We start from the raw sequence: 55,438 nt of genomic DNA on the forward strand, positions 1-55,438 counted from the left end.
ATGGGCCCGGAATATGGCGCGACCTGCGGCTTCTTCCCGGTTGATGGTGAAACCATCAATTACCTGACCATGTCCGGCCGCGCAAAGGACCGTATCGCGCTCGTCGAAGCCTATTCCAAGGCGCAGGACATGTGGCGCACCGGTGATGGTTCCGACCTCGTGTTCACCGACACGCTGGAACTCGATCTTGGCGATGTCGTGCCCTCCATGGCCGGACCGAAGCGTCCGGAAGGCCGCCTGCCGCTCGAAACCATCGCGCCGAATTTCGCGACGGCTCTCGAGAACGACTACAAGAAGCCCGGCCAGCTCCACAGCCGCTATGCGGTTGAGGGCGAGGAGTTCGATCTCGGTCACGGCGATGTGGCTATTGCCGCCATTACGTCGTGCACGAACACGTCCAACCCCTCCGTTCTTATTGCCGCCGGCCTTCTCGCCCGCAATGCGGTCGCCAAGGGGCTGAAGTCCAAGCCATGGGTGAAGACCTCGCTGGCACCGGGAAGCCAGGTCGTTGCCGAATATCTCGACAAATCAGGTCTGCAGAAGGATCTCGATGCGATCGGTTTCAACCTCGTCGGTTTCGGCTGCACCACCTGCATCGGCAATTCCGGTCCGCTGCCGCCTGCGATCTCCAAGACGATCAACGACCAGGGCCTGATCACCGCCGGTGTTCTCTCGGGCAATCGCAACTTCGAAGGTCGTATCTCGCCGGATGTTCAGGCCAATTACCTGGCCTCGCCGCCGCTGGTTGTGGCCTATGCCCTTGCCGGCTCGGTCCAGAAGGATCTGACCAAGGAGCCGATCGGCGACGATCAGAACGGCAATCCGGTCTACCTCAAGGATATCTGGCCGACCTCCAAGGAAATCCAGGAATTCATCCTGAAATACGTCACCCGTGAGCTTTACGAAACGAAGTATGCCGACGTGTTCAAGGGCGATGCGAACTGGCAGGCCGTTCAGGTTCCGCCGGGCCAGACCTATGCCTGGGACGACCAGTCCACCTATGTTCAGAACCCGCCCTATTTTGTTGGCATGGGTAAAAAGGGCTCGGGCCTCAAGAACATCAAGGGCGCGCGCGTCCTCGGTCTCTTCGGCGACAAGATCACCACCGACCATATTTCTCCGGCCGGTTCGATCAAGGCCGCTTCGCCTGCCGGTGCCTATCTGACGGAGCATGGCGTCGCTGTTGCCGACTTCAACCAGTACGGCACGCGGCGTGGCAACCATGAAGTGATGATGCGTGGCACCTTTGCCAATATCCGCATCCGCAACCACATGCTCGGCCCGAACGGCAAGGAAGGTGGCTACACCATCCACTATCCGTCCAAGGAAGAGATGTCGATCTATGACGCGGCCATGAAGTACAAGGCAGAGGGCGTACCGCTCGTCATCTTCGCCGGTGTCGAATATGGTAACGGCTCGTCCCGCGACTGGGCGGCCAAGGGCACCAACCTGCTTGGCGTCAAGGCCGTCATTGCGCAGTCCTTCGAACGTATTCACCGTTCGAACCTGGTCGGCATGGGCGTCGTTCCCTTCGTCTTCGAGGAAGGCACGACTTGGGCGAGCCTGGACCTCAAGGGCGATGAAATCGTCGAGATCGATGGTCTCGAAGGTGAAATCAAGCCGCGTGAAAAGAAGATCGCCAAGATCACCTATAGCGATGGGTCGGTGAAGGAAGTTCCGCTTCTTTGCCGCATCGATACGCTTGATGAGGTGATCTACATGAACAATGGCGGCATTCTGCAGACCGTTCTGCGCGATCTGGCCGCTTAATACTTTGACGATCGAAGGCGTCGGGAGAAATCCCGGCGCCTTTCATTTTGCGGTCTCTTTTTTTGTGATTGTCGCTCACCCCTTCGTGACTTTCTATTGAAGGGCGTTAGACGTTATTTTCCGGTTTGCATCCGGCAGGATTGATCGCATCAATTCGTCTGGATCTCTTCCGGACAAAGGTTTTTGTAATGCCGCTGAAATTCCCTCTGTCGATATGTCTTCTCGGCACGTTTCTCGTCACCTCCGCGCAGGCGCAGGAGGCCGTGAAGGGCGTCGTCGAATTGTTCACCTCGCAGGGATGCTCATCCTGCCCGCCGGCGGATGAAGCCCTGCGAAAGATGATCCAGAAGGGCGACGTCGTCGGTCTTTCCTACCATGTCGATTACTGGAACTATCTCGGCTGGACGGATTCGCTCGCCTCGAAGGAAAATACCGACCGGCAATATGGTTATATGCGTGCGCTCGGCCGTAACGGGGTCTATACGCCGCAGGCCATTCTGAACGGCCGCGACCATGTCAAGGGTGCCGATGTTCGCGGCATCTATGACAGGATTGATGCTTTCAAGCGCGAGGGAAAGGGACTGAACGTGCCGGTTTCGTCGAAATTTGCCGGTGACGAGGTGGAGATCGATATTGGCGCTGGTAGCGGCAAGGCCGATGTCGTCGTTGCGTATTTCACGCGCGAGCAGACCGTGGATGTGCAGAAGGGCGAAAACCAGGGGAAAAAAATGTCCTACTGGCACAGCGTCTATGATGTGCAGACAGTCGGCATGTGGGATGGTTCGCCAATGACGGTGAAGCTTCCGGCGAGCGTGGTGGCCAAGGTGAAAAAGGGCGGCTGCGCCGTGCTTTTGCAGACAGCCAACGCCGGTGGCGATCCCGCGGCAATCGTCGGCGCCAGTATCCTGCTTGGAAATGAAAACCCTTGATCGCCGGTAAGGCGATGGAAGATCCGGTCCGGGCATTGGGGGCTGGGGGTAAAGGGTCAATGCACCGGACCGGGTCATCTTGGTGCCTAGGCATCAATTGACAATAGGACTATTCCACCCAATTCAGGCCATGGTTTGACCGAAATACGGCAGCCTACGCGAAAATGGCTGCCTAAATGGTTACCATTTTTAACCCCTGCTTTTGCAGTTGGCAGCGCTTGTCCGAGAAACGGCGGGCGCAGTTCTGCGCTGCCGTATTCCGGTTCCGCTGCGCATCGAAGGCTTGTCAAACCCTGCCCGGAATTCCCCTGTCCTGTACGCCATGCCGGTGCAAAGACTTGCAATTTCGCCCTCTCAGGCTCACACTGCACGGATGATTTGGGTGGAATCGGAGGTATTGGATGACCGATCAACCGGATGTGCAGCAGGTGCAGACCGCTTCACGTGACAATTCCACCGTCATCGATCTCCGCGAATATAAAAAGAACAAGGACCCTTTGCCGGTCACCTTTCACCGCCGCGAGCTGGATGCGATTCTGCGCATCTATGGCCGCATGGTGGGAGAGGGCGAATGGCGTGACTACGCCATCGATCACCTGAAGGAAAAAGCAGTGTTTTCCGTCTTCAAGCGCTCAGGTGAAATGCCGCTTTTCAGGATCGAGAAAAACCCCAAGCTGGCGGCGAAACAGGGTGCTTATTGCGTGGTGAATACGGATGGCCGCATTTTAAAACGTGGGCATGAGTTGCCGCAGGTTCTGAAGGTCTTCGACAAGGTTTTGAAGCTCATCGAATGAGCTTTCGCAAAAGCGATCGCCGGCAGGGACGGGACGCTCTGGCGGATAAGGGTGAGGAATCTTCCCAAATAAAAAGGCGGCCGACGGGCCGCCTTTCGTGTGTCTGGCAATCGAACCCTTAACCTTAGTCGTCGCGGTTTCCCAGGAACTGCAGGAGGAAGGTGAAGAGGTTGATGAAGTCGAGATAGAGCGTCAGTGCGCCCATGATCGCCTTGCGGCCGGCGACGGCAACATCGTCAGCATCGAAATACATTTCCTTGATCTTCTGGGTATCGTAGGCGGTGAGGCCTGCAAATATCAGCACCCCGATCGCGGAAATTGCGAACTGCAGAGCGGACGACGCAAGGAAGATGTTGACGATCGACGCGATGATCAAGCCGAACAGGCCCATGATCAGGAACGAACCGAGGCCCGACAGATCTTTCTTCGTGGTGTAGCCGTAGAGCGAAAGCGCACCGAACGATGCAGCCGTTACGAAGAACGTCTGCACGATGCTCTGGCCGGTGTAGACCAAGAAGATCGAGGAGAGCGAAACGCCCATCAGCGCAGCGTAGACCCAGAAGGTGGTCTGGGCGGCGGACACGCTCATGTTCTGGATACGGAAGCTAAGGAAGAAGACCAGCGCCAGCGGTGCGAGCATCACAACCCAGCGCAGCGGCGACGCGAAAAGCAGCTGGGCAAAAGCCGGGTTCGAAGCAGCAAGCGTATAGGTGCCAAATGCCGCGACGCCGGTGATGACCAGAGCCAGCGCCATCAGGTTATAAACCTTCAGCATATAGGCGCGAAGACCTTCATCGATCATCGCACCAGACTGTGCACGCGTCTGCGCCATGCGGTTCTGGTAGTTATTGAAGTCAGCCATTGTTTCCTCTTTTGAGCTCCGTGATTGCTACGGTGTCGGGATACCTCCCGGGCGCCGCTGCGGAGCTTCAGCAAGCCTGCTTGAGAATATGATGGCAGATCGTGTCCGATACAAGGCCTTTTCCCGTCGAAAAGACACCATATGCGCGAAAAGCGCTCACGTTTTGGCGATCATTACAAAGAATTAATCGTTAAAGTTAAGCGGCGTACAACCGACGATCATTCGCCTGCCTGCCGGAGAACCGGGGCTGCCTTCTGCCCGAGAATCCGCCATGTGCCGATGAGACCGATGCCTACCGTCATGACGAGGGCGACGACGAGGGTTCCGATCGCCACATCCGGCAGGAAGCTGGAGGGCAGCTTCATGATACGGGCAATCACGAACCATGCGGAGACGCCGCCGGCGAAAAGCGCGAAGACAGCGGTGGCGAGGCCGAGCATCATATATTCATAGGAGAAAGCGCGGATGAGCAGGTTTCGTGTGCCGCCCAGCGTTTTCAGGATGACCGCGTCATGGGTACGGGCGCGGTTTCCGGCGGCAAGAGCGCCGGCAAGGACCAGGACGGAGGCGATGAGCGCAACGGCCGCAGCGGCGCGAATGGCGGTGGCGAGTTGGCCGACAAGCCGGTTGACGACATCGAGAGCGTCCTTCACGCGCACGCTGGTGATCGTCGGATAAGTGTTGGTGACGGCTCGCAATATGCGGCCCTCGTCGCTGGCGGTTGCGGAAGGATCGGCAAGGGTCGCAAGCCAGGCATGCGGTGCGCCGCGGAAGGTATTGGGTGAAAACACCATGACGAAATTGATTGAGAGGGATTCCCATTCGACATTACGCAGATTGGCGATCTTGGCCGTGATGCTGCGGCCGAGCACGTTGACGGTAACCGTGTCGCCAATCTTGAGACCCAGTTCTCCAGCTTCCTCGGCTGCGAAGGAAACCAGCGGCTCGCCGCTATAGTCCGGCCCCCACCAGCTTCCTTCTGTCAGAGTCGCATTTTCGGGAATATCCTGCGAATAGGTAATGCCCCGGTCGCCGCGCAGCACCCAGCGCCCGGCCGGAGGCACCTCCATCTTCGTGACGTCCTCGCCGTTGAGCGCCAGGATGCGGCCGCGCAGCATCGGCACTTCTGTCAGCGCGCCTTCCGGCGCTTCCTGTTTCAGAAGATCGCGGAAGCCCTGAAGTTCGCTGCCCTGAATATCCACGAAGAAGAAATTCGGTGCGCGGTCCGGCAGGCTGTCCGTCAATTCGCGACGCAGATTGCCGTCGATCAGCGTCAGCGTCACGAGCAGGGTCAGGCCGAGGCCGAGCGAAAGAACGACGGAGGGGGTGAGCGCGCCTGGCCGGTGGATATTGCCGATCGCCAGCCTGAGCGCAGCCGAATGAACGCGCGGGCTGCGCTTGGCGATGGCCTTGACGCCGGAGGCAACGAACCTCAGCACCATGAACGCAAAAGCGATGGCCGCCAGGAAGACCGAGGCGATGAAGCGGTCTTCCGCAGAAAAGATGGCAAGAGCGGCGAGCGCCGCCAGCAGCAGGCCGGTTGCTACCAGATAGGGCCAGGATGGCCAGCTTCCCTCCTCGAAACCCTGTTCGCGGAAAAGTGCCGTTGCCGGCACCTCGCGCGCTTGGCCAAGGGGTACGATGGCGAAAGCGAGCGTCGTCAGGAGACCGAACAGGGCGGCAAGACCGAGAGCGCCGGGATAAAAGGCAAGCTCCTTCGGCACGGGCAATACGCCCTCCAGAAACCGCATGGCGATAAGCGGCGCGACGGCGCCGACGACAAGGCCGATGATGATGCCGACGGCGGCGATGAAGGCGATCTGGAAGAGATAGGTCATGGTGACCACCGAGGCCGGCGCACCCAGGCATTTCAGCGAGGCGATGGTGGTGCGTTTAGAATCCAGAAAGGCGCGAACGGCATTGGCGACGCCGACCCCGCCAACGATGAGCGCGGTGAGGCCCACCAGCGTCAGGAATTGCGAGAAGCGATTGACGTTTTCGGTGAGCGATGGGGCCGCCCGGTCACTGGTGCGGATGGACCAGCCGGCATCGGGAAAGGCCTTGTTGGCCGCATCGGTCATCGTTGACCGTGCCGAAGGATCGCTCAGCCTGATCTTGTAGGCATGTTCGACAAGACTCCCGTTCTGAACGAGACCCGAGGCGAAAAGGGCGTCGCGACTGACCATCAGTCGTGGAGCAAAACCGAAACCGTCGGACAGAGCATCCGGCTCGTCGACCACGGTGCCGGTCAGTTTCAGCTTCACATTACCGAGCAGGATTTCATCGCCGACCTTGATGCCGAGCCGTTCCAGCAGAAGCGGCGCGGCGATGGCGCCATAAGTGTCGCCGTTCCCGGCCAGAAGTTCGCTCAGCGGTCGGTTCGGCTCGGCCACGAAAGTTCCATAGAGCGGGTAGGCGCCGTCAATGGCCTTCACTTCCGTCAGGGTCTGTTCAGACCCATCGGCAAGGCGCGCCATGGAACGCAGCCCGGTGGAAACCGCGACGGTACCAAGGCGGTCGAGATAGGCCCGTTCCTCCTGCGTCGCCTCCCTGTTGCGCAGCTCGAAACGGACGTCTCCGGCGAGGATCGACTGGCCTTCGGTGGCTATGGCGCTAGTGACTGCGCGTGACACGGAATTGACGGCGGCTATGGCACCGGTTCCGAGCGCAATGCAGGCAAGGAAAATGTAAAAGCCGCGCAGGCCGCCACGAATTTCGCGGCGCGCAAGCCTCATGGCGTTTCTTATATTGGCGAAAGAGGGGAAAATGGAGCCGATCATGCCGATACCGCCCGCGCCATCTGGGGACGGGCGCTGTCGCCCTCAATCTCGCCGGATCGCACCTTGATCTGCCGTGAGCACCGGGCGGCAAGCGACGGATCATGGGTGACGAGGATCATCGTCATGCCCCGTTCGGCCTGCTTGGCAAAGAGAAGATCGGCGATTTGCCTGCCGGTATCGGTATCGAGGTTGCCGGTCGGTTCGTCGGCGATCAGTACGGCCGGCGAAGGGGCAAGCGCGCGGGCGATGGCGACACGCTGCTGTTCGCCGCCGGAGAGCTGGCCGGGATAATGGCTCAGGCGCTCGCCGAGACCGACAGCGACGAGCTCGCGTCTGGCGATCTCGAACGGGTTTGGAACATTGGCCAGTTCCAGCGGAACGGCGACATTTTCGAGCGCCGTCATATTGGCGATGAGATGGAAGGACTGGAAGACAATGCCGATATTCCGGCCGCGGAAATCCGCCAGCGCATCTTCGCCGAGCTTGTGCAGTTCGGTGTCGGCAATGATGATTTCGCCGCTATCGAGCCTCTCGAGACCGGCAAGCACCATCAGAAGCGTCGACTTTCCCGATCCGGAGGGGCCGACGATACCAACCGCCTCGCTCTCTCCGATTGAAAGATCGATGTTCTTGAGAACGTGAACGGAGGCGGCGGCATTGCCGAGCGTGAGGTCGGCTTTCTTCAGCTCTATGATGCTTTTCGTCACAATTCTCGTTCCTATATAGTGTGATGAAAACGGTCTGGCGCTCGATGCGGTCGGTATTTCAGACAATGGGAACCAAGTTAGGAAAGCCGTGATGAGATTTAAAGCTGCCCTGTTTCACTTCATCGTCATTTTTGCCGCCGCCTTTTCGGGCTCTGTTGCGATGGCTCAGGAACGGACATTGCAACTGGTCGGCCTCGGCGACAGCTTGATGGCTGGTTATCAGCTGCCGCCAACCGACAGCTACACCGCACAGCTTGAAGCTGCATTAAAGGGCAAGGGCGTCAATGTCGCCATCGCCAATGCCGGTGTGTCCGGCGATACCTCCTCAGGTGGTCTGGCGCGAGCGGAATGGTCGGTTCCCGATGGTACGGACGGGGTCATTCTGGAACTCGGCGCCAATGACGCTCTGCGCGGAATTCCCCCCGAACAGACCGAAAAGAACCTCGACACCATCATTTCCGGTTTTCAGAAGCGCAACATAGCCGTGTTGCTGGTCGGCATTATGGCGCCGCCGAATATGGGCGATGATTATGCCAGCCGCTTCAATCCGATCTTTCCGAAGCTCGCCGAAAAATACAACCTGCCGCTTTATCCGTTCTTTCTTGATGGCGTGGTGACGGATGATGCGCTGAAGCTGGACGACAAGATGCACCCCAATACGAAGGGTGTGGCGACGATGGTTGAAAAATCTTTGCCGGCTGTTGAAAGCTTCATCACGACAATCGGTGCGCAAAAAAAATAAGCACTTGCGCCCGCCTGCATTGCGTGATTCGCTATGCTTGTTCTGCCAAGAGATTCGGGGAGCTCGCCATGCCGAGACTGTTTACCGCCCTCGAAATTCCGCGCAATGCGGCTATGAGCCTCTCATTGTTGCGCGGTGGTCTGCCGGGAGCCCGGTGGATCGATGTGGAGAATTATCACATAACCCTGCGTTTTATCGGTGACATCGACGGTCGTACCGCAGATGAGGTCGTGGACAGGCTGGACCGGATCGACAGGCCGGAATTCCAGCTGAACCTCACCGGTATGGGGTCCTTCGGTTCCAAGAAACCGCATTCCATCTGGGCCGGGGTTTCTCCCTCGCCGGAAATGCATGCGCTTCAGGCGGAAATCGAGCGGATTTGCCAGAGGATCGGTCTCCCGCCCGATCCGCGCAAGTTCATGCCGCATGTCACGCTGGCGCGGTTGCGCTCCTCCCGCGTGGACGATGTGGTGCAGTATCTTTCCGGACGCGGCAACTTCCGCACCTCGCCCTTCACGGTCGGCCGTTTCGTGCTGATGTCGTCGAAGGAATCGGTGGGCGGTGGACCCTATATCGTTGAAGAGGCGTTTCCGCTTCATGAGGCGCGGTCCAGCTCCATCTTTTCGAGCAACGATCTGCATCCTGCCAAGAGCATGTTGTAGACCTTGAGGAACCCGTCCTCGGCCCCGTAATAGGGGTCGGGGACGTTCTCGCGGCAGCCAGTGGCATAGTCCACGAAGAGATGGATCTTGTGTCGCTGCCTTCCCGGGCTCGATTGCAGCAGGTTCGCCAGATTGTTTTCGTCCATGGCGAGTATCAGGTCGAAGGTCTCGAAATCCGCCAGGGTGACCTGTCTCGCCCGCTGCCGGGAAATATCGACGCCATGCCGTCGCGCCATGGCGATGGACCGTGGATCGGGCGCGTCACCCGCGTGCCAGCCGCCGGTGCCGGCGGAATCGATGGTGAGCTGATCAGACATGGCCGCGCTGTCGGCAAGGCGTCTCAAAACCCCTTCGGCCAGCGGTGAACGGCAGATATTGCCCATGCAGACAAAAAGAATAGCTGTATGTTTCATGGATTGTGCGTCGATCACGTCGTTGAAGCGTTAATGGGTCTCAAGCGGAGGCAAGTTCATGAAATATCCCAGACTAGAGCCGGACGCCATCCGGCAGGCCCTGTCGAAACTAGAGGGCTGGTCCCTGCGCGAGGACGGAGCGGCTATCGTCCGTTCCTTCAAGTTTGCAAGCTTTGCGGAAGCCTTCGGTTTCATGGCCGAATCCGCACTTGTGGCGGAAAGGCTCAATCATCATCCCGAATGGTCCAATGTCTATTCGCGGGTGAAGGTCTGCCTCACCACCCATGATTCGCAGGGTGTGACGGAGCGCGATTTTCTTCTGGCCGAGGCCATGCAGAAGGCGGCTGCGGCTCGAAGCAATTGAACGGCGGAGCTTAAATCCCATATAATAGCCGTGACCGGAGGACCGTCGATCATGGATGATGTGAAAATCGGTGAAATTCTTCTGCCTGGTGAAGCCGACAGGCGGGAGGAGCGCGAGAACGTCGTGCGTGCGAAATTCTGGCCCAAGCTGAAGCGCGTGATGTCGAAGGTACCTTTCGCACGCGATGCGGCGGCGGCCTATTATTGCGCGATCGACCGCGATACGCCGCTGCGCGCCAAGGGTATCATCCTGGCGGCGCTCGCCTACTTCATCATGCCGATGGATGCCGTGCCGGATGTGCTGGCCGTTATCGGATTCACTGACGACATCGCCGTCATCACGGCAGCGCTCGCTATGATCCGCGCCCATATCAAGATGGAGCACTACGAGGCGGCTGACGCCATGCTGAAACGGCAGCAGGAAGCCGGGTAACGCCTCTGTGATCTGCCTGTTCGGGCGAGCCTGACGGGCGACAAATTCTTGCCTGAATTTATGTGTCATACACACGAAAGAAGGGTGTTTCGCACCTTTCTCCTCAGGGCGTCGGGAGTCGCCAATCTGTAACACCGCAAGACGTTTCCGGCATTTTATGCGTGTTGTTGACGGTTTGGTAACCGCTTCCCGACCACAATGAGAAAAGACGATCCGCACCTGAACGTGGCCGATCCAGAAACTGGGCTCGCCGATGCTTCGGGCCAATGGAAGACAATAACCCGGCAGGAAATTCAATGTTTGTAAGAAGTGTAGCAACCGCAGCGGCCATTTTGCTGACCAGCGTCGGCGTAGCATCTGCACAGTCGCCCACGCGCATCCAGCAGTTCAATGCATGGGGTGCCTATTCGTACAAATCGGGCAACAGCACCGTCTGCTACGTTCTTTCCATTCCGACCGCCAAGGAGCCGGCAAATGTCGACCACGGCGATATCTTTTTCATCGTCTCGCAACGTCCGGGTCAGAACATTTCCTATGAGCCGCAGGCCATGGTGGGTTATCCGCTCAAGCAGGGTTCCAAGGTTAATGTGACGATCGACAACAAAAACTTCGTCATGTTCACCAAGGACAAGGCCGCCTGGGTTGAAAACGCCGCCGAAGAACCGGCGCTTGTGGCGGCCATGAAGGGCGGCAGGTCCATGACCGTCAAGGCCACCTCCGGCCGTGGCACCGCGACGTCCTATTCCTATTCGCTGTCGGGTATTTCGGCGGCTCTCAAGCAGATCGAGAGCTGCAAATAATCCTGACACCGTATTGTGTCTGACAATGGCCGGTCCTTGACCGGCCATTTGCGTTTTTACTTGTTTGATGCTAAAGGCGCGGCAACATTGACAGGCGGATGCGCGAAAACTGCTCCGCCTTTGATTTTCTCGACATGCAGACGATTTTCCGCCTATCCGAAAGGCCGGTCGTGCGATGCATGGAATGATGGGATAGCGTAATGTCTGTAATGCAAGCCCCTGCCGGCCTGGCAGTCAAAACGCCGTTGATCGCCAATAGCGATCTGATGTCCGGCAAGCCGTCGCTGATCGGCATGACCCGTGAGGAAATGGGTGAGGCGCTTTCGGAAATCGGCGTGCCGCAGAAGCAGGTGAAGATGCGCGTCAGCCAGTTGTGGAACTGGCTTTATGTGCGCGGCGTCTCCGATTTCGACAATATGACCAATGTCGCCAAGGAGCTTCGCGAGAAGCTGAAGGCGGCCTTTACCATCGCCCGTCCGGAAATTGTCGAGGAACAGATTTCCAATGACGGCACCCGCAAATGGCTGATGCGGTTCCCACCGCGCGGTGCGGGACGTCCGGTCGAAATCGAGACGGTCTATATTCCCGAAGAGGGTCGCGGTACGCTGTGCATTTCAAGCCAGGTGGGCTGTTCGCTGACCTGTTCCTTCTGTCACACCGGCACCCAGCGCCTCGTGCGCAACCTGACGGCTGAGGAGATCCTTTCCCAGCTTCTGCTGGCACGCGATCGGCTCGGTGATTTTCCCGACGGTTCGACGCCGGTCGGCGCTTATGTGCCGAGCGAAGGCCGCAAGGTTTCCAACATCGTGATGATGGGCATGGGCGAGCCGCTCTATAATTTCGAGCATGTGAAGACCGCGCTTTTGATCGCCACCGATGGCGATGGCCTGTCGCTCTCCAAGCGTCGCGTCACGCTCTCCACATCGGGCGTTGTGCCGGAAATCTTCCGCACCGGCGATGAGATCGGCGTCATGCTGGCGATTTCGCTGCATGCGGTGCGCGACGAGCTGCGCGACATGCTGGTGCCGATCAACAAGAAATATCCGCTGAAGGAACTGATCGAGGCCTGCCGCAAATATCCGGGCCTCTCCAACGCCCGTCGCATCACCTTCGAATATGTGATGCTGAAGGATGTCAATGACAGTCTGGAAGACGCCAAGATGCTGGTGCAGCTTTTGAAGGGCGTCCCGGCCAAGATCAACCTCATTCCGTTCAACCCATGGCCGGGCACGAACTATCAGTGCTCGGACTGGGCGCAGATCGAGAAGTTCGCCGATTTCATCAATCAGGCCGGTTATGCTTCGCCGATCCGCACGCCGCGCGGTCGCGATATTCTCGCCGCCTGCGGCCAGTTGAAGTCGGAATCGGAACGGATGCGCAAGACCGAAAGGCTGGCTTTCGAGGCGATGATGATCGCCAACCACGGCGCGGATGACTGAATAAGCCGCAATTGCCGCCTGAAAGCTTGTTTTGCAGTGGTTCTCCGATTGATTTCGGGCTGTCTTGTTCCTAAGAAGACGAAAACAGGGAACCAACAGGAGGATATCCATGCGCGCATTCATTCTGGCTCTCGCCGCCGCGAGCGCCCTCGTTCTGCCGGCCAAGGCTGAAAACGTCACCGTTGCTGTCACCGCCATCGTCGAACATCCGGCGCTTGACGCCGCCCGTGACGGCGTCAAGGCCGCGCTTGCCGAAGCCGGTTACAAGGAAGGTGAGAACCTCAAGTTCCTTTATGAGTCCGCGCAGGGCAATCCCGGCACCGCCGCGCAGATCGCGCGCCAGTTCGTTGGCGATGCGCCGAACGTCATCGTGCCGATCTCCACGCCCTCCGCGCAGGCCGTCGTTGCCGCCACGCGCGACATTCCGGTTGTCTTCACGGCGGTTTCCGACCCGGTCGGCGCACAGCTCGTCAAGGACATGCAAAAGCCCGGCCGCAACGTGACCGGCCTTTCGGACATGCTCCCGGTTGGCGAACATCTGGCGCTCATCAAGGAAATCTCTCCGAACGCCAAGTCCATCGGTTTCATCTACAATTCGGCCGAGGCCAATTCCGTATCGACGCTCGCCCTCTTGAAGGCTGAGGCTGAGAAAGCGGGTCTCAAGGTTGTTGAATCCGTCGCCACCAAATCGGCAGAAGTGCAGGGTGCAACCCGCGCACTGGTCGGCAAGGCCGATGTGATCTACGTTCCGACCGACAACACTATCGTTTCCGCTTTCGAAGCGGCTGCCGGTGTTGCTTCCGAAGCCAAGATCCCGCTTTACGCGGCCGATACGGATTCGGTCGCCCGCGGTGCGGTTGCCGCCCTCGGCTTCAACTATTTCGACGTTGGCAAACAGACCGGCGCCGTCGTCGTCCGCATTCTCAAGGGTGAAAAGCCGGGCGATATTCCGGCAACCGTTGCTGTCGGCACTGATCTGGTGATCAACAAGAAGGCCGCCGAAAAAGCCGGCGTCACCTTCCCGGAAAGCGTCACCAAGCGCGCCACCAAGGTCATCGACTGAACCGAAACCAGACGGAATAACGGGCGGCGGCAAATTCGCCGCCCGTTCTACGTGGCGCGAGACAGCACCCGTATCCGCCTGATGGCGGCAATAACAAGGACATTACCGTGAGCCAAATCGCCTTCTGGGGCGCCGTGGAGCTGGGACTGGTCTTCGCTTTCGTGGCGATCGGCGTTTATCTCGCTTTCCGTGTGCTTGATTTTCCTGACTTGACCGTGGACGGTTCGTTTCCGCTCGGCGCCGCCGTGGCTGCCGTGCTGATCATCGCCGGTCTGAATGCCTGGGTTGCGACGGCGATTGCGATGGTGGCCGGTGCCGCCGCCGGCATCGTGACCGCCACCCTCAACGTTCGTTTCAAAATCCTCAACCTGCTTGCGTCGATCCTGACGATGATCGCGCTGTTTTCCGTCAATCTGCGCGTGATGGGAAAGCCGAATGTGGCGCTGCTCAATCAGGATACGATGATATCGCCGTTTTACGGCCTCGGCCTGTCGGAATATCTGGTGCGGCCGCTTTTCGTCGGCGCGCTGGTGCTGGCCGCGGTCATCCTCGTCTGGCGTTTTCTTGAAAGCGATGCGGGCCTTGCTATGCGCGCGACGGGCGCCAATGCCCGGATGGCGCGGGCGCAGGGGGTGAAGACAGGTAACCAGATCTACCTCGGCATGGCGCTTTCGAATGCCCTGGTCGCTCTCGGCGGCGCGCTGTTCGCGCAGACCAATGGTTTTGCGGATGTGACCTCCGGTGTCGGCACTATCGTTGTCGGGCTTGCGGCCGTCATCATCGGCGAAACACTGTTCGGCGCGCGCGGTATTCTGGTCGCGCTGATCGGCTGTGTCTTCGGCTCCATCGCCTATCGTCTCGCCATCCAGTTCGCTCTGTCGAGCGATGTGCTGGGCCTCAAGGCGTCCGATCTCAATTTCGTAACGGCGGTATTGGTGGCCATCGCATTGATCCTGCCCCGACTGCGCCGCGGGGGAGCAACATCGTGATTTCCCTTTCCGATATTCAAGTTGTCTTCGGGCGCGGCACGCCGCTGCAGAAGCAGGCGCTCTCCAAGATCGACCTCACTATTGAGGATGGCTCCTTCGTCACCGTCATCGGCTCGAATGGCGCCGGCAAATCGACGCTGCTCGGCGTTCTCGCCGGTGATGTCCTGCCGACGGCGGGCAAGGTGATGATCGGCGGCGCCGATGTAACCCGCAAACCGACCGCCAGCCGGGCGGGGCGGGTGGCGCGCGTGTTTCAGGACCCGCTGGCGGGCAGCTGCGGCGCGCTCACCATCGAGGAAAATCTGGCGCTGGCGGCGTCGCGCGGCACGCGTCGCGGCCTTTTGCCGGCGCTTGGGCGTGGTCGGCGGGATTTCTTCAAGGAGCGCATCGCCTCGCTCAATCTCGGGCTGGAAAATCGTCTGAAGGACCGCATGGACCTTCTGTCCGGCGGTCAGAGGCAAGCAGTCTCGCTCGTCATGGCGACGCTGTCCGGCTCGGACGTGCTGCTGCTGGATGAACATACGGCGGCACTCGATCCCGGCATGGCCGAATTCGTGATGGAGTTGACCCGCAAGGTGGTGTCGGAGCGCAAGCTGACGACGCTGATGGTTACCCACTCCATGCGTCAGGCGCTGGATTATGGTAGCCGCACGATCATGCTGCATGCCGGTGAGATCGTGCTCGACGTTTCCGGCGACAGCCGCAGGGATCTCGAGGTCGAAGATTTGATCGACATGTTCCGCAAGATACGCGGCCAGAAGCTCGATGACGATGAGTTGCTGATCGGTTGATTGTAAAAAAGGCGCCGTAGGGCGCCTTTTTGTTACCGTCAGCGCGCCTGCGTGAAGAAAATCTTGACGGCGAAAAGCGAAAAGACACCTGCGATCGTATAATCCAGTCCGCGCAGAATTTTCCGGTTGCGTTGCAGCCAGGCTGAAAGAACATCTGCCGCGATTACGATGCCGATGCCGATCGGCAGCGCGACGATGATCGACCAGATGCCGAGGAAGATCAGCTTGCCGGTCACATGCGGATCGGATGCGCTGACGAATTGCGGCAAGAAGGTCATGAAAAAGATGATGATCTTCGGGTTCAGCAGGTTGACCCAGATGCCGTTCAGTAGCGCCGACTTCAGGGAGGACTGCGATTTTTCGCCGGCGCTTTTCACCATCACGAAATCCGAGCCTTTGCGGATTGCCTGGATGGCGAGCCAGACCAGATAGGCGGCTCCGCCGGTCTTCAGGATCATGAAAGCCGTCGGCGAGGCGACGATGAGGGCGGCGACGCCGAAGGCGACGAGCATCGTGTGCACGGTAATGCCGATATTGGTTCCCAGAAGCGTCATGAAACCTGCCGTCCGGCCCTCACGCAGGGAGCGGCTGATCCAAAGCGTCATGTCAGGCCCCGGGGTCACAGCCAGAAGGAGAATGGCAATGGTGAAGGCGATCAATGTCGGCAGGCTGGGAACGAAATCCATCGCGGCACCCGTAAAAGCTGGAGATTGCCGTGCTTAACGCGGTTTCGCATTTCTGCCAATGCTTTTGAGCACTGACGCAAAAGACCGCCGCAATGGTTACATCGCGGCGGCCCGGAACATTCAGTTTTTCAGGAAGCTGGTGAAGGCGGCGGAATATTCCGTGTGCCAGCGCGATAGCGGCGGACGGTTCTGGACGATGTCATAGGCCGCCCAGAGAATGCGCTTTTCATCGGTCGGTCGGTCCACCTCGCCATCCGGGCAAAGAATGTAGAAATCGCCCCGACCGATGCTTTCGACCATGAAATCGACGGTCTGTTCGCCGGTCCATGCGCCTTTAGGCTTTTCTGTCCTGCCATGGGCGGTGAGGCCGGTGAAGACGAAGCCGGGGATCAGCAGATGAGCGGAAACCGAGCTGTTCGGTAGGTTACGCAATTCGTGCTGAAGCGCCTCCGTGAAGGTTTTGACGCCGGACTTCGAGACATTATAGGCCGGATCGCCGGGAGGCGTGGTGATGCCCTGCTTCGAGCCGGTATTGACGATGAGCGCCGGCTCGCCATGGGCGATCATGCCCTGCCCGAAAACACGGCTGCCGTTCACGACACCCATCAGATTGACGTTGATGATATTTTCCCAATTGGCCTGTGGACCGAAAATGGCGCTGCCGGGCTGGATGCCGGCATTGTTCATCAGGACGTGAACGCGTCCGAAACGCTGGATCACGGCGCGCTCCAGCGCCTCCAGTTCATCGAGCCTGGATATGTCGGTCGGAATGGCGACAACCTGCGCTTCGCCGTTCTTGGCAACGGCCAAAATATCCGCATGGGCTGCAGCAAGCCTCTCGCCGTCGAGATCGACGAGCACGACACTCATGCCGAAACCGGCGAATTTGCGGGCTGCGGCAAGTCCGATGCCGGAGGCAGCACCGGTGATGACGGCGACATTATCTTCCTTGAATGCGGGGTGGATGGTCGTCATAGGTCTCTCCTTCGCGTCGTTTCGGCTGTTTCCAGCGGTTTGCAACGTTGCCTGAACCTCACGGGTTTCATTCACGGTCTTCAAGTTGATCGCGCCGCTTTATGATAAAGCGCGAATTTTCATAATGCATGTGACAATCGCCTCGTTTCCATCAATACGCCCGGTCATCGTCAGCCCTCGTATGCGCCCATCAATTGTTTTGTCGCTTATCTCACTGAAAAGCGCTTCACACATTTCGGCTTGCACTGTAAAAGTGCCGAAATCCCAAGGAAATGGCGGTGTCTCAATGCCGTCATCATGCAGATGGACATCACTATGGCACTTCCGAAAGACGTTAAGAAAGTCGTTCTCGCCTATTCCGGCGGTCTCGACACCTCGATCATCCTGAAATGGCTTCAGACGGAACTCGGCGCGGAGGTGGTGACCTTCACCGCCGATCTCGGCCAGGGCGAAGAACTCGAGCCGGCGCGCAAGAAGGCCGAGATGCTGGGCATCAAGGAAATCTTCATCGAGGACGTCCGCGAAGAGTTCGTACGTGATTTCGTGTTTCCGATGTTCCGCGCAAACGCGGTTTATGAAGGCGTCTATCTGCTCGGCACCTCCATTGCCCGTCCGCTGATCTCCAAGCACCTGATCGAAATCGCAAGGAAGACCGGCGCCGACGCCATCGCACATGGCGCCACCGGCAAGGGCAACGATCAGGTCCGTTTCGAGCTGTCGGCCTATGCGCTGAATCCGGATATCAAGATCATCGCTCCCTGGCGCGACTGGTCGTTCAAGAGCCGTACGGACCTCCTGAACTTCGCTGAGCAGCATCAAATTCCGGTTGCCAAGGATAAAAAGGGCGAGGCGCCTTTCTCGGTGGACGCCAACCTGCTGCACTCCTCTTCCGAGGGCAAGGTTCTGGAAGACCCGGCGCAGGAAGCGCCGGAATATGTGCATATGCGCACCATCTCCCCGGAAGCCGCGCCCGATAAGGCAACCGTCATCAAGGTCGGTTTCCGCAAGGGCGATGCCTGCTCCATCAACGGCGTTGAAATGTCGCCGGCGACGCTTCTTGCCACGCTCAACAATTACGGCCGTGAAAACGGCATCGGTCGTCTCGATCTGGTCGAGAACCGTTTCGTCGGCATGAAGTCGCGCGGCGTTTACGAGACGCCCGGCGGCACCATCCTGCTTGCCGCGCATCGCGCCATCGAATCCATCACGCTTGACCGGGGTGCGGCCCACCTCAAGGACGAGTTGATGCCGCGTTACGCCGAGCTGATCTATTACGGTTTCTGGTTCTCGCCGGAGCGCGAAATGCTGCAGGCCCTGATCGACAGGAGCCAGGAGCATGTGGAAGGCGAAGTGACGCTGAAGCTCTACAAGGGCAATGTCATGGTGACCGGCCGCGAGAGCGCCAAGTCGCTCTATTCCGACGCGCTGGTGACCTTCGAGGACGACCATGGCGCCTATGACCAGAAGGACGCTGCAGGCTTCATCAAGCTTAACGCATTGCGTCTTCGCACACTCGCAAAGCGCAATATCAGCAAGTAATTCTGCTGGAATGGAAATAATGAAACCCGCTGGCGACGCCGTCGGCGGGTTTTTTCATGTCTTTCGTATGGAGACGATGCGGAAGCCGATGTAGCTGGCGATTGCGGTGAACTCCATCACGGGGATGATGATGCCGAAGCCGGTCAACGGCGAACCGATGAGTGAGGCTGCAGCACCGCCCGCAAAACCAGATCCCATCTGAATGAAACCCATCATTGCCGATGCCGAGCCGGCAATATGCGGGAAAGGGGCGAGGGCCGCCGTCACCATGGATGGCGTCAGCAAGGCGATGCCGACCGTTGCGACTGCCACAGGTCCCATGATCGAAAGAAAGGATGGCGGTATCAGGAACACCGACAGCAGGATAAGGAGGCCGCCTATTCCCGAAAAACAGAGGCCAAGGACGACCGAACGGCGGTCACCAAGCCTCGGTGCGATATAACGCAAGGCGATTGAGCCGAAGAAATAGGCGCCGGTCTGCATCAGCATGCCGATGCCGAAGGCGGTGGGTGTCATGCCGACTTTGTCGATGAGGATGAAGGTCAGCATGGTCGCCTGCGCATAAAGCGCGCCGATGGAACCGCCGAGTACCAGTGCAGCGAGAAGAAAACGCGGCTCGGTGAGCAATGTCCCATAGGCCGACAGGAGCCGACGCGGGCGGATCAGGTTCTTGTCCGGGATTGTCGTCTCGCGCAGGAAAACCACGACGGTGAAGATGGCGATGGCCCCGAGGCCGGCCATGAGGAAAAATACCGATTGCCACCCGAAAGCCGCAAGCGAAAGCCCGCCTATGGTCGGGCCCATGGCTGGGCCAACGGCCAGCATGATGCCAATAAGGTTCATGATGCTGGAGGCTTCCGAGCCGGTAAATTGATCGCGCACGACGGCGCGCGCCACCGTCATGCCGACGGAGGCGCCAATACCCTGAACAAGCCGGGCGAAGAGCAGCACCTCGATTGTTGGGGCGAAGATCGCCAGCAGCCCCCCGCCCAGAAAGATGGACAGGAAAACGAGACTCGCCTTTCGCCGCCCGAAGGCATCGGATGCCGGGCCGGCCAACAGTTGCGCCATGGCGAAACCGGCGAAGTAAAGCGACAGGCTGAGTTTCACGGCGGATTCCGTGGTGGAGAAAACCCGCGTCAGTTCCGGCATGGCGGGTGTGTAGATGGCCATGGAAATCGGTGCCAGCGCCGTCAGCAACGCACCGAGCATGGCCGTGCGCTTTCTGGACATAACCGTTTCTGGCGACATTGCGATCAGCAGCCCTGGCTCGACTGTTCCGGCTGGAGATTGTTGCGGAGAGTCTGCAGGAAGCTGCGGAAAAGCGCGACCTCCTCGTCATTCAGGCCCTGCGTGGCGTGACGGACGAGTTCATCGATTTCCTGGCGCACGGCTTCCAGCATCTCGGCTGCGTTTTTCGTCATCACTATACGCTTGGAGCGCCTGTCCTGCGGGTCCTGTTGGCGTTCGATGAGATCGAGAGATTGCAGCTTGTCGAGATAGGCGCAGATCGTCATGGGCTCGATGCCGAGCCGGGCGGCGATATCCGATTGTTTGCTGCCATCAACGACGGCGACTGTCAGCAGGGCGCGTGCTTCGCCGGGTGTCAGGCCCAGTCCGGCTTCAGCAATTCGGCGCTCGAAAGCACTGTTCAGCAGGCGTGCGCCACTGTTCAGTAAAAATGCCAATGAGTCTTTTTCGCGTTTAGTGCCCATGTTTCGCCTTTTCGTAAGTCAGACTTACTAAAATCCGGGCGATAATCAATGGTGCACAAGTCATATTGTGGAAAATCGGGTAAAGTATGCGTCAGTTCGGTTGCTGGATGATCTGCAATATAGTCGCCGATTGTTACGCTGAAGCAAAAAAGACCGGACTTTCCATATTTTTTCACGCGGCCTGACATCTCCGCCGGGCATATTGAATTGCCGGCGGAGGCGTGCCCATATGAGCTTAACCGGAATTGTACAAGGAAGATGAAATGCCATCCAAGACCGCGCTTTATCCCGCACTCGTTGACTGGAACGGCCACAATGGTCTGCCGAAATTCGATGCGGTCAGGGATGAGGATTTCGCTCCGGCCTTCGATGCCGCCCTTCTGTCCCACGAACACGAAATCGATGCGATTGCCGGCAATTCTGAGGCCCCGAGCTTCGAAAACACGGTGACCGCGCTCGAAATCGCAGGCGACGATCTTTCGCGCATTTCGGCGCTGTTCTGGAACAGGGCAGGCGCCAATACCAATGGCGTGATCCAGGCGCTGGAGCGGGAGATCGCGCCGAAACTGTCGCGGCACTATTCGAAGATCGGCATGAACGAGGCCCTGTTCAAGCGGATCGACACTTTGTGGGAAAAGCACGAGGCGCTGGGGCTGACGGGTGAGGAGAGCCGAGTTCTTGAGCGGCACTGGAAGAGTTTCGTGCGCTCCGGCGCCAAGCTGCCGAAGGATCGGCAGGAACGGCTGGCGGCGATCAATGAGGAACTTGCCGGTCTCGGTGCGAGATTCGGGCAGAATGTGCTGGCAGATGAAAAGAACTGGAAGCTCCTGCTTTCCACGGAAGAGGAACTTACCGGCATTCCCGATTTTCTGCGAGACGCGATGGCGGGTGCTGCCCGTGAGCATGGCGAGGACGGCAAATTTGCCGTTACCCTTTCCCGATCCATCATCGAGCCTTTCCTGACCTTTTCCGAGCGCCGCGATCTGCGCGAGCAGGCCTTCAGGGCGTGGGTGGCGCGTGGCGAGAATGGCGGCGGGACCGATAATCGCGAGATCGTCCGCCGCACGCTCGAATTGCGCGAGGAGAAGGCAAAGCTTCTCGGTTACGCAAATTTCGCCGCCTACAAGCTCGATGATACGATGGCAAAGACGCCGGATGCCGTGAACGGTCTTCTGGGGCAGGTCTGGGAAAAGGCCGTGCGCCGTGCGGGCGAGGAGGAGGCCGAACTGGCAGCCATCATCGCTAAGGAGGGAAGGAATCACGAGGTGCTGCCCTGGGACTGGCGGCATTATGCCGAAAAGCTCCGGGCACGGAAATTCAGCTTCTCCGAGGCTGAATTGAAGCCCTATCTGCAGCTCGAAAAGATCATCGAAGCGTGCTTCGATGTGGCCGGGCGGCTGTTCGGGATTCGGGCGGTCGAAATCAAAGGCGTCGCGGCCTATCACCCGGATGTGCGGGTTTTCGAAATCAGCGATGAAAAGGGCGGTCTGAAGGCCATGTTCCTCGGCGATTATTTCGCCCGTCCCTCCAAGCGGTCCGGCGCATGGATGAGCTCCTTCCAGTCGCAGCATAAGCTGCCCCTCAAGAACGGCACGGTCGGAGAAATACCGATCATCTACAATGTCTGCAATTTCGCCAAACCGGCCGAGGGCAAACCCGCGCTGCTTTCGCTCGACGATGCGCGCACGCTGTTCCATGAATTCGGCCACGCATTGCATGGCATGTTGTCGAATGTCACTTACCCTTCCGTTTCCGGAACGGGTGTCTCGCGCGATTTCGTTGAATTGCCGTCGCAGCTTTACGAACATTGGCTGACGGTGCCGGAAATTCTCGAAAAATACGCCCTGCATTATGAAACAGGCGCGCCGATGCCGAGGGCGCTACTGGACAAGGTTCTGGCTGCGCAGACCTTCAATGCCGGTTTCAGCACGGTGGAATTCACCTCGTCGGCGATTGTCGACATGGCGTTTCATACCCGCGACAACGTCGGTGACCCGATGGCCGTGCAGGGTGAGGTCCTTTCCGCGCTCAACATGCCGAAATCCATCGTCATGCGCCATGCGACGCCGCATTTCCAGCATGTGTTTTCCGGCGACGGTTATTCCGCCGGATACTATTCCTACATGTGGTCGGAAGTGCTGGACGCCGACGCCTTTTCGGCATTCGAGGAAACCGGCAATGCCTTTGATAGCGAGATGGCGCGACGGCTGAAGGATAACATCTATTCCGTTGGCGGCTCGATCGATCCGGAGGAGGCCTATCTTGCCTTCCGCGGCAAGATGCCGAGCCCGGACGCCATGCTTTTAAAGCGCGGTCTCCTATAAGAGACTGTCATATTTCTGAGTTAGAAGCTGAGCGCAGGGGGCTTATGACATGAGCCCCCTTTCGCATTTGCAAAAAAAAGGTTATGAGCGCGCCAAACTAAATTGGCGTTTCTCATCAATATAGCGCCCAACCTCAGAGATTTTAAACAATGGCACTTCGCAACATCGCGATCATCGCGCACGTTGACCATGGAAAAACGACGCTTGTTGACGAGCTTCTGAAGCAATCCGGTTCGTTCCGTGAAAACCAGCGCGTGATGGAGCGCGTGATGGATTCCAACGACATTGAAAAAGAGCGCGGCATCACCATTCTCGCCAAGGCGACCTCGATCGAGTGGAAAGATACCCGTATCAACATCGTCGACACCCCCGGTCACGCCGACTTCGGCGGTGAAGTCGAGCGTATCCTGTCGATGGTGGATGGTGCCATCGTTCTGGTCGATGCTGCCGAAGGCCCGATGCCGCAGACCAAATTCGTGGTCGGCAAGGCGCTGAAGGTCGGTCTTCGCCCGATCGTCGCAATTAACAAGATCGACCGTCCGGACGCCCGCCATGAAGAAGTCGTCAACGAAGTGTTCGACCTTTTCGCGGCGCTCGACGCCACCGACGAACAGCTCGATTTCCCGATCCTTTACGGTTCCGGCCGCTCCGGCTGGATGAACGTCAATCCGGAAGGCCCGACTGACGAAGGTCTTGCGCCGCTGCTGGATCTCGTCGTCAAGCACGTTCCGGAGCCCAAGGTCGAAGAGGGGCCGTTCCGCATGATCGGCACGATCCTCGAGGCTAACAATTTCCTCGGCCGCATCATCACCGGCCGCATCGCCTCCGGTTCGATCAAGCCGAACCAGGCCGTCAAGGTTCTGGGCCAGGACGGCAAGCTGATTGAAAACGGCCGTATCTCGAAAATTCTCGCTTTCCGCGGTATCGAGCGCACCGCGATCGAAGAAGCCCATGCGGGCGACATCGTCGCCATTGCCGGCCTCTCCAAGGGCACCGTCGCCGATACCTTCTGCGATCCTGCCGTCATGGAGCCGATGCAGGCGCAGCCGATCGATCCGCCGACGGTTACCATGTCCTTCATCGTCAACGATTCGCCGCTCGCCGGCACCGAAGGTGACAAGGTCACGAGCCGCGTCATTCGCGACCGCCTGTTCAAGGAAGCCGAAGGCAACGTTGCGCTGAAAATCGAAGAATCCGCCGATAAGGATTCGTTCTTCGTCTCCGGTCGCGGTGAATTGCAGCTGGCGGTTCTGATCGAAAACATGCGCCGCGAAGGCTTCGAACTTGCCGTTTCGCGTCCGCGGGTTGTCATGCACAAGGATGAAAACGGCCAGCTTATGGAGCCGGTCGAAGAAGTCGTCATCGACGTTGATGAAGAACATTCCGGTGTCGTTGTTCAGAAGATGTCCGAGCGCAAGGCCGAGATGGTTGAGCTTCGTCCATCGGGCGGCAATCGTGTCCGCCTGGTCTTCTTCGCGCCGACCCGCGGCCTTATCGGTTATCAGTCTGAACTTTTGACCGACACGCGCGGCACGGCTGTGATGAACCGTCTGTTCCACGACTACCAGCCTTACAAGGGCGAAATCGGCGGCCGCGTCAACGGCGTTCTGCTGTCGAACGAATCCGGCGAAGCAGTCGCCTATGCCCTGTTCAACCTTGAAGATCGCGGCCCGATGATCATCGATGCCGGCGAGAAGGTTTATGCGGGCATGATCATCGGCATTCATAGCCGTGACAACGACCTCGACGTGAACGTGCTGAAGGGCAAGAAGCTCACCAACATCCGCGCCGCTGGCAAGGATGAGGCGGTGAAGCTCACGCCACCGATCAAGTTCACGCTGGAGCGTGCGCTGTCCTGGATTCAGGATGACGAACTCGTCGAAGTTACGCCGAAGTCGATCCGTCTTCGCAAGCTCTACCTCGATCCGAACGACCGCAAGCGTTTCGAAAAGGCAAAGCTTGCAGCCAGCTGATCGGCTTGATCCATGCTTTCGAAAAACCCGGCTTTGGCCGGGTTTTTTTATGCGTTCGTTTTTATGTGCGTATGAGTCGAAAGGCGCTTTGCCAAAGGTTAAGGATGCGTTAATTTTTCAAGGTCGTCCACATGAATAGGCTGTGGGTAAGCTTGCCGGCGTTAACCTTTATGACTGGTAAGTTTCCGTGGCCGGGGCCAGAATCGCGTTATGAAAACGTTATCCATCGATGTTCGCCGTGCTGAACCGCATGACGCGCGCGCTATCTCCGAGGCGCACCGTCTGTCGTGGCAACAGGCCTATGCAGGGCTTATCCCGCATCGGCCGTTGATGCAGATGCTGGAGCGTCGCGGAGAAATCTGGTGGAAGAAGGCGACCAGAGGCTCTGCGACAATGCTGGTGGTGGAGGTGGCCGGTGTGGTCGCCGGATATGCGACACTGGGCCTCAGCCGGGCACGCGGGCTGCCGCAAGACGGCGAGATATACGAACTTTATCTCCGGCCGGAATATCAGGGCATCGGGCTTGGCTCGCTGCTGTTTACGGAAGCGCGCAGATTGCTGACCTCGCTTGGCTGCAACGGCATCGTTGTTTGGTGCCTTGAAGACAGCGATGTGGCCAACCGCTTTTTCCGATCTCACGGCGGCCGCGATATTGCCGAAGGCATGGAAGACTTTGACGGCAAGTCGCTTCGCAAAGTCGGTTTCGTCTGGAATTGACAAATAATGCCCCGGTGATTTGGGCCGGGGTTCATTCTCGCGAACGGCCATGCGCCATTGCGATAGCCTCAAATCCCGCATTCTGCCTTATCCGCCCAAAGCCATGTTGCAATGCGGCGACTTTCCCAGTATCGAAAACCAAATCCAACCCGTCGAATGAGGGAAGCGAATGCGTATCGATGCAATTTCCGTAGGCAAGAATCCGCCGGATGACGTGAATGTCATCGTTGAAGTGCCGGTCGGCGGACATCCGATCAAGTACGAGATGGACAAGGATGCCGGTGCGCTGATCGTCGATCGCTTCCTCTACACGCCGATGACCTATCCGGGTAACTATGGCTTCGTACCGCACACCCTGTCCGACGATGGCGATCCGATCGACGTTCTCATCTGCAATACCCGTCCGCTGGTTCCAGGCTGCGTCATCAATGTCCGCCCCATCGGCGTAATGATCATGGAAGATGACGGCGGCAAGGACGAGAAGATTCTCGCCGTGCCGGTTCCGAAGCTGACACGCCGTTACGACAAGGTGCACAATTACACCGACCTGCCGGAAATTACGCTGAAGCAGATCGAGCACTTTTTCGAGCACTACAAGGATCTGGAGCCCGGAAAGTGGGTGAAGATGGGCGGCTGGCAGGATGTTGATGTTGCCAAGAAGCTGATCGTTGAAGCCATTGAGCGTTACAAGGCGCAGGGCTGATCTGCCTTAAAGCTTTTTAAATAGCTCTTCGAAATCCTCCGGGTCGGTATCGATCCGGAGGATTTTTTTACGCGCTGTTTCGCCTGAAACGAAGCTGATGGATGATTTCGGCAGGCCGAGTTTTTTTGCCAGGAAGACAATCAGGGCCTTGTTGGCCTTGCCGCCTTCCGGCACGGCGCTGACACGGGCCTTGAGATGCGTGTTTCCTTCCGCATCCTTTTCCACGCCGTCGATGGCGTCCCGCCCGCCATTCGGTGTGAGGCGGACGGTCAGGCGGACATGATCACCGTGCTTCTGCCAGCAGCCGCTCAAGCGACCATCGGGTAAAGCGTGTTCCACATGAAGGAGCGGATGAAGAAGATGATCAGGAGCACGATGATCGGCGAAATGTCGATGCCGCCGAGATTGGGCAGAATGCGGCGGATGGGTCGCAGAACCGGTTCCGTGACATTGAACAGAAAGCTGCCGATGGCGTTCACGAACTGGTTGCGGGAATTGATGACGTTGAAGGCGTAAAGCCAGGAAAAAATAGCGCTGGCGATCAGCACCCACGTATAGAGGTTCAAGGCCAGATCGATGGTCTGAAACAGGGCAAGCATCAATATCTCCGTATCTTGGTTGCAAGACATTTAGACATTCGCTGGTGAACCGGCAAGTCTTGCCCCTGATCGTAATGAACTTTGGCCTCGTCGACCGGCGATCATGGCAGTCCGGCTTGTGGCCTTGCAGCGGGAATTCGCACAAAACCGCCTGCACTTTTCGTCATCCATCGATGAGGGCTGGCGATTCCTGCCATATCGCTCTATTGCAAAGCTCTCCTATTGTCTCGCGAGCACCCAGCCGATGTCCCTCCCTTCCCCCGATAATCGCTTTGGCGCATTCCGGCATAGTTCCTATCGCCGTTTTTTCAGCGCCCGGTTTTTTTCGGCCTTCGCCATCCAGATCGTCAGCGTCTCTGTCGGCTGGCAGATGTATGAGGTTACCGGCAACGCCTTTTATCTCGGCCTGATCGGTCTTTTCCAATTTCTGCCGTCGCTGCTTCTGATCCTCGTCACGGGAACGGTCGCCGACCGGCACAATCGCCGGCGCATCATGGCCATTTGCCTGCTGATCGCGGCGCTCTGCGCTGCGGCGCTTCTTAGCCTCACGTTGATGCACAGCTTTTCGCCCTGGCCGGTCTTCGCCATTCTCGTCGTCTTCGGCATAGAGCGGGCCTTCATGGGGCCGGCGGTGCAGTCGCTGGCACCCAATCTCGTGCCGGTCGAGGATTTGCCGAATGCTATCGCATGGAATTCGTCTTCATGGCAGATGGCGTCGATTCTTGGCCCTGTCGCCGGTGGTCTGCTTTATGGTCTCGGGGCCTCCGTCGCCTATAGCGTAGCGCTCGTGCTTTTCATTGTTTCCGCGGCGCTTGCAGTAGCAATCCGTAAGCCGGAACAACGCGGCCCGGCAAAAGCCATCAGCCTCGAAACCATGCTGGCCGGGTTCAAATTCATCTCGCAGGAAAAAGTCGTCCTTGGCGCGATCTCGCTTGATCTTTTCGCGGTGTTGCTCGGCGGTGCTGTTGCGTTGATGCCGATTTTTGCCAAGGAAGTGCTGACGCTCGGCCCATGGGGCCTTGGGCTTCTGCGTGCCGCGCCTGGCATCGGGGCCATCACCGTTGCGGTCATTCTGGCCTTCAAACCCATTCGTCACCACGCCGGCCTGCTGATGTTTACCGGCGTCGGCCTCTTCGGCATCTCCACTGTGGTTTTCGGACTGTCGCAGACCGCGTGGCTGTCCATCGCCGCGCTGGTGGTCATGGGCGCATCGGACATGGTGTCGGTTTATGTGCGCGAGACCCTGATTGCGCTCTGGACACCGGACGAGGTACGCGGGCGTGTGAATGCGGTTAATATGGTCTTTGTCGGCGCATCGAACGAGCTGGGCGAGTTTCGTGCCGGCACCATGGCTCATGTCGTCGGAGCGGTGCCCGCAGTCGTCATCGGCGGGGCGGGTACGCTTGCTGTGGCGGTCATCTGGGCGCTCGGTTTTTCCAAGCTGCGCAAGATCGACAATCTGGATGCGCCGCACTGATGGCGATGGGGCTTAGATCGTTTTGTTTTTACGCATTTTCCGAACGTAAAACCGCTAAGCACTTTTACTGGAAATGCTCTAGCGCTGCGCCTTGCCTTCAAAAACCAGATCGAGAAAATTGCCGAGCCATGCCCTGAGAGGCGTGTCGAACAGCATGCGGCCTTCCAGATGCTGGCTGCCCACCTGTGCATTGGGCATGCCGAACCTCTGGGCGCCGCGCACCACCCAACTATGCATCATGGCGCGGGTCAGTTCGGCGTGAAACTGCAAGCCCCAGGCATTTTTTCCATAGCGATAGGCCTGATTGGGGTAGGTCTCGCCCGAGGCCAGAAGTTCGGCTCCGCGCGGCAGCTCGAACCCTTCCTTGTGGAAATGATAGACCATCTTCGGCCAATGCGGCATCAAAAGCCGCCCATGTTCGGTGGCATGAAGCGGATACCAGCCGATTTCGACCTTACCGTCCCTGTCGGCCTCCACCTTGCCGCCCAGATGTTTGGAAAGCATCTGCGCGCCGAGACAGATGCCGAGAAAGGGCTTATTTTCCTTAAGCGGCACCTTCAGCCAGTCGATCTCGGCTTTGACGTAGTCATGAGAATCGTTGGCGCTCATCGGGCCACCGAAGATGATGGCGCCCGCGTGTTTCTCCAGCGTCTGCGGCAGGTCATCGCCGAGTGCGGGTCGCCTTATATCCAGACGATACCCTTTTTCCACCAGCATCTGGCCGACACGGCCGGGGGTAGAACGTTCCTGATGCAGGACGATGAGCAGCGATGGTTGTTTTTCCTGTTGCCTGGAAGGGTCAAACAGCATCGTCTTCGTTTTCGCTTTCTTCAGCGGGCCCGGACCTCGTGGCGGCCTGCTGACGTTGCAGAACCCTGTCGCGCACGGATACACCGAGCAGATCGGCTACCCGCCAGATCACATGGTCTTCCATTTCACTTCGTTCGCCGTCAGCGTAAACAATATCCCATAATATTCCAATAAGCTCCACGCGTTGATCTTCGTCGAGATGGCGGCGGATATCGGCGGTGAAGCGGTAATAATCGACGGCCTCCTTGCCCGCCTCCTGGCCGGCGGTGAGAAGGGCATCCAGTTTGCCGCCATCGAGATGGTAATATTCATGCAAAATCTCGCGCAGGCGGTCACGCTCGCTTTTCGAGACGGTGCCATCCGCTTCCATCACCTGGAAAGAGAGAGCGGCCACCGCAACCCTCAGATCGTCCGGGCTGAAATCACCCGCATTCGGGCCGACGAGGTTTTGAATAAACGATTGTATTTGCTGGAACATCGATAGCCTGTTGGTCAGAAGAGTTTGAGCCGCGTCTTGGGTTCGGCTTCCGCGCCTGATTTCTTGACGCCCGGATCATCCGGCGCGCCGCCGAAAAACGGCACGGCCTCCGCCTTCCCATTCGATGCATCGGTTTCCACCGGCGCCTCAATTGTAACAGGCTTTTTCTCCTTTGGGACCGATACGGCCGGTTTGACCTCAATCGGCGCGGCCGGGATCGGTTTCGGTTCGGCGCGTGTCTCCGGCGCTGCTTCTGCAATGATTGTCTTCGCAGCCGGTTCGGCCCTTGCCGGTGCTGCGGCAATCGCATTTTCGATCGTGAGATCCTCGACGGGGCCTTCGAGTTGGCCGAAAGGCGCTTTCCATTCGAAGGCATCGAGACGGCCGGTAACGGGCGACACCGGCAGCCATTTTTCCGAAACAATACCATCGGCAACCCAGGCGGGGTCACGCGGCGCGCGCAGCGCCTGTGCCATCCAGTAGCGTACCCGGCCCTGATCACCGGTTTCGGCTTCCTCGATGTCGGCCATCAGCAGGAAGATGCTTTCGCGTGGCTCAATCCGCGCGGCGGCTTCGGCCTTGGCCCGCGCCTTGGCGAATTCCTTGGCGTCGAGCGCTGCCTGCGCGACCGCGAACAGGGATTCGATATTGTTGGGCTTCAGGCTTTCCAGCCGCTCAGCCCGTTTCAGCCGGTCGATGGCGGTATCACCGCTGCGGGCGCGGACATAAAGTTCGGCGAGTTGCGGATGCGGATCGTGTTTCCAGACGGGTTCGAGAACCGTGGCCGCCTTGCGCAGATTGTCCTCGCGCAGATAGGATTTTGCTGCGATCAGCGCTGCCGGAACGAGGCTCTTGGCAAGCTTGAGCGCATGTTTGGCATCCTCGCGGGCACCCACGGGGTCGCTTTCCAGCTTTTCGCCGGCCTTGGCGGTGAGAAGCACCGCTTTCAGCCGTTCCGCCTCGCCGCGTTCGATGACACTGGCCGCCCTCTGCTGGTCGAGCAGGCGTATGGCATCGTCCCATTGTCCGTTGCGACAACGATTTTCCAGCGTCGCCTGTGCTGCCCAGGGCAAATAGGGCGCCTTTTCCGCCGCATCCTCGGCATATTGCTGGGCGGCTTCGTAGGCGCCCTGACGGCGCGCCTCGATATAAAGGCCCCGAAGGCCAAGTTCGCGGGTTTCGGGATCGCGGGCCATGGCTTCGAATTTGCGCCGCGCCGCGTCATATTTTCCTTCGATGAGATCGGCCTGAGCGTCGAGCAGGTGGATCAGTGGCTCTTGATCGGCGCTGAGCAACCCCTGTGTTCGTGCCGTCATCTTCCGGGCAAGGAGGGCATTGCCGGCGCCGGCGGCAATGAGACCGGTGGATAGCGCCTGATAACCACGGTCGCGCTTGCGGGCGCGGAAATAACGACGCGCGGCATTGGGCGAGGTCCAGATGGCGTTGACGACCCACCAGACCAGCATAACGGCGGCGACCAGCGCCGCAATTATGGAGGCCGCGACCATCAGGCTCATTTCGATCAGCTGGCCTTGCCAGACGATGGATAGCACGCCCGGCCTGTCCGCCAGCCAGGAAAAACCGAAGCCGAGAGCCAGAACGATAACGGCGAAAGTCAGAATTCTGGTCATGCCCTTACCCCTGCCTGCCGGTGCTGGTGATGGCGCGGTTCAACGTGCCGCCGACCAGATTTTCGACCTCGATGCGCGCATCCAGCGATTTCTTGTAATCGGCCGATGCCGTCTTGGCGGCATCGGGAAGCCCGTTCCATTCAAGCGCCGCGCCTTGCAGATCGCCGTTGCGCAGCTTGTTTTCCATGCGCGCAATCTGGGCTTCGGGGGTCTCGCCCTCGATATTTCCGACCGGGCGCACCTTCACCAGCGAAAAGGCGCTTTCCGTCAGGCGTTCCATAATGCCCTGATTGGGGTCAGGCTGGTTGATGGCCGACAGCATCGCATTGGCAACATCGGGGAATTTCTGCATCAACTCGGAACGCGACGGTACGCCGGTTGCGGCGAAGGATTGCAGCGATGCGATGGCCGGATCATCAGGCGTGACCTTCGATAGCGTGTCGAGTTCGGTGAGGAACGGCCCACCGCGATCGATCGCTGCCTTCAGTGCGGCCGATGCGATCGCTCGGGCGACTTCGATGTCGTCGCGCGGCTCGTTGATCTTGGCTTCCGCATCCGCAAGGCGGCGCGTCAGTTCCGATGTGGCGGAGGCCTGTGCGGATCGCTCCGATTGCAGGGCAGCTTCCAGAGCGGTGATCTTTTCCGAAAGCCCATCCACCTGCGGCGCTTCACCCTTCGCACTTTCGAGCGTTGCGATGCGCTGTTCCAGGGCCGATGTGTCTGCGGCCGGAGCATTGGCGAGCTGCTGCCGCAGGCTGCCGAGATCGGATTTCAGCGTTGCAATTTCATCGCTTCCGGCTCTGCCCGCATTAAAGGAAGGCAGAATGCCAGCATATTGCATGCTGCCAGCGGCGGCCAGCGCCACGAGGCCGCCAACGATGCCGGCAGCGATCAGGCCCGAGTTTGCTGCCTGCTTGCGCTCGGCTTGTTGTGGCGCGGAGGGTTTGGCCGGTCCAGATGAGGCGGTGGCCGCTGAGGGCTTTGCCGTGGCAGCGGCGCTGCCGGATGCGCTTGTGGAGGCTGTGGAGCCAAAGGCCGGCTTCGAGGCGGCTGCGGCAGCCGAAGTGGCGCTCCCTCCGTCGTTGCTTGTTGCCGGTTTGGCATCGGCTTTTGGCGGTATGGCAGCCCCTGAAACGGGTTCTTTTGGCTTGTTAGCAGGGCTTTCGGCCTTCGGTGCGACAGGCGCTGATTCCGTCGTGCCAACATTCGGTTCTGGCTCGAGAGGGGATTTTTGCGGCTGGTCCCAAACGGGCGTGGGATTGCCGGCTGCGGCTGCCGCCTTTGTTTCTGCGACGTCCGGCTCTGTGTTTGCGACCGGTGTTTGGTCACGGGGCTCACCGTCTGTTCTGGCAGCGGCTCCCTCGGCGGAAATTGCTTTCACGTCTTTGGCGTCCAGGTCGATGGTGACCGGTTCGGCTTTGGACTTGGAGTGGCGTGGCGGCTTTCCCGATACCATGACAACCTCATTTCTGCCTGCAGTAATCTAAACCTAGTCAGTGACGGCGGCAAAGGAAAGAGGCGAGCTCGAATTAGGTTCCAGAGTTATGGCGCAGAAGTTCAAACATTGCCGCCTCGCTCGGCTCGCTGGCGGCCTTTGCGTTTGCGCGGAAGATTTGAGGAACGAGAGACAGCACGTTGCGGCTGATGCAGATGATTTGTGTCGTTGCCAGCGCCGCCACGTATTTTTGCGTCGATACATGATGAAAAAAGGCCCGCGCTGCTTCCGATGAATAGAGCAGGACCACATCGGCAGCGCTTTCGACAAACGCCGTCCCAAGCATTGTCTGCGAAATGCCGGAGGGCAGCATCTCGTAACAATCTACCGTTCTGAAGGGAATGCCAGCGGCGGCAAGGCCCTTCTCGAAGGTGGCGCCACGGGGCCTGCCGGCGAGATAAAGCAGCGGTGCTTCTTCGGAAAACAGAACCTGGTGCTCAGCTACCAGTGCGGTCAGACTGGCGGCGTCGCCGGAGGCGGTGAAAATCTGTTCGAAGCCGGTTTTTTCCGCCGCTTCCGCCGTTGCTCCGCCGACGGCGAAAAGTGGTTTTGACAGATAGGGAGCCAGCCCGTCCCGGGATGTTTCCAGCGCCCGCAGCGCCTCGGCGCTGGTCACCGCGATGGCCGCCAGCGGGGCGGATAGCGCCGAGACGGCGCGTTCCCCATGATGGACAGGATAAAACAGCGGAAGAAGCACCGGCTCATGCCCAAGTGCTTCAAGCTTTGCGGCCGTCCTTTCGCCCGAACGCTGCGGCCGGGTGACGACGATCCGCATCGCCTCAGCTCCAGCCTTCGAAGAAATTGCTGCCGGCCTTGGCGCGCACATCTTCGCCGGCCTGCCGGCCGAGCGTTGCCGCATCGCGGCGGTTGCCGGAGATTTCGATGCCGTGGCTCGTCTGGCCATCGGGGGTGAGGATCAGGCCGGAAAAATGCAAGTCGTCGCCGTCGCAGGTGGCGTAGCCGGCAATCGGCGTGCGACAGGAACCATCGAGTGCTGCCAGAAAGGCGCGCTCGCAGGTCACGGCATCATGAGTGGGCCTGTCGTTTATGGGAGCGAGCAGTTTGTCCATGCGCGTATCGCCGATGCGGCTTTCCACGCCGATTGCGCCCTGGGCAGGAGCCGGAGGGAATTCCTTCGGGTCGAGAATTTCCGTCGGCACATTGTCCTTGCCGAGCCGCTTCAGGCCGGCAAAAGCAAGAAGTGTGGCATCCGCCTGGCCTTCTTCGAGCTTGCGCAGACGCGTATCGACCAGACCGCGGAAAACGATGACGCTGAGATCCGGACGCAGGCGGCGGATGAGTGCCTGACGGCGCAGAGATGCGGAGCCGACAACGGCGCCATGCGGCAGTTCCAGAAGCTTCGGTGCGGTGCGACCAATGAAGGCGTCGCGTATGTCTTCGCGCGGCAGGAAAGCGGACAGATAGAGGCCTTCGGGCAGAACGGTCGGCATGTCCTTGGAGGAATGCACGGCCATATCGAGTTCGCCTGATAGAAGCTGGTTTTCCAGCTCCTCTGTGAAGAGGCCTTTTCCACCGATCTCCGACAAAGCGCGGTCGGTTATCCGGTCGCCTTTGGTGGACAGCACGACGATTTCGAACATTTCTTCCGGCAGGCCATGCGCCGCCATCAGCCGGTTGCGCGTCTCGTAAGCCTGCGCGAGCGCCAGCGGGCTGCCGCGCGTGCCGATTCGGAAAGGTTTTGTTTGCATCCGCGTCTATCCATTGTTACCGGAGTTGTCTTAGACCAACTCAGCGCATGATCGCAATGAACGAACAGATTTGATGGCCCCCTTTCTTCGTATTCTTGGCATAGAGACAAGCTGTGACGAAACCGCTGCATCCATTGTGGTTCGGCATGCGGACGGGCGTGGTGAGATCGTCTCCGACGTCGTTTTGTCGCAGCTGGAGGAACACAGCGCTTATGGCGGTGTGGTGCCTGAAATTGCCGCCCGCGCCCATGTCGAAGCGCTGGATACGCTGGTGGAAGAGGCGCTGGAGCAGGCGGGCGTCACTCTTGCCGATGTCGACGCCATTGCCGCCACATCCGGCCCCGGCCTCATCGGTGGCCTGCTGGTGGGGCTGATGACCGGCAAGGCTATCGCCAAGGCGGCCGGCAAACCGCTTTACGCCATCAATCATCTGGAAGGCCACGCGCTGACGGCGCGGCTGACCGATGGTCTGTCGTTCCCGTATCTGATGTTGCTGGTGTCCGGCGGCCACACCCAGCTGGTGCTGGTGCGCGGCGTGGATGACTACGAGCGCTGGGGAACCACCATTGATGACGCTTTGGGGGAAGCCTTCGACAAGACCGCGAAACTTCTGGGCCTGCCCTATCCTGGCGGGCCTGCCGTAGAGAAAGCGGCGGCAAAGGGTGACCCGGACCGTTTTCCGCTTCCGCGCCCGATGGTGGGAGAGACACGGCTCGATTTTTCCTTCTCGGGCTTGAAGACAGCGGTGCGGCAGGCCGCGACCGCCATCGCGCCGCTTTCGAAGCAGGATATTGCCGATATCTGCGCCTCCTTCCAGAAAGCGGTGTCGCGCACCCTGAAGGACCGTATCGGCCGTGGCCTTGCCCGTTTCAGCCAGGAGTTTCCGCAGCCGGAGACGACACCTGCGCTGGTCGTCGCCGGCGGCGTTGCGGCCAATCAGGAAATCCGCCAGACGCTGCAGTCGCTTTGCGATATCAATGGCTTCCGTTTCGTTGCGCCGCCGCACCGGCTTTGCACGGATAATGCGGCGATGATCGCCTGGGCGGGACTGGAGCGCATGGCGGATGGCCGTGACCCCGATCCGCTCGAAATCCCGCCGCGCTCGCGCTGGCCGCTGGACGGCAACGCGGAGACACTGATCGGTTTCGGTAAAAGGGGAGCCAAGGCCTGATGCAGCGGGAAAAAATCGTCGTTATCGGCGCCGGCGCCTTCGGAACAGCGCTTGCCGTCGTCATTGCGTTGGAAAACCGGCATGACGTCACCTTGCTCGGCCGTGATCCATCGCTGATGGCCGATCTGGAGGTTGATCGTGTTCACGAGGCGGCCCTGCCGGGTGTCGATCTGCCGGACGCGCTTGAATTTTCGGCCGAGCCGGATGTGCTGGCTGGCGCCAATATCGTGCTCTTCGCCATGCCCTCACAGGCTCATGCGGATGCGGCCCGTCATTACGGTCCTTATCTGGCTAATGACTCTATCGTCGTCACCTGCGCCAAGGGCATCGACCGCAGCTCCGGCCGACTGCTGACGGAACTTCTGGAAGCGGAATTGCCGCATCATCCGATTGCGGTTCTCTCCGGTCCGGGATTCGCGGCGGATATTGCGCGCGGCTTGCCGACGGCCATGGCGATTGCGGCGGAAGACCCGGAGGTTGCCGAGCGGCTTGCGACCACGATTTCCGGCAGGACCTTCCGGCTTTATGCCTCGACCGACCGCATCGGCGTGCAGCTGGGCGGGGCGCTGAAGAATGTTCTCGCCATCGCCGCCGGCATTGTTGAAGGCGCTGGCCTTGGTGATTCCGCCCGCGCGGCGCTGATCTCGCGTGGGCTTGCCGAAATGTCGCGGCTCATCGTCGCCATGGGCGGCAAGGCGGACACGGTGCGCGGTCTCTCGGGCCTCGGCGATCTGGTGCTGACCGCCACCAGCCACCAGTCGCGCAACCTGCGTTTTGGTATCGCGCTTGGCCGGGGTGAGGGTAAGGACATGTCCGGCGGGCTGGTGGAAGGCGCCTTCGCTGCTGCCGTCGCCGCCCGGCTCGGGGAAAGTCACGCTGTCGACATGCCGGTTACCGAAGCGGTGGCCGCTATCATTGACGGCAATCTGGATGTGGCGAGCGCCATGCAACAATTGATGACACGGCCGATCACCACCGAGTGAGGTGGGCGGTCAAATGATGTTTTACGCATGTCCTGATCCCGAAACCGCTGACGCTTCGGGGGACATGCTCCAGCAAGGAGACGACAATGCTGTTTGCCTTTATCTGCAAGGACAAGCCGGGCCACCTTAACGTGCGCATGGAAACGCGCCCGGCCCATCTGGAACATCTGAACAAACTCAATGCAGAAGGCACGCTGAAGATCGCCGGTCCGTTTCTGGATGCCCAAGGCAAGCCGAATGGCAGCCTCGTGATCGTGGAAGCTGCCGATATCGATGCGGCCAAGGCCCTTGCCGACGCCGATCCCTATGCCAAGGCCGGCCTGTTCGAAAGTGTCGATGTGAAGCCCTATAACTGGGTCTTCAACAATCCGGGGGCGTGATCGGATATGGCGAATTATTGGCTTTACAAGTCCGAGCCGTTCAAATGGTCCTGGGAAATGCAGAAGGCCAAGGGTGAGGCCGGTGAAGAATGGACCGGCGTGCGCAATTATCAGGCGCGCAACAATATGCGCGCCATGAAGATTGGCGACAAGGGTTTCTTCTACCACTCCAATGAGGGGCTGGATGTCGTCGGCATTGTCGAAGTCTGTGCATTGTCGCATCCGGATTCGACTGCGGAAGGAGATCTGAAGTGGGATTGCGTCGATATCCGTGCCGTCTGCGATATGCCGCAACCGGTTTCGCTGAAGGATGTGAAGGCAAACCCGAAGCTGGAAAAGATGTCTCTCGTCACCTCCATGCGGCTTTCCGTGCAGCCGGTGACGGAGGAGGAGTATCTCGAGGTCTGCCGTATGGGCGGCCTTGCCAATCCGCCTAAGTCACCGGACTGATGTTTCGGTGAGGACTGATCCCGAACGCTTCATTCTTGACAATACCGGCATTATGCATCCGCCGCATGTGCCGGAATTGCGTCTTCATCTTGCCACGGAGGCTCATGAGCTGTGGCTGAAGACGGAGGAAGAGCTGCAAGAGATCGGCTTGCCGCCACCGTTTTGGGCCTTCGCCTGGGCTGGCGGGCAGGGGCTTGCTCGTTATGTTCTCGATCATCATGAGAGTGTTTGCGGCAAGTATGTGCTGGATTTCGCCAGTGGCTCCGGGCTGGTTGCCATCGCGGCGGCGAAGGCCGGCGCAGCCAAGGTTCTGGCAGCCGATATCGATCCGTGGACAGAAACGGCCATTCGGTTGAATGCTGCACTCAATGGCGTGGATATCGGCTTTACGGGGTTAGACCTAGTCGGCAAGCCGGTCGAGGCCGATGTCCTGTTGGCGGGCGATGTGTTCTACGACCGCGACTTTGCCGATCTTCTCGTGCCGTGGTTTCTGGCGCTGACGGCGAAGGGTGTGAGCGTCCTCGTCGGCGATCCGGGGCGGGCCTATCTGCCCAAAGAGCGCCTTCGCGCCGAGGCGACCTATCAGGTGCCGGTGACGCGGGCGCTGGAAGACAGCGAAGTGAAGAAGACCACTGTGTGGCGTTTTATCTGATCAGGGCCTGATGATGCAGACGCCATGCTCATACGCGCAGGCATCGTCGGCGTTTTCGGCATGGACAGAGATGATTGTCGCCCTGGGGGCCAGTTGCATGCCCGTTTTATCGGCTGCATCTCTTCGTGAAAATCCGCTGTTGATCGCGAAATAGTTGCCGTTCCCGCGCACCCGCAGGGCTGCTATGCCGCCGACATAGGTGCCGCCGGGAAGGGTTGATGGCAACCCATCGGTGGAGAAGCTTACATCGGATTGATGATGCCGATATTGGTGGCGGCCATAAAAATCCTCTGCCGCCGCCGGTGGCACGGAGGCGAAAATTGCGCCAGCGACCGTCATGGTCAGGGCGGCGATTCGACGCTGTAACATGAGCCTCATGCTCCGGTTTTTGAGGTTAACCAATCGTAAATTACACCTTTTCTGAATTACGTAAAGGTAAATATTTCGAGGGCGTAAATCTTGGAAACGCTCGATTTTTTATTTTGACGCAAAAAAATTCTAAAAAAAAATCGTGAACCAATCGATTAAATTCGAATCGGCCGTGAAATGTGCTTGTGGTGACGCTGCCATGTGATTAAACGTCGCGGTTGGTGCAATGCACATTCTTTCGTCATGTGCTGTTGCTTGGGGGCGTCCTTATCTGATGGGCGCACGGGAAAACGCCGCGAGGTTCTGATGGCGAATGCGACTAATAACCGGCCTCTGTCGCCGCATCTTCAAATTTACAAGCCGATTCCGACGATGGTTGCATCCATCGTGCACCGCATCACCGGCGGCGCGCTTTATTTCGGAACGCTTCTGGTTGCCTGGTGGCTGATCGCGCTTGCCTCGGGTCCTGCCTATTACGACTGGGTCAACTGGGCGATGGGCACCATCATCGGCAGGCTCATCCTGATCGGTTACACCTGGGCTCTGGTTCACCACATGCTGGGTGGTCTTCGCCACTTCATGTGGGATCTGGGTCATGGCTTTGAAAAGCACTTTACCACCAAGCTGGCAAAGGCCTCGTGGGTCGTGTCGATCTGTCTGACCGCGCTGATCTGGGTCATTGCCCTGATCGTGCGCTGAGGAGATTTTTCATGGATATGCGTACACCTCTCGGAAAGGTTCGCGGTCTCGGCTCTGCCAAGGAAGGTACGGACCATTTCTTGCGCCAGCGCGTCACTGCGGTCGCCAACGTTCCGCTGCTGATCTTCTTCGTGATCTTCCTGATCAAATATGCCGGCGCGCCCTATCCGGAAGTCGCCGCCGCGCTGTCGAACCCGCTCGTTGCGGTCATCATGGCTCTGGTGCTGGTCTCCGGCCTCATCCACATGAAGCTCGGCATGCAAGTCATCATCGAAGACTACGTTCACGCCGAAGTTTCGAAGCTCGTTCTTCTGATGCTGAATACATTTTTCGCGATCCTCATCGGTGGCCTTTCGATCTTCGCCATCCTGAAAATCGCATTCGTAGGATAAGTTCGCCATGGCTTCGATCAGTTCACCTTCCCAGAATGGCAAGGCCTATACCTATATCGATCACTCCTATGACGTGATCGTGGTGGGCGCCGGCGGCGCCGGTCTGCGCGCCACGCTCGGCATGGCCGAGCAGGGTTTCAAGACCGCCTGCATCACCAAGGTTTTTCCAACGCGCTCCCATACCGTCGCAGCGCAGGGCGGCATCGCCGCATCGCTCACCAACATGACGCCCGACTGTTGGCAGTGGCACCTTTACGATACCGTGAAGGGCTCCGACTGGCTGGGCGATGTCGACGCGATGCAGTATCTCGCCATGGAAGCGCCGAAGGCGGTCTATGAGCTTGAGCATTACGGCGTGCCTTTCTCGCGTAACGAAGAAGGCAAGATCTACCAGCGTCCGTTCGGCGGTCACATGCAGAATTACGGCGAAGGCCCGCCGGTGCAGCGCACCTGTGCCGCCGCCGACCGTACCGGCCACGCCATTCTGCACACGCTTTATGGCCAGTCGCTGCGCAACAATGCGGAATTCTTCATCGAATATTTCGCGCTCGACCTCATCATGTCGGCAGACGGCCGTTGCACCGGCGTCGTTGCCTGGAACCTTGATGACGGTACGATCCATCGCTTCTCCGCCAAGATGGTGGTGCTGGCGACCGGCGGTTACGGTCGCGCCTATTTCTCGGCGACCTCTGCCCACACCTGCACCGGCGACGGCGGCGGCATGATCGCCCGTGCGGGCCTGCCTCTCCAGGACATGGAATTCGTGCAGTTCCATCCGACCGGTATTTACGGCGCAGGCTGCCTGATCACGGAAGGTGCGCGCGGTGAAGGCGGTTATCTCGTCAATTCCGAAGGCGAGCGCTTCATGGAGCGTTATGCGCCTTCGGCGAAGGACCTTGCCTCGCGTGACGTTGTCTCCCGCTGCATGACCATGGAAATCCGTGAAGGTCGCGGCGTCGGCAAGAACAAGGATCACATCTTCCTGCATCTCGATCACCTCGATCCGGCGATCCTGCACGAGCGTCTTCCGGGCATTTCCGAAAGCGCCAAGATCTTTGCCGGCGTTGACGTTACTCGCGAGCCTATCCCGGTTCTGCCGACGGTTCACTACAATATGGGCGGCATTCCGACCAACTATTGGGGTGAAGTGCTGAATGCCGATGCCAGCAACCCGGAACGCATCGCACCCGGCCTGATGGCTGTGGGCGAAGCTGGTTGCGCCTCGGTTCACGGCGCGAACCGCCTCGGCTCCAACTCGCTGATCGACCTCGTGGTCTTCGGTCGTGCTGCCGCTATTCGCGCCGCCCAGGTCATCGATCGCGATGGGCCGGTTCCGGCTCTCGACACAGCGGCCTGCGACAAGATCATGGAACGCTTCGACAGCCTGCGTTACGCCAATGGCTCGACGCCGACGGCGGTGCTGCGCGACAAGATGCAGCGCGCCATGCAGGACGATGCGGCCGTGTTCCGCACGCAGGAATCGCTGGAAAGCGGTTGCCAGCGCCTGTCGGCCATCTGGAAGGAGCTGCCGGACGTCAAGGTGACCGACCGTTCGATGGTCTGGAACTCCGATCTGGTCGAGACACTCGAGCTGCACAACCTCATGGCCAACGCGATCACCACGGTCTACGGCGCGGAAGCGCGTAAGGAAAGCCGCGGCAGCCACGCCCGCGAGGATTTCGTTGATGGTCCGTTCGGCGGTCGCGACGACGTGAACTGGCGCAAGCATACGCTCGCCTGGGTCAGCCCCGAAGGGGACGTCAAACTCGACTATCGCCCGGTTCACACCGACCTCATCGCCGACGGCATCGATCCGAAAAAGATCGAGCCGAAGGCGCGAGTATATTGATCATGGGAAAGCGCATCAGTCTTCTTGTTCTGATTGGTGCTCTAGTGGCTGCCGCTCCTGCGGTAGCTGCCGAGCGCTACAAGTTGCGTGCTCCCGGTGGAAATACTGCTGCGGTTTTCAACGACGTCGGCGTATGGAAAACCGCCAAAGCAGCGATGAATGCCCGTATCTCGGTCGGTAATCCGGTTACGGCGCAGAATTTGGAATGCGTCGCCAGACCTGGGACAAAAGCCGAGGTCATAAAGCGCGAAGGCTCGGTCGCTTATGTGCGAGCCAGCGACGCGCTGTTCGGTGGTTGCAAGGGTTATGTGAAGTCCGAATTCCTGTCGGCATACTAGGATTTTATCATGGTTGAACTCGCTCTCCCCAAGAATTCCCAGATCAGCGAAGGCAAGGTCTGGCCGAAGCCGGATGGTGCCAAGAATGTGCGCGAATACCGCGTCTATCGCTGGAACCCGGATGATGGCCAGAACCCGCGCATCGACACTTTCTATATCGACGTCGATGATTGCGGACCGATGGTTCTCGATGCGCTTCTCTACATCAAGAACAATATCGATCCGACGCTGACGTTACGTCGCTCCTGCCGCGAAGGTATTTGCGGTTCCTGCGCGATGAACATCGACGGCACCAATACGCTCGCCTGTACCAAGGGCATGGACGAGATCAACGGGACGGTGAAGGTCTATCCGCTGCCGCATATGCCCGTGGTGAAGGACCTGGTTCCCGATCTCTCGAACTTTTATGCGCAGCACCGCTCCATCGAGCCCTGGCTGAAGACAGTCTCGCCGACACCCGCCAAGGAGTGGAAGCAGAGCCATGAGGATCGCCTGAAGCTGGACGGTCTTTATGAGTGCATTCTCTGCGCCTGCTGCTCCACCTCCTGTCCCAGCTACTGGTGGAATGGCGACCGTTATCTCGGTCCGGCCGTTCTGCTGCAGGCCTATCGCTGGCTGATCGACAGCCGCGACGAGGCAACTGGCGAGCGTCTCGACAATCTCGAGGATCCGTTCCGCCTTTACCGCTGCCACACCATTATGAACTGCGCGCAGGCTTGCCCCAAGGGCTTGAACCCGGCCAAGGCGATTGCGGAAATCAAGAAGATGATGGTCGAGCGCCGCGTTTGAAGGCGATTCGCTGACGACGGAAACCCTATCGGGCCACGGTCTCGACCGTGGCCCTTTTTACAACCCGGCACGGGAAAATTCGGTAAAAATCGACCGAAATGGTAATTATCCCGGCCATCGCTTGCGCAAGATAAGGCTTTGGTAATAATTCAGCCTTCTTGTTTGATCACTGTCTTTCCGGAAGCGAGAGAATCGGGAGCTTGATATGCAATTCAGATATGTGGTGACGGGCCTTGCCGTTGTGATGGGCCTTGCCGGTTGCCAACGTACCTCCTACGATTACAACAACAATGCCAGCAACAATCCCGGTTATACGCCGCCTTTGCAGGCGCAGCCGGTTCCTTCCGTTCAGTCCGGCGCCCTGCCTCCGCCTGGCGGCGCTTCGGGCAGCCAGTTCCCTTCGGCTCCGGCATCCGCAGCACCTGGCGGCGTGAATGTCGCTTCTGCAGCGCCCCCGGCAACGGCCCTCGACGTTACCAAGGAATCCATGGTCGGCAACTGGCGCGTTTCCAACGGCGGTGCCAATTGCGACATGTTCCTGACACTCACCAATCTCGGCGCCGGCTCCCGTGGCGGCACGCGCGGTTGTGCGGGCGAGCTGACGGCAATGGGTTCCTGGGAAGTCTCCGGCAAGATGGTCCTCTTCAAGGACCGCGCCGGCAATACGATCGGCCGTGTCTACAAAAGCGCCGATGCTCGCTTTGACGGCACGACCAATAGCGGCCAGCCGCTCAGCCTCAGCCGATGAGCATTTCCGGTGCAGCCGGATTGCCTTCTTCGCTCTAAGCCATTCCATTCGTCGCGGGTGCGGATTTGCGCCCGCGTCCGGGGCGCTTTTTCATGAAGCCATTGCCTGACTATAACCATAGTGTCGTTGAACAGCTCAACGCATTGACGGTAGCTGGCACTTTGCAGGCCGACGCCGCCCAGCTTGGCGTGGCGGCCCATCTCGACCGCATCCTTGCCGATCTGAAAGCGCGCAAGCCCGCCAGAAAAAAAAGTGCGCTTGGCTGGATGTTCGCGCGCAAGTCCGGACCTGCGGCAGCCGTCAAGGGTCTCTATGTCTATGGCAGCGTCGGTCGCGGCAAGACGATGCTGATGGACATGTTCTACGAGATGGCGCCCGTTTCTTCCAAGCGGCGTTGCCATTTTCATGAATTCATGGCGGATGTGCATAATCGTGTGCATGCGCACCGGCAGAAGTTGAAAAATGGCGAAACCAAACAGGCAGACCCCATTCCACCTGTCGCGGCCCAACTTCTGGCGGAAGCGGAGCTCCTCTGCTTCGACGAGTTCACCGTCACGGATATTGCCGATGCAATGATCCTCGCCCGGCTGTTCAGCGAGCTCTTCGCCAATGGCTGCACGTTGGTGACCACCTCCAACGTCGTCCCCGACAATCTTTACAAAGACGGGCTCAATCGCGGCCTGTTCCTGCCTTTCGTCGACTTGCTGAAGAAATATGTTGAGGTGGTGACGCTGGACAGCCCCACCGACTACCGGATGGAGAAGCTGGAAAGCCTTCCGGTCTATGTCACCCCGCTCGACGGTTCGGCGGATCAGGCGATGGACATGGCCTGGCGGCATATGACTGGCGGCCATCTTGTTGCGCCGACCGAGATACCGATGAAGGGGCGTTCCATTCTGGTGCCGCGCGCCAGCGGCAGGGTCGCCCGGTTTTCCTTTTCCGATCTCTGCGAAAAACCGCTTGGGGCTTCGGACTTCCTGGCTATCGCCAATCGTTTCGATACGGTCTTCATCGACCATATCCCGTTCTTGAACGCGGACAAGCGCAACGAGACCAAGCGTTTCATCATCCTCATCGACGCACTTTACGATCACAGCGTCAGGCTTTTTGCCTCCGCTGCCGCCATGCCGGAGGACCTGCTCGGCAAACGCAAGGGGACGGAAGGTTTCGAGTTCGATCGTACCGCCTCGCGTCTGTTTGAGATGCGCAGCGCCGATTATCTGGCACTTCATCTCGAGAAACGGCAGAAACTTTGACACTTTCGTGACGTATTTTCTTACGTTTACGTAAGAAAATAATGATCTAAACGATTGAAAATACTGATCACGAAAGAATCTGTTGCCAATTTTAGCCAATGGGGCTAATCGAAGTGCGACAATTTGGCTGCCGGTTTGGCGCGGTGAAATTGAATTGAAGCTCAAGAGGAAGCATTCGATGGCTCGCAAAAAAATTGCACTTATTGGTTCTGGCATGATCGGCGGCACGCTGGCGCATCTGGCCAGCCTGAAGGAACTGGGCGATATCGTCCTCTTCGATATTGCCGACGGTATCCCGCAGGGCAAGGGTCTGGATATTGCCCAGTCCGGCCCGGTTGAAGGCTTCAATGCAAAGCTCACCGGTGCTTCCGATTACGCCGCCATCGAAGGCGCTGACGTCTGCATCGTCACCGCAGGTGTTGCCCGCAAGCCGGGCATGAGCCGCGACGATCTTCTCGGCATCAACCTCAAGGTCATGGAACAGGTCGGCGCCGGCATCAAGAAGTACGCGCCGAACGCTTTCGTCATCTGCATCACCAACCCGCTCGACGCCATGGTCTGGGCGCTGCAGAAGTTCTCCGGCCTGCCGAAGAACAAGGTCGTCGGCATGGCCGGCGTTCTCGACAGCGCGCGTTTCCGCCTCTTCCTCGCTGAAGAGTTCAACGTTTCGGTTGAAGACGTTACCGCTTTCGTTCTCGGCGGTCACGGCGACACCATGGTGCCGCTCGCCCGTTACTCCACCGTTGCTGGCGTTCCGCTGACCGACCTCGTCAAGATGGGCTGGCTGACGGCCGAGCGTCTCGAGCAGATCATTCAGCGCACCCGTGACGGCGGTGCGGAAATCGTCGGCCTCTTGAAGACCGGCTCGGCCTATTACGCGCCGGCTGCATCTGCAATCGAAATGGCTGAATCCTACCTCAAGGACAAGAAGCGCGTCCTGCCCGCCGCTGCCCATCTCTCGGGTCAGTATGGCGTAGACGACATGTATGTCGGCGTTCCCACCATCATCGGTGCAGGCGGTATCGAGCGCATCATCGAGATCGAACTCAACAAGGAAGAAGAAGCCGCCTTCCAGAAATCCGTCGGTGCCGTCGCCGGGCTTTGCGAAGCCTGCGTCAACATCGCTCCGTCGCTGAAGTAATAGCCTCAAGCGGCTCCAAACAGGGATTATTCCATGAATATTCACGAATATCAGGCCAAGGCTCTTCTGAAGGGCTACGGCGCGCCGGTTGCTGAAGGCGTGGCCATTCTCAAGGTCGAAGAAGCAGAAGCTGCCGCAAAGCAGCTTCCCGGCCCGCTTTACGTCGTCAAGAGCCAGATCCATGCTGGCGGACGCGGTAAGGGCAAGTTCAAGGAACTCGGCCCGGACGCCAAGGGCGGCGTTCGTCTGGCGAAGTCCATCGAAGAAGTCGTTTCCCACGCCAAGGACATGCTCGGCAACACGCTGGTAACGGCGCAGACGGGCGATGCCGGCAAGCAGGTTAACCGGCTCTATATCGAAGACGGCGCCGATATCGCGCGCGAACTCTACTGCTCGCTGCTGGTAGACCGTTCGGTCGGCCAGGTTGCTTTCGTGGTTTCCACTGAAGGCGGCATGGACATCGAAGCTGTCGCTCACGACACACCTGAGAAAATCCACACCATCGCCATCAACCCTGAAAAGGGCGTTTCCGATGCCGACGTTGCTGCGATCTCCAAGGCGCTTGAGCTCGACGGCGTTGCTGCCGAAGACGCCAAGTCGCTCTTCCCGATCCTCTACAAGGCCTTCAGCGAGAAGGACATGGCTCTTCTCGAGATCAACCCGCTGATCGTCATGGAAAATGGCCATCTGCGCGTTCTCGACGCCAAGGTTTCCTTCGATGGCAACGCCATGTTCCGCCATGACGACGTCAAGGCGCTGCGCGACGAGACCGAAGAAGACGCCAAGGAAATCGAAGCCTCCAAGTGGGACCTCGCTTACGTCGCGCTCGACGGCAACATCGGCTGCATGGTCAACGGTGCCGGTCTCGCCATGGCGACGATGGACATCATCAAGCTTTACGGCAAGGAGCCGGCAAACTTCTGCGACGTCGGCGGTGGCGCCGGCAAGGAGAAGGTTGCGGCAGCCTTCAAGATCATCACTGCCGACCCGAAGGTCGAGGGTATCCTCGTCAACATCTTCGGCGGCATCATGAAGTGCGACGTTATCGCCGAAGGCGTCATCGCCGCGGTGAAGGAAGTCGGTTTGCAGGTTCCGCTCGTTGTTCGCCTCGAAGGCACCAACGTCGAACTCGGCAAGAAGCTTCTGAACGAATCGGGCCTTGCGATTACGGCTGCTGACGATCTGGACGACGCAGCCAAGAAGATCGTCGCGGCGATCAACGGCTAATTGAGGGACCGGAAATAATGTCTATTCTCGTTAATAAAGACACCAAGATCCTCGTTCAGGGTCTGACCGGCAAGACCGGCACCTTCCACACCGAACAGGCGCTTGCCTATTACGGCACGCAGATGGTCGGCGGTATCCATCCGAAGAAGGGTGGCGAAACCTGGACCGGTTCCAAGGGCGAAAGCCTGCCGATCTTCGCAACGGTTGCCGAAGCCAAGGAAAAGACCGGTGCAGACGCGTCCGTGATCTATGTTCCGCCGGCAGGCGCAGCAGACGCGATCATCGAAGCCATCGATGCGGAAATTCCGTTCATCACCTGCATCACCGAGGGCATCCCGGTCATGGACATGGTTCGCGTCAAGGCTCGCCTCGACCGTTCGAAGTCCCGCCTGCTCGGCCCGAACTGCCCCGGCATCCTGACGCCGGAAGAATGCAAGATCGGCATCATGCCGGGCTCCATCTTCCGCAAGGGTTCGGTCGGTATCGTTTCGCGATCCGGCACGCTCACCTATGAAGCCGTGTTCCAGACATCGAACGAAGGCCTCGGCCAGACGACGGCTGTCGGCATCGGCGGCGACCCGGTCAAGGGCACCGAGTTCATCGACGTCCTGGAAATGTTCCTCGCTGACGACGCCACGCAGTCGATCATCATGATTGGCGAAATCGGTGGTTCGGCTGAAGAAGATGCAGCGCAGTTCCTGATCGACGAAGCCAAGAAGGGCCGCAAGAAGCCGATGGCCGGCTTCATCGCGGGCCGCACGGCTCCGAAGGGCCGCACCATGGGCCACGCCGGCGCTGTCGTTTCCGGCGGCAAGGGCGATGCGGAATCCAAGATCGCAGCCATGGAAGCGGCCGGCATCAAGGTTTCGCCTTCCCCGGCGCGCCTCGGCAAGACGCTGGTTGAAGTCCTCAAGGGCTGAGACCACATGAAACGGTGACGGGCGGCGCGGCCTAAAGCTCGCGCTGCCCGATGCCGCAAGAACGACAGACAGACGGCATACCGCCCCGGCGGCAGACAGCAATAATCAAAGCGGCAGGCCGGTTGAACGGCCCTAACGGCATCGAGGAGGCGGACGGATAAGTCCGCAAGAACACAATGGCAAGGCAAGAAGCGAACGAGCAGTTTCAGATCACGTCGTTTCTGGACGGCGCGAATGCAGCCTATATCGAGCAGCTCTATGCCCGGTACGAAGAGGACCCCTCTTCCGTGTCGCCGGAGTGGCAGAGCTTCTTCAAGGCGTTGTCCGATAATCCGGAAGACGTGAAGAAGGCGGCCAAGGGCGCCTCCTGGAAGCGTGCCAACTGGCCGATCCCGGCAAATGGCGAACTGGTCTCCGCACTCGACGGCAACTGGGCCACGGTCGAAAAGGCCATCGAAAAGAAGGTACAGGCGAAAGCTGAGGCCAAGAGCGCCGACACCGGCAAGCCGGTCAGCGAAGCCGAAGTGCTGCAGGCGACCCGTGACAGCGTTCGCGCCATCATGATGATCCGCGCTTACCGCATGCGCGGCCACCTGCATGCCAAGCTCGACCCGCTCGGTATTGCCGTTGCCGTCGAGGATTACAACGAGCTTTCGCCGAAGTCCTACGGCTTCGAGGAAAGCGACTACGACCGCAAGATTTTCATCGATAACGTGCTCGGCCTCGAATATGCGACCGTGCGCGAGATGATCGATATTCTGGAGCGCACCTACTGCTCCACCATCGGCGTCGAATTCATGCACATGTCCAGCCCGGAAGAAAAAGGCTGGATTCAGGAGCGTATTGAAGGTCCGGACAAGGGCGTTGCCTTCACGGCCGAAGGCAAGAAGGCCATTCTGTCGAAGCTGGTCGAAGCCGAAGGCTACGAGCAGTTCCTCGACGTGCGTTTCAAGGGCACCAAGCGTTTCGGCCTCGATGGCGGTGAATCGCTGATCCCGGCGCTGGAGCAGATCATCAAGCGCGGCGGCCAGGAAGGTCTCGAAGAAGTCGTTCTCGGCATGGCCCACCGCGGTCGCCTGAACGTTCTGACCAACGTTATGGGCAAGCCGCATCGCGCCGTGTTCCACGAGTTCAAGGGCGGTTCGTTCAAGCCTGACGATGTCGAAGGTTCGGGTGACGTGAAGTACCACCTCGGCGCCTCCTCCGACCGCGAATTCGATGGCAACAAGGTTCACCTGTCGCTGACGGCCAACCCGTCGCACCTTGAGATCGTCAACCCCGTTGTCATGGGCAAGGCCCGCGCCAAGCAGGACCAGCTGGCCAAGGTGTGGGACGGCGACATCATTCCGCTGTCTGAACGCGCCAAGGTGCTGCCGCTCCTGCTGCATGGCGATGCCGCTTTCGCGGGTCAGGGCGTGGTTGCCGAAATTCTCGGCCTTTCCGGTCTGCGCGGTCACCGCGTTGCCGGCACCATGCACTTCATCATCAACAACCAGATCGGCTTTACGACGAACCCGGCCTTCTCCCGTTCGTCGCCCTATCCGTCCGACGTCGCCAAGATGATCGAAGCGCCGATCTTCCACGTCAACGGTGACGATCCGGAAGCGGTTACCTATGCGGCCAAAGTCGCGACCGAATACCGCATGAAGTTCCATAAGCCTGTCGTCATCGACATGTTCTGTTACCGTCGCTTCGGCCATAACGAAGGCGATGAGCCGGCGTTCACGCAGCCGAAGATGTACAAGGTTATCCGTGGTCACAAGACGGTCGCGCGCATTTATGCCGACCGGCTGATTGCGGAAGGCCTGATCAGCGAAGGTGAATTCGAGAAGATGAAGGCCGACTGGCGTGCTCATCTCGAGCAGGAGTTCGAGGCAGGCCAGTCCTACAAGCCGAACAAGGCCGACTGGCTGGATGGCCAGTGGTCCGGCCTGCGCGCTGCCGACAATGCCGATGAGCAGCGTCGCGGCAAGACCGGCGTACCGATGAAGCAGCTCAAGGAAATCGGCAAGAAGCTGTCGACCATTCCGGAAGGCTTCAGCGCCCATCGCACGATCCAGCGCTTTATGGAAAACCGCTCGCAGATGGTCGAGACGGGCGAAGGCATCGACTGGGCAATGGCGGAAGCGCTTGCGTTCGGTTCGCTCGTTGCCGACGGCCACAAGATTCGTCTTTCCGGTCAGGATTGCGAACGCGGCACCTTCTCGCAGCGTCACTCGGTCCTCTACGATCAGGAGACCGAAGAGCGTTATATTCCGCTCGCCAACCTTTCGCCGACGCAGGCCCGTTACGAAGTCATCAACTCGATGCTTTCGGAAGAAGCCGTTCTCGGTTTCGAATACGGCTACTCGCTGGCCCGTCCGAACGCGCTGACCCTTTGGGAAGCCCAGTTCGGTGACTTCGCCAACGGCGCGCAGGTGGTGTTCGACCAGTTCATCTCTTCGGGTGAACGCAAGTGGCTGCGCATGTCCGGTCTCGTCTGCCTTCTGCCGCATGGCTACGAAGGTCAGGGTCCGGAACACTCGTCCGCCCGTCTGGAGCGTTGGCTGCAGATGTGCGCCGAAGACAACATGCAGGTTGCCAACTGCACGACGCCGGCCAACTACTTCCACATCCTGCGCCGCCAGGTGAAGCGCGACTTCCGCAAGCCGCTGATCCTGATGACGCCGAAGTCGCTGCTGCGTCACAAGCGCGCCACCTCTTCGCTGGCCGAGCTTGCAGGCGAGTCCTCCTTCCACCGTCTCCTGTGGGACGATGCGGAAGTCATCAAGGACGGTCCGATCAAGCTGCAGAAGGATTCGAAGATCCGCCGCGTCGTCATGTGCACGGGCAAGGTTTATTACGATCTGCTCGAGGAGCGTGAAAAGCGCGGTATCGACGATATCTACCTGCTGCGTGTCGAGCAGCTCTATCCGTTCCCGGCCAAGGCGCTCATCAACGAGCTGTCGCGCTTCCGCAATGCGGAGATGGTCTGGTGCCAGGAAGAGCCGAAGAACATGGGTGCGTGGTCGTTCATCGATCCTTACCTGGAATGGGTCCTGGCGCATATCGACGCCAAATACCAGAAGGTCCGTTACACGGGCCGTCCGGCTGCCGCCTCTCCGGCGACCGGCCTGATGTCCAAGCATCTGGCGCAGCTTGCTGCGTTCCTGGAAGACGCGCTGGGAGAGTGAGAACTCTCCCGCATCGCCCCGCAAAAAAGACACCCGAATAACGGAACTAGATCATGGCCACTGAAATCCGCGTACCAACCCTCGGCGAATCCGTCAGCGAAGCGACCGTCGGCACCTGGTTCAAGAAGGTCGGCGACACCGTCAAGGCCGACGAACCGCTCGTAGAACTGGAAACCGACAAGGTTACCGTTGAAGTTCCGGCACCCGCCTCCGGCGTGCTGACCGAAATCGTTGCGCAGAACGGCGAGACCGTCGGTCTCGACGCGCTTCTCGGCCAGATCGCCGAAGGTGCTGCCGGCGCTGCAACCTCGGCACCGGCTGCCGAACCGGCAAAGCCTGCCGCCGCCGCTGCTCCGGCTCCCGCTGCTTCTGCCGCCAGCGCTATGCCGCCGGCACCTGCCGCTGGCAAGCTGCTGGCTGAAAACAACCTGTCTGCCGATCAGGTCGATGGTTCCGGCAAGCGCGGCCAGGTTCTGAAGGGTGACGTTCTCGCCGCCGTCGCCAAGGGCGTTTCCGCACCTGCCGCCGCTCCGGCTCCGGTTGCTGCTGCTCCCCGTCCGGTTTCTGCCGAGCAGGATCAGGTTCGCGAAGAGCGCGTGAAGATGACCCGCCTGCGTCAGACGATCGCCAAGCGTCTCAAGGATGCGCAGAACACCGCCGCCATGCTGACCACCTATAACGAGGTGGACATGAGCGCCGTCATGGACCTGCGCAACCGTTACAAGGACGTGTTCGAGAAGAAGCATGGCGTTAAGCTCGGCTTCATGGGCTTCTTCACCAAGGCCGTGACCCACGCGCTGAAGGAACTGCCCGCCGTCAACGCTGAAATCGACGGTACGGACATCATCTACAAGAACTATTGTCACGTCGGCATGGCTGTCGGCACCGATAAGGGTCTTGTCGTTCCGGTTATCCGCGATGCCGACCAGCTCTCCATCGCCGGCGTTGAAAAGGAACTCGGTCGCCTCGCCAAGGCAGCGCGCGACGGTTCGCTCGGCATGGCCGACATGCAGGGCGGCACCTTCACCATCACCAATGGCGGTGTCTACGGTTCGCTGATGTCTTCGCCGATCCTCAATGCACCGCAGTCGGGCATCCTCGGCATGCACAAGATCCAGGAGCGTCCGGTCGCCATCGGCGGTCAGGTTGTCATCCGTCCGATGATGTATCTCGCGCTCTCCTACGATCACCGTATCGTTGACGGCAAGGAAGCCGTGACCTTCCTCGTTCGCGTCAAGGAAAGCCTCGAAGATCCGGAACGTCTGGTTCTCGATCTCTGATCGCTCTTGCTTTTCGTTTCAGCGGGGCTTCAAGTGAAACCCCGCTGAAAGACCACCCGGGAGAGCAGACGTGCAGCCGACATTTCTTGCCGCTTCGCCTTTTTTACCGCTTATCGGTCTAAGCGTTCTTCTTCTCGTCGTGCATGTCCTGTTGCAGGGGATGACGGCGACCAGAGAATTGGGGCGTGAATGGAATGCCGGTCCGAGAGACGGTGAGCAGAAGCCACAGGGTAAGCTCTCCGGTCGCGCTTCGCGCGCATCTGCCAATTTCCGGGAGACCTATCCGGCTTTTCTGGCACTGGCTTTCGGCGTTATCATGGCGGGTGACCCATCCGGCCTAGCGCTTATTGGTGCCTGGCTCTGGCTGATCTGCCGTGTTGTCTATATCCCGCTTTATCTTACGGGCGTTCCTTATATCCGCTCGTTCGTCTGGCTGGGCTCAATGCTTGGTCTGGCGCTCATGTTTATCGTGCTGATGTTTTGAAGGCGGCTCGTGATGCATCAATATATTGTCGAACTTGCATCCCTGATGGCGATCTTCGCTTTCGCAATCGTATCGCCGGGCGCCGATCTGGCGATGGTCATGCGTCAGGCTATGGTGCATGGGCGCAAACAGGCCATTATCACCAGCTTCGGCGTCGGCACATCCTTGATGTTCCACGTCACCTATACGATCCTCGGACTTGGTCTCATCATTTCCCAGTCGATCTATCTCTTCAACATCGTCAAATGGCTGGGCGTCGCCTATCTGATCTATATCGGCATCAAGGCGCTGCGCGCCGGCAAGACAGAATTGCCGACCGCTGAAGGCGAGGGCGGCGTTCGAGCAAAAAGCATGCAGACCGGGCTGAAGGCCTTCACACTTGGTTTTGCCGCAAACGCACTCAACCCAAAGCCGGTGTTTTTCTTCCTGTCGATCTTTTCGACGGTGGTTCATGCGCATACGCCGGTTACCATCAAATTCGGATACGGGCTCGTCATGGCGAGCTGCCTTATCCTGTGGTTCGTCGGCGTCAGCCTGTTCATGACAACGCCGCGCATGCGCGCCGCGTTTCAGCGCGCCAGCCAATGGATCGACCGCACCAGCGGTGTTGTCTTCATCGCTCTTGGTATAAAACTCGCAACGGAAAAAGCGGCCTGAGTTTCAGGTCAAATGGAAGCTGGGCAATGATCCGATATCTTGTCCCAATAAAGCAGGAACCAGAACATGGCATATGATGTAGTTGTAATCGGTACGGGTCCCGGCGGTTATGTTTGCGCGGTCAAGGCGGCACAGCTTGGTCTTAAGGTCGCAGTGATCGAAAAGCGCGCGACCTATGGCGGCACCTGCCTCAATGTCGGCTGCATCCCCTCCAAGGCGTTGCTGCACGCGTCCGAAACCTTCGCGCATGTCGCCCATGGTGTCGATACGCTCGGTATCGAAGTTGCCGCGCCGAAGCTGAACCTTGAAAAGATGATGGGCCACAAGGACGGCGTGGTGAAGGCCAATGTCGACGGCGTGTCCTTCCTGTTCAAGAAGAACAAGATCGATGCCTTCCAGGGCACGGGCAAGGTTGTTTCCGCCGGTAAGGTCGCCGTCACCAATGACAAGGGCGAGACACAGGAAATCGAAGCCAAGAACATCGTCATCGCCACCGGTTCCGACGTTGCCGGCATTCCGGGCGTTCAGGTCGATATCGATGAAAGCGTCATCCTGTCTTCCACCGGCGCTATTGCTCTTTCCAAGGTTCCGGAAAAGCTCATCGTTGTGGGCGGTGGTGTCATCGGCCTCGAGCTTGGTTCGGTCTGGTCGCGTCTTGGCGCGAAGGTCACTGTCGTTGAATATCTCGACACCATTCTCGGCGGCATGGACAGCGAAGTCTCCAAGCAGGCTCAGCGTCTGCTCGCCAAACAGGGTCTCGATTTCAAGCTCGGTGCCAAGGTGACGGCCGTTGAAAAGACCTCTGCCGGTGCCAAGGTCGTATTCGAGCCGGTCAAGGGCGGCGCTGCTGAAACGCTGGAAGCTGATGTCGTCCTGATTTCCACCGGCCGCAAGCCCTATACCGAAGGTCTCGGCCTCGCGGAAGCCGGCGTCGTGCTGGACAGTCGCGGTCGTGTCGAAATCGACGGCCACTTCAAGACCAATGTCGATGGCATCTATGCAATCGGTGACGTGGTGAAAGGCCCGATGCTGGCACACAAGGCGGAAGATGAGGGCGTTGCTCTTGCGGAAATTCTCGCCGGCCAGCACGGCCATGTGAATTATGACGTCATTCCGGCCGTGGTCTATACGCAGCCGGAAGTCGCTTCCGTCGGCAAGACCGAAGAAGAACTGAAGGCCGCTGGCGTCGCCTACAAGGTTGGCAAGTTCCCCTTCACCGCCAATGGCCGCGCCCGCGCCATGCAGGTGACGGATGGCTTCGTGAAAATCCTTGCCGACAAGGAAACCGACCGGGTTCTCGGCGGCCATATCGTTGGTTTCGGCGCTGGTGAGATGATCCACGAAATCACCGTGCTGATGGAATTCGGCGGTTCTTCGGAAGATCTTGGCCGCACCTGCCATGCGCATCCGACCATGTCGGAAGCCGTGAAGGAAGCGGCGCTGGCGACCTTCTTCAAGCCGATCCACATGTGATCGGTTTTTGGAGCCCGTTGCTCCATCATTAAATTCCAGTCATCTGCCAAACCCCGGCTTGCCATGCAGGCCGGGGTTTTCCATACTGCGCGCCGCAGCCTGTCTAACCTTTTGATAAAAGGCAATAAAATGGCGTTTCTCAGTCAAGTTTCCTTCACTATGCCGCAGCGTATCATTCATTGGTCGATGGCGCTTCTAATCTTCTTCAACCTGTTGTTTCCCGATGGCATGGAGCACGCCTACCGGCTGATGCGGCGGGGTGAGACGTTGACACCGGATCAGATTTCTTCGGCCAATATTCATGCCTATGTCGGCTTTGCCATTCTGTTGCTTGCGGTTCTGCGTCTCTGTCTTCGCTTTTTCCAAGGCGTGCCGCCGCATCCGGCTGAAGAACCGCGTGTGTCGCAGATTGCCGCCAAGGTGGCTCATTTCACCTTCTATGTCCTGTTCTTCATTCTGCCGCTTTCCGGCATCGCTGCTTATTACTTCGGTATCGCAACGGCAGGAGAGTTGCATTCCGGTCCCTCCAAGGCTGTGATGTGGGTGCTGATTGCCGGCCATGTCGCCGCCGTTCTGGTTCACCAGCTCTACTGGCGTACCAATATTCTCAAGCGCATGACACACGGTTGAGCGGCGGTT

Annotated in this window: 56 protein-coding genes (1 of these 56 cut by a window edge); 39 read left to right on the forward strand and 17 right to left on the reverse strand. The window is 59.1% G+C overall.

What is annotated here, in order from left to right; genetic code table 11:
* The 3 genes from acnA to ACQZ48_RS14045 all read left to right on the forward strand — a co-directional run.
* Positions 1–1,770, forward strand: the 3' portion of a protein-coding gene (acnA, locus tag ACQZ48_RS14035) for an aconitate hydratase AcnA (RefSeq protein WP_448728909.1). Its footprint begins 924 nt before the window's first position; only the last 1,770 of its 2,694 coding nucleotides appear in the window; the start codon falls outside the window, past its left edge; its stop codon occupies positions 1,768–1,770.
* A gap of 188 nt (positions 1,771–1,958) precedes the next feature.
* Complete coding sequence (locus ACQZ48_RS14040) at positions 1,959–2,699, forward strand: DUF1223 domain-containing protein (protein ID WP_448728910.1); 741 nt, start codon at positions 1,959–1,961, stop codon at positions 2,697–2,699.
* 401 nt (positions 2,700–3,100) lie between these two features.
* Positions 3,101–3,493: a DUF2794 domain-containing protein gene (locus ACQZ48_RS14045; RefSeq protein WP_003523170.1), complete on the forward strand. Its 393-nt coding sequence runs from the start codon at positions 3,101–3,103 to the stop codon at positions 3,491–3,493.
* 124 nt (positions 3,494–3,617) lie between these two features.
* On the opposite strand, the gene ACQZ48_RS14050 is transcribed toward ACQZ48_RS14045, so the two are convergent.
* From ACQZ48_RS14050 to ACQZ48_RS14060, 3 genes are all read right to left on the reverse strand, one after another.
* A complete protein-coding gene (locus ACQZ48_RS14050) occupies positions 3,618–4,355 on the reverse strand; it encodes a Bax inhibitor-1/YccA family protein (RefSeq protein WP_077985478.1) in 738 nt (245 codons plus the stop codon).
* Between the two features lie 218 nt (positions 4,356–4,573).
* Positions 4,574–7,135 carry an ABC transporter permease gene (locus ACQZ48_RS14055; protein ID WP_191217219.1) on the reverse strand — a complete coding sequence of 854 codons (2,562 nt, stop codon included), beginning with the start codon at positions 7,133–7,135 and terminating at the stop codon, positions 4,574–4,576.
* On the reverse strand, positions 7,132–7,842 hold the full coding sequence (locus ACQZ48_RS14060) for an ABC transporter ATP-binding protein (protein WP_142912959.1): 711 nt from the start codon (positions 7,840–7,842) through the stop codon (positions 7,132–7,134). The genes ACQZ48_RS14055 and ACQZ48_RS14060 overlap by 4 nt, the downstream gene beginning before the upstream one ends.
* A gap of 91 nt (positions 7,843–7,933) precedes the next feature.
* On the opposite strand from ACQZ48_RS14060, the gene ACQZ48_RS14065 reads away from it, so the two are divergent.
* Both ACQZ48_RS14065 and thpR read left to right on the forward strand, forming a co-directional pair.
* Positions 7,934–8,584 carry an arylesterase gene (locus ACQZ48_RS14065; RefSeq protein ID WP_077985481.1) on the forward strand — a complete coding sequence of 217 codons (651 nt, stop codon included), beginning with the start codon at positions 7,934–7,936 and terminating at the stop codon, positions 8,582–8,584.
* A 68-nt stretch (positions 8,585–8,652) separates the two neighbouring features.
* Positions 8,653–9,246 carry an RNA 2',3'-cyclic phosphodiesterase gene (thpR, locus tag ACQZ48_RS14070; protein ID WP_077985482.1) on the forward strand — a complete coding sequence of 198 codons (594 nt, stop codon included), beginning with the start codon at positions 8,653–8,655 and terminating at the stop codon, positions 9,244–9,246.
* Here the strand turns inward: thpR and ACQZ48_RS14075 are convergent.
* Positions 9,180–9,659 carry a low molecular weight protein-tyrosine-phosphatase gene (locus ACQZ48_RS14075; RefSeq protein WP_191217220.1) on the reverse strand — a complete coding sequence of 160 codons (480 nt, stop codon included), beginning with the start codon at positions 9,657–9,659 and terminating at the stop codon, positions 9,180–9,182. The genes thpR and ACQZ48_RS14075 overlap by 67 nt on opposite strands.
* A 58-nt stretch (positions 9,660–9,717) precedes the next feature.
* On the opposite strand from ACQZ48_RS14075, the gene ACQZ48_RS14080 reads away from it, so the two are divergent.
* The 7 genes from ACQZ48_RS14080 (at position 9,718) to ACQZ48_RS14110 (ending at position 15,537) form a co-directional block, all read left to right on the forward strand.
* Positions 9,718–10,023 carry a 4a-hydroxytetrahydrobiopterin dehydratase gene (locus ACQZ48_RS14080; RefSeq protein WP_077985484.1) on the forward strand — a complete coding sequence of 102 codons (306 nt, stop codon included), beginning with the start codon at positions 9,718–9,720 and terminating at the stop codon, positions 10,021–10,023.
* A gap of 51 nt (positions 10,024–10,074) precedes the next feature.
* Positions 10,075–10,455, forward strand: coding sequence for a YkvA family protein (locus tag ACQZ48_RS14085; RefSeq protein ID WP_077985485.1), 381 nt, complete (start codon positions 10,075–10,077; stop codon positions 10,453–10,455).
* A gap of 296 nt (positions 10,456–10,751) precedes the next feature.
* Entirely contained in the window at positions 10,752–11,255 is a 504-nt protein-coding gene (locus ACQZ48_RS14090; RefSeq protein ID WP_077985486.1) for an invasion associated locus B family protein, read from the forward strand.
* A gap of 266 nt (positions 11,256–11,521) precedes the next feature.
* The gene (gene rlmN / locus ACQZ48_RS14095; RefSeq protein WP_142913030.1) at positions 11,522–12,694 is read left to right on the forward strand and encodes a 23S rRNA (adenine(2503)-C(2))-methyltransferase RlmN; all 1,173 of its coding nucleotides are present in this window, start codon (positions 11,522–11,524) and stop codon (positions 12,692–12,694) included.
* A gap of 109 nt (positions 12,695–12,803) precedes the next feature.
* Positions 12,804–13,757 carry an ABC transporter substrate-binding protein gene (locus ACQZ48_RS14100; protein WP_077985487.1) on the forward strand — a complete coding sequence of 318 codons (954 nt, stop codon included), beginning with the start codon at positions 12,804–12,806 and terminating at the stop codon, positions 13,755–13,757.
* A 107-nt stretch (positions 13,758–13,864) separates the two neighbouring features.
* The gene (locus tag ACQZ48_RS14105) at positions 13,865–14,746 is read left to right on the forward strand and encodes an ABC transporter permease (protein ID WP_191217221.1); all 882 of its coding nucleotides are present in this window, start codon (positions 13,865–13,867) and stop codon (positions 14,744–14,746) included.
* The gene (locus ACQZ48_RS14110; RefSeq protein WP_077985489.1) at positions 14,743–15,537 is read left to right on the forward strand and encodes an ABC transporter ATP-binding protein; all 795 of its coding nucleotides are present in this window, start codon (positions 14,743–14,745) and stop codon (positions 15,535–15,537) included. Before ACQZ48_RS14105 ends, ACQZ48_RS14110 begins: the two co-directional genes overlap by 4 nt.
* A 38-nt stretch (positions 15,538–15,575) precedes the next feature.
* Here ACQZ48_RS14110 and ACQZ48_RS14115 read toward each other — a convergent pair whose 3' ends face one another.
* On the reverse strand, positions 15,576–16,223 hold the full coding sequence (locus ACQZ48_RS14115) for a LysE family translocator (RefSeq protein ID WP_077985490.1): 648 nt from the start codon (positions 16,221–16,223) through the stop codon (positions 15,576–15,578).
* Positions 16,224–16,343: 120 nt separating this feature from the next.
* Complete coding sequence (locus ACQZ48_RS14120) at positions 16,344–17,198, reverse strand: SDR family NAD(P)-dependent oxidoreductase (RefSeq protein ID WP_448728911.1); 855 nt, start codon at positions 17,196–17,198, stop codon at positions 16,344–16,346.
* A 315-nt stretch (positions 17,199–17,513) separates the two neighbouring features.
* On the opposite strand from ACQZ48_RS14120, the gene ACQZ48_RS14125 reads away from it, so the two are divergent.
* Positions 17,514–18,737, forward strand: coding sequence for an argininosuccinate synthase (locus ACQZ48_RS14125; RefSeq protein WP_077985585.1), 1,224 nt, complete (start codon positions 17,514–17,516; stop codon positions 18,735–18,737).
* Positions 18,738–18,791: 54 nt separating this feature from the next.
* On the opposite strand, the gene ACQZ48_RS14130 is transcribed toward ACQZ48_RS14125, so the two are convergent.
* Both ACQZ48_RS14130 and ACQZ48_RS14135 read right to left on the reverse strand, forming a co-directional pair.
* Entirely contained in the window at positions 18,792–19,988 is a 1,197-nt protein-coding gene (locus ACQZ48_RS14130) for a multidrug effflux MFS transporter (protein ID WP_173990264.1), read from the reverse strand.
* A gap of 5 nt (positions 19,989–19,993) precedes the next feature.
* A complete protein-coding gene (locus tag ACQZ48_RS14135; RefSeq protein ID WP_077985491.1) occupies positions 19,994–20,452 on the reverse strand; it encodes a MarR family winged helix-turn-helix transcriptional regulator in 459 nt (152 codons plus the stop codon).
* 263 nt (positions 20,453–20,715) lie between these two features.
* Here ACQZ48_RS14135 and ACQZ48_RS14140 point away from each other — a divergent pair, with 263 nt between their 5' ends.
* From ACQZ48_RS14140 to ppa, 4 genes are all read left to right on the forward strand, one after another.
* Positions 20,716–22,776, forward strand: a complete 2,061-nt coding sequence (locus ACQZ48_RS14140; protein WP_142912965.1) for a M3 family metallopeptidase — start codon at positions 20,716–20,718, stop codon at positions 22,774–22,776.
* Positions 22,777–22,925: 149 nt separating this feature from the next.
* The gene (gene typA, locus ACQZ48_RS14145) at positions 22,926–24,749 is read left to right on the forward strand and encodes a translational GTPase TypA (protein WP_077985492.1); all 1,824 of its coding nucleotides are present in this window, start codon (positions 22,926–22,928) and stop codon (positions 24,747–24,749) included.
* 210 nt (positions 24,750–24,959) lie between these two features.
* Entirely contained in the window at positions 24,960–25,466 is a 507-nt protein-coding gene (locus ACQZ48_RS14150; RefSeq protein WP_077985493.1) for a GNAT family N-acetyltransferase, read from the forward strand.
* A 169-nt stretch (positions 25,467–25,635) separates the two neighbouring features.
* The gene (gene ppa, locus ACQZ48_RS14155; protein ID WP_003523485.1) at positions 25,636–26,169 is read left to right on the forward strand and encodes an inorganic diphosphatase; all 534 of its coding nucleotides are present in this window, start codon (positions 25,636–25,638) and stop codon (positions 26,167–26,169) included.
* A gap of 6 nt (positions 26,170–26,175) precedes the next feature.
* Here the strand turns inward: ppa and ACQZ48_RS14160 are convergent, their stop codons facing one another.
* The gene (locus ACQZ48_RS14160; protein WP_162520505.1) at positions 26,176–26,481 is read right to left on the reverse strand and encodes a DUF167 domain-containing protein; all 306 of its coding nucleotides are present in this window, start codon (positions 26,479–26,481) and stop codon (positions 26,176–26,178) included.
* Positions 26,478–26,768, reverse strand: a complete 291-nt coding sequence (locus ACQZ48_RS14165; protein WP_003523487.1) for a YggT family protein — start codon at positions 26,766–26,768, stop codon at positions 26,478–26,480. Before ACQZ48_RS14165 ends, ACQZ48_RS14160 begins: the two co-directional genes overlap by 4 nt.
* Positions 26,769–27,012: 244 nt before the next feature.
* On the opposite strand from ACQZ48_RS14165, the gene ACQZ48_RS14170 reads away from it, so the two are divergent.
* On the forward strand, positions 27,013–28,245 hold the full coding sequence (locus tag ACQZ48_RS14170) for an MFS transporter (protein WP_448728920.1): 1,233 nt from the start codon (positions 27,013–27,015) through the stop codon (positions 28,243–28,245).
* Between the two features lie 78 nt (positions 28,246–28,323).
* On the opposite strand, the gene ACQZ48_RS14175 is transcribed toward ACQZ48_RS14170, so the two are convergent.
* The 6 genes from ACQZ48_RS14175 to hemC all read right to left on the reverse strand — a co-directional run bounded on the left by ACQZ48_RS14175 (position 28,324) and on the right by hemC (position 34,368).
* Complete coding sequence (locus tag ACQZ48_RS14175; RefSeq protein WP_142912967.1) at positions 28,324–29,055, reverse strand: glutamine amidotransferase; 732 nt, start codon at positions 29,053–29,055, stop codon at positions 28,324–28,326.
* Positions 29,045–29,533, reverse strand: coding sequence for a tellurite resistance TerB family protein (locus ACQZ48_RS14180; protein WP_077985496.1), 489 nt, complete (start codon positions 29,531–29,533; stop codon positions 29,045–29,047). Before ACQZ48_RS14180 ends, ACQZ48_RS14175 begins: the two co-directional genes overlap by 11 nt.
* A gap of 14 nt (positions 29,534–29,547) precedes the next feature.
* Positions 29,548–31,164, reverse strand: coding sequence for a heme biosynthesis protein HemY (locus ACQZ48_RS14185; protein ID WP_077985497.1), 1,617 nt, complete (start codon positions 31,162–31,164; stop codon positions 29,548–29,550).
* A gap of 4 nt (positions 31,165–31,168) precedes the next feature.
* Positions 31,169–32,620: a COG4223 family protein gene (locus tag ACQZ48_RS14190; protein ID WP_191217225.1), complete on the reverse strand. Its 1,452-nt coding sequence runs from the start codon at positions 32,618–32,620 to the stop codon at positions 31,169–31,171.
* A gap of 73 nt (positions 32,621–32,693) precedes the next feature.
* A complete protein-coding gene (locus ACQZ48_RS14195; RefSeq protein WP_137412273.1) occupies positions 32,694–33,434 on the reverse strand; it encodes a uroporphyrinogen-III synthase in 741 nt (246 codons plus the stop codon).
* A 4-nt stretch (positions 33,435–33,438) separates the two neighbouring features.
* Entirely contained in the window at positions 33,439–34,368 is a 930-nt protein-coding gene (hemC, locus tag ACQZ48_RS14200; protein ID WP_448728912.1) for a hydroxymethylbilane synthase, read from the reverse strand.
* 73 nt (positions 34,369–34,441) lie between these two features.
* Between hemC and tsaD the strand changes: the two genes are divergently transcribed.
* The 5 genes from tsaD to ACQZ48_RS14225 all read left to right on the forward strand — a co-directional run bounded on the left by tsaD (position 34,442) and on the right by ACQZ48_RS14225 (position 38,004).
* Positions 34,442–35,539, forward strand: coding sequence for a tRNA (adenosine(37)-N6)-threonylcarbamoyltransferase complex transferase subunit TsaD (tsaD, locus tag ACQZ48_RS14205; protein WP_448728913.1), 1,098 nt, complete (start codon positions 34,442–34,444; stop codon positions 35,537–35,539).
* Positions 35,539–36,522 carry an NAD(P)H-dependent glycerol-3-phosphate dehydrogenase gene (locus tag ACQZ48_RS14210; RefSeq protein WP_077985502.1) on the forward strand — a complete coding sequence of 328 codons (984 nt, stop codon included), beginning with the start codon at positions 35,539–35,541 and terminating at the stop codon, positions 36,520–36,522. Before tsaD ends, ACQZ48_RS14210 begins: the two co-directional genes overlap by 1 nt.
* Positions 36,523–36,608: 86 nt before the next feature.
* Positions 36,609–36,902: a YciI-like protein gene (locus ACQZ48_RS14215; RefSeq protein ID WP_448728914.1), complete on the forward strand. Its 294-nt coding sequence runs from the start codon at positions 36,609–36,611 to the stop codon at positions 36,900–36,902.
* 6 nt (positions 36,903–36,908) lie between these two features.
* Complete coding sequence (locus tag ACQZ48_RS14220; RefSeq protein WP_003492407.1) at positions 36,909–37,352, forward strand: EVE domain-containing protein; 444 nt, start codon at positions 36,909–36,911, stop codon at positions 37,350–37,352.
* A gap of 7 nt (positions 37,353–37,359) precedes the next feature.
* Entirely contained in the window at positions 37,360–38,004 is a 645-nt protein-coding gene (locus ACQZ48_RS14225) for a class I SAM-dependent methyltransferase (protein WP_448728915.1), read from the forward strand.
* On the opposite strand, the gene ACQZ48_RS14230 is transcribed toward ACQZ48_RS14225, so the two are convergent.
* Positions 38,005–38,373 (reverse strand): hypothetical protein, encoded by a 369-nt coding sequence (locus ACQZ48_RS14230; protein WP_448728921.1) that lies wholly within the window; start codon positions 38,371–38,373, stop codon positions 38,005–38,007.
* A gap of 306 nt (positions 38,374–38,679) precedes the next feature.
* Here ACQZ48_RS14230 and sdhC point away from each other — a divergent pair, with 306 nt between their 5' ends.
* The 16 genes from sdhC (at position 38,680) to ACQZ48_RS14310 (ending at position 55,429) form a co-directional block, all read left to right on the forward strand.
* The gene (gene sdhC, locus ACQZ48_RS14235) at positions 38,680–39,072 is read left to right on the forward strand and encodes a succinate dehydrogenase, cytochrome b556 subunit (RefSeq protein WP_077985505.1); all 393 of its coding nucleotides are present in this window, start codon (positions 38,680–38,682) and stop codon (positions 39,070–39,072) included.
* Positions 39,073–39,083: 11 nt separating this feature from the next.
* Positions 39,084–39,464 (forward strand): succinate dehydrogenase, hydrophobic membrane anchor protein, encoded by a 381-nt coding sequence (gene sdhD / locus ACQZ48_RS14240; protein ID WP_077985506.1) that lies wholly within the window; start codon positions 39,084–39,086, stop codon positions 39,462–39,464.
* Between the two features lie 7 nt (positions 39,465–39,471).
* Positions 39,472–41,313: a succinate dehydrogenase flavoprotein subunit gene (sdhA, locus tag ACQZ48_RS14245; RefSeq protein ID WP_448728916.1), complete on the forward strand. Its 1,842-nt coding sequence runs from the start codon at positions 39,472–39,474 to the stop codon at positions 41,311–41,313.
* A 2-nt stretch (positions 41,314–41,315) separates the two neighbouring features.
* Positions 41,316–41,651 carry a succinate dehydrogenase gene (locus tag ACQZ48_RS14250; RefSeq protein ID WP_077985508.1) on the forward strand — a complete coding sequence of 112 codons (336 nt, stop codon included), beginning with the start codon at positions 41,316–41,318 and terminating at the stop codon, positions 41,649–41,651.
* Positions 41,652–41,660: 9 nt separating this feature from the next.
* Positions 41,661–42,440 (forward strand): succinate dehydrogenase iron-sulfur subunit, encoded by a 780-nt coding sequence (locus ACQZ48_RS14255; RefSeq protein ID WP_149147125.1) that lies wholly within the window; start codon positions 41,661–41,663, stop codon positions 42,438–42,440.
* A gap of 205 nt (positions 42,441–42,645) precedes the next feature.
* The gene (locus tag ACQZ48_RS14260; protein ID WP_077985509.1) at positions 42,646–43,188 is read left to right on the forward strand and encodes a protease inhibitor Inh/omp19 family protein; all 543 of its coding nucleotides are present in this window, start codon (positions 42,646–42,648) and stop codon (positions 43,186–43,188) included.
* Between the two features lie 92 nt (positions 43,189–43,280).
* Positions 43,281–44,444 carry a cell division protein ZapE gene (zapE, locus tag ACQZ48_RS14265; RefSeq protein WP_142912976.1) on the forward strand — a complete coding sequence of 388 codons (1,164 nt, stop codon included), beginning with the start codon at positions 43,281–43,283 and terminating at the stop codon, positions 44,442–44,444.
* Between the two features lie 178 nt (positions 44,445–44,622).
* A complete protein-coding gene (gene mdh / locus ACQZ48_RS14270) occupies positions 44,623–45,585 on the forward strand; it encodes a malate dehydrogenase (RefSeq protein WP_003523512.1) in 963 nt (320 codons plus the stop codon).
* Between the two features lie 33 nt (positions 45,586–45,618).
* Positions 45,619–46,812, forward strand: a complete 1,194-nt coding sequence (gene sucC, locus ACQZ48_RS14275; RefSeq protein WP_004443803.1) for an ADP-forming succinate--CoA ligase subunit beta — start codon at positions 45,619–45,621, stop codon at positions 46,810–46,812.
* Between the two features lie 17 nt (positions 46,813–46,829).
* On the forward strand, positions 46,830–47,732 hold the full coding sequence (sucD, locus tag ACQZ48_RS14280; protein WP_003492390.1) for a succinate--CoA ligase subunit alpha: 903 nt from the start codon (positions 46,830–46,832) through the stop codon (positions 47,730–47,732).
* A 176-nt stretch (positions 47,733–47,908) separates the two neighbouring features.
* On the forward strand, positions 47,909–50,905 hold the full coding sequence (locus ACQZ48_RS14285) for a 2-oxoglutarate dehydrogenase E1 component (protein ID WP_077985511.1): 2,997 nt from the start codon (positions 47,909–47,911) through the stop codon (positions 50,903–50,905).
* Between the two features lie 53 nt (positions 50,906–50,958).
* The gene (gene odhB / locus ACQZ48_RS14290) at positions 50,959–52,185 is read left to right on the forward strand and encodes a 2-oxoglutarate dehydrogenase complex dihydrolipoyllysine-residue succinyltransferase (RefSeq protein ID WP_191217231.1); all 1,227 of its coding nucleotides are present in this window, start codon (positions 50,959–50,961) and stop codon (positions 52,183–52,185) included.
* 70 nt (positions 52,186–52,255) lie between these two features.
* A complete protein-coding gene (locus ACQZ48_RS14295) occupies positions 52,256–52,669 on the forward strand; it encodes an MAPEG family protein (RefSeq protein WP_077985513.1) in 414 nt (137 codons plus the stop codon).
* Positions 52,670–52,681: 12 nt separating this feature from the next.
* A complete protein-coding gene (locus ACQZ48_RS14300) occupies positions 52,682–53,326 on the forward strand; it encodes a LysE family translocator (protein ID WP_142912978.1) in 645 nt (214 codons plus the stop codon).
* Between the two features lie 66 nt (positions 53,327–53,392).
* Positions 53,393–54,799, forward strand: a complete 1,407-nt coding sequence (gene lpdA, locus ACQZ48_RS14305; RefSeq protein WP_191217232.1) for a dihydrolipoyl dehydrogenase — start codon at positions 53,393–53,395, stop codon at positions 54,797–54,799.
* A gap of 129 nt (positions 54,800–54,928) precedes the next feature.
* On the forward strand, positions 54,929–55,429 hold the full coding sequence (locus ACQZ48_RS14310; RefSeq protein WP_191217233.1) for a cytochrome b/b6 domain-containing protein: 501 nt from the start codon (positions 54,929–54,931) through the stop codon (positions 55,427–55,429).
* Positions 55,430–55,438: the final 9 nt, after the last annotated feature.

It is taken from the genome of Agrobacterium sp. 22-209-1 (assembly GCF_053522485.1).

Excerpts from the sequence above, each read along its gene's own strand:
- sdhC (WP_077985505.1), top strand. The coding sequence starts at position 38,680 with ATGGCGAATGCGACTAATAACCGGCCTCTGTCGCCGCATCTTCAAATT.
- ACQZ48_RS14065 (WP_077985481.1), top strand. The coding sequence starts at position 7,934 with ATGAGATTTAAAGCTGCCCTGTTTCACTTCATCGTCATTTTTGCCGCC.
- ACQZ48_RS14165 (WP_003523487.1), bottom strand. The coding sequence starts at position 26,768 with ATGCTTGCCCTGTTTCAGACCATCGATCTGGCCTTGAACCTCTATACG.
- ACQZ48_RS14255 (WP_149147125.1), top strand. The coding sequence starts at position 41,661 with ATGGTTGAACTCGCTCTCCCCAAGAATTCCCAGATCAGCGAAGGCAAG.
- ACQZ48_RS14120 (WP_448728911.1), bottom strand. The coding sequence starts at position 17,198 with ATGACGACCATCCACCCCGCATTCAAGGAAGATAATGTCGCCGTCATC.
- ACQZ48_RS14115 (WP_077985490.1), bottom strand. The coding sequence starts at position 16,223 with ATGGATTTCGTTCCCAGCCTGCCGACATTGATCGCCTTCACCATTGCC.
- ACQZ48_RS14190 (WP_191217225.1), bottom strand. The coding sequence starts at position 32,620 with ATGGTATCGGGAAAGCCGCCACGCCACTCCAAGTCCAAAGCCGAACCG.
- tsaD (WP_448728913.1), top strand. The coding sequence starts at position 34,442 with ATGGCCCCCTTTCTTCGTATTCTTGGCATAGAGACAAGCTGTGACGAA.
- ACQZ48_RS14220 (WP_003492407.1), top strand. The coding sequence starts at position 36,909 with ATGGCGAATTATTGGCTTTACAAGTCCGAGCCGTTCAAATGGTCCTGG.
- ACQZ48_RS14180 (WP_077985496.1), bottom strand. The coding sequence starts at position 29,533 with ATGTTCCAGCAAATACAATCGTTTATTCAAAACCTCGTCGGCCCGAAT.
- ACQZ48_RS14055 (WP_191217219.1), bottom strand. The coding sequence starts at position 7,135 with ATGATCGGCTCCATTTTCCCCTCTTTCGCCAATATAAGAAACGCCATG.
- thpR (WP_077985482.1), top strand. The coding sequence starts at position 8,653 with ATGCCGAGACTGTTTACCGCCCTCGAAATTCCGCGCAATGCGGCTATG.
- ACQZ48_RS14210 (WP_077985502.1), top strand. The coding sequence starts at position 35,539 with ATGCAGCGGGAAAAAATCGTCGTTATCGGCGCCGGCGCCTTCGGAACA.
- mdh (WP_003523512.1), top strand. The coding sequence starts at position 44,623 with ATGGCTCGCAAAAAAATTGCACTTATTGGTTCTGGCATGATCGGCGGC.
- ACQZ48_RS14285 (WP_077985511.1), top strand. The coding sequence starts at position 47,909 with ATGGCAAGGCAAGAAGCGAACGAGCAGTTTCAGATCACGTCGTTTCTG.
- lpdA (WP_191217232.1), top strand. The coding sequence starts at position 53,393 with ATGGCATATGATGTAGTTGTAATCGGTACGGGTCCCGGCGGTTATGTT.
- ACQZ48_RS14130 (WP_173990264.1), bottom strand. The coding sequence starts at position 19,988 with ATGTCGCCAGAAACGGTTATGTCCAGAAAGCGCACGGCCATGCTCGGT.
- ACQZ48_RS14090 (WP_077985486.1), top strand. The coding sequence starts at position 10,752 with ATGTTTGTAAGAAGTGTAGCAACCGCAGCGGCCATTTTGCTGACCAGC.
- ACQZ48_RS14310 (WP_191217233.1), top strand. The coding sequence starts at position 54,929 with ATGGCGTTTCTCAGTCAAGTTTCCTTCACTATGCCGCAGCGTATCATT.
- sdhD (WP_077985506.1), top strand. The coding sequence starts at position 39,084 with ATGGATATGCGTACACCTCTCGGAAAGGTTCGCGGTCTCGGCTCTGCC.
- ACQZ48_RS14140 (WP_142912965.1), top strand. The coding sequence starts at position 20,716 with ATGCCATCCAAGACCGCGCTTTATCCCGCACTCGTTGACTGGAACGGC.
- odhB (WP_191217231.1), top strand. The coding sequence starts at position 50,959 with ATGGCCACTGAAATCCGCGTACCAACCCTCGGCGAATCCGTCAGCGAA.
- ppa (WP_003523485.1), top strand. The coding sequence starts at position 25,636 with ATGCGTATCGATGCAATTTCCGTAGGCAAGAATCCGCCGGATGACGTG.
- ACQZ48_RS14250 (WP_077985508.1), top strand. The coding sequence starts at position 41,316 with ATGGGAAAGCGCATCAGTCTTCTTGTTCTGATTGGTGCTCTAGTGGCT.
- ACQZ48_RS14125 (WP_077985585.1), top strand. The coding sequence starts at position 17,514 with ATGGCACTTCCGAAAGACGTTAAGAAAGTCGTTCTCGCCTATTCCGGC.
- ACQZ48_RS14185 (WP_077985497.1), bottom strand. The coding sequence starts at position 31,164 with ATGACCAGAATTCTGACTTTCGCCGTTATCGTTCTGGCTCTCGGCTTC.
- ACQZ48_RS14215 (WP_448728914.1), top strand. The coding sequence starts at position 36,609 with ATGCTGTTTGCCTTTATCTGCAAGGACAAGCCGGGCCACCTTAACGTG.
- ACQZ48_RS14040 (WP_448728910.1), top strand. The coding sequence starts at position 1,959 with ATGCCGCTGAAATTCCCTCTGTCGATATGTCTTCTCGGCACGTTTCTC.
- sdhA (WP_448728916.1), top strand. The coding sequence starts at position 39,472 with ATGGCTTCGATCAGTTCACCTTCCCAGAATGGCAAGGCCTATACCTAT.
- ACQZ48_RS14260 (WP_077985509.1), top strand. The coding sequence starts at position 42,646 with ATGCAATTCAGATATGTGGTGACGGGCCTTGCCGTTGTGATGGGCCTT.
- ACQZ48_RS14170 (WP_448728920.1), top strand. The coding sequence starts at position 27,013 with ATGTCCCTCCCTTCCCCCGATAATCGCTTTGGCGCATTCCGGCATAGT.
- typA (WP_077985492.1), top strand. The coding sequence starts at position 22,926 with ATGGCACTTCGCAACATCGCGATCATCGCGCACGTTGACCATGGAAAA.
- ACQZ48_RS14135 (WP_077985491.1), bottom strand. The coding sequence starts at position 20,452 with ATGGGCACTAAACGCGAAAAAGACTCATTGGCATTTTTACTGAACAGT.
- sucD (WP_003492390.1), top strand. The coding sequence starts at position 46,830 with ATGTCTATTCTCGTTAATAAAGACACCAAGATCCTCGTTCAGGGTCTG.
- ACQZ48_RS14300 (WP_142912978.1), top strand. The coding sequence starts at position 52,682 with ATGCATCAATATATTGTCGAACTTGCATCCCTGATGGCGATCTTCGCT.
- rlmN (WP_142913030.1), top strand. The coding sequence starts at position 11,522 with ATGTCCGGCAAGCCGTCGCTGATCGGCATGACCCGTGAGGAAATGGGT.
- zapE (WP_142912976.1), top strand. The coding sequence starts at position 43,281 with ATGAAGCCATTGCCTGACTATAACCATAGTGTCGTTGAACAGCTCAAC.
- ACQZ48_RS14150 (WP_077985493.1), top strand. The coding sequence starts at position 24,960 with ATGAAAACGTTATCCATCGATGTTCGCCGTGCTGAACCGCATGACGCG.
- ACQZ48_RS14100 (WP_077985487.1), top strand. The coding sequence starts at position 12,804 with ATGCGCGCATTCATTCTGGCTCTCGCCGCCGCGAGCGCCCTCGTTCTG.
- ACQZ48_RS14230 (WP_448728921.1), bottom strand. The coding sequence starts at position 38,373 with ATGTTACAGCGTCGAATCGCCGCCCTGACCATGACGGTCGCTGGCGCA.
- ACQZ48_RS14175 (WP_142912967.1), bottom strand. The coding sequence starts at position 29,055 with ATGCTGTTTGACCCTTCCAGGCAACAGGAAAAACAACCATCGCTGCTC.
- ACQZ48_RS14195 (WP_137412273.1), bottom strand. The coding sequence starts at position 33,434 with ATGCGGATCGTCGTCACCCGGCCGCAGCGTTCGGGCGAAAGGACGGCC.
- ACQZ48_RS14085 (WP_077985485.1), top strand. The coding sequence starts at position 10,075 with ATGGATGATGTGAAAATCGGTGAAATTCTTCTGCCTGGTGAAGCCGAC.
- ACQZ48_RS14045 (WP_003523170.1), top strand. The coding sequence starts at position 3,101 with ATGACCGATCAACCGGATGTGCAGCAGGTGCAGACCGCTTCACGTGAC.
- hemC (WP_448728912.1), bottom strand. The coding sequence starts at position 34,368 with ATGCAAACAAAACCTTTCCGAATCGGCACGCGCGGCAGCCCGCTGGCG.
- ACQZ48_RS14080 (WP_077985484.1), top strand. The coding sequence starts at position 9,718 with ATGAAATATCCCAGACTAGAGCCGGACGCCATCCGGCAGGCCCTGTCG.
- ACQZ48_RS14050 (WP_077985478.1), bottom strand. The coding sequence starts at position 4,355 with ATGGCTGACTTCAATAACTACCAGAACCGCATGGCGCAGACGCGTGCA.
- sucC (WP_004443803.1), top strand. The coding sequence starts at position 45,619 with ATGAATATTCACGAATATCAGGCCAAGGCTCTTCTGAAGGGCTACGGC.
- ACQZ48_RS14075 (WP_191217220.1), bottom strand. The coding sequence starts at position 9,659 with ATGAAACATACAGCTATTCTTTTTGTCTGCATGGGCAATATCTGCCGT.